Origin of the sequence: Pseudomonas sp. EpS/L25 (genome assembly GCF_001512295.1) — a bacterium.
In the GTDB taxonomy this organism is placed as follows: domain Bacteria; phylum Pseudomonadota; class Gammaproteobacteria; order Pseudomonadales; family Pseudomonadaceae; genus Chryseomonas.
Window position 1 is genome coordinate 263,317 of record NZ_LNUP01000018.1, and the last position, 56,515, is coordinate 319,831.

The window sequence follows — 56,515 nt, forward strand, 5'->3', positions numbered from 1 at the left end:
TCGGCTGCGCCTCTACGCGACGCCGGCCTACCTGGCAAGCCATCCGCCCATTGAGCAGCCTGCCGACCTGGTCGGTCACAGGTTCATCACCTACGTCGACGATCTTGCCTTCAGTCCCGAGCTGCTCTATCTGGAGCGCATCCTGCCCGAGGCCAGCAGCGGCCTGCGCAGCACCAGCGTGATCGCCCAGTACCAGGCCGCCCTGTGCGGACACGCCCTGGCCATCCTGCCGTGCTTCCTCGCCGAGCCCGACCCGCGCCTGGTGGTGCTGCTACCTGAACAGATCCAGATCACCCGGCAATTCTGGCTTTATTACCGTGAAGACTTGCGCCGCCTGCGCCGCATCACCCTGGTCACCGACTACCTGCGTGCCTGTACCGACGCCAATCGCGATTTCCTGCTCGGCGAAACCCGCGCGCCGGTACTGGGCTGGCCGGCGAACTGAGGTCCGTCGCCGATCGGTGCGGCACCCCGGGACCCGGCTGGGGTCTCAGAGCTGTCGGTCGTCGGTCGACGGCCTCCAGTGAAAAGATGGGAACGGCAATGGAACGATATCAGGCATTGAGTCAGGCGCTGAGCAAGGCGGCCGAGCGGGAAGAAGCCTACTGGCAGGAACTGGAGCGTCGCCTGCAGGAGTTGCCGGACTGCTTCACCCGCTACCTGGGGCTCACCCCGGCGGATCAGGTGGACGCCGGGCTGGGGCTGGAAAAGCGCGTCGATGGCAACATCGTCCGCGAGCTGGAAGTCTATGCACGCTACGACCTCACGGTGATCGTCGATGACCTCGCCGGCACGCCCCAGACCTTTGCCATCGGCCTGTCCTTCTTCTATACCAACGATCACTTCGTGCTGAAGGAGCGGGACGGCGAATTCTCCGTCGCCCTCGAACCCCAGGACGATCCCGACCGCTTCTGGGACGAAGGCTGCCGCGAGATCTACGACTCCCTGGCCCGCCGTATCCGCAGCAAGACCCTGCCGGCCATCGACTAGCGCCGTGGTCCGCGGCCGTCAGACCGGCGTAACCAAGTGGCCCTTGGCGAAATAGCGCTCCATGTTGGCCAGCACCAGGTCAGCCATGGCCTGACGCGTCTCCTGGGTGCCGCTGCCGAGATGCGGGGTGAGGACCACGTTGTCCAGCGCCAGTAACGCCGCCGGTACCTCCGGTTCCTCGGCGAAGACATCCAGGCCGGCACCGCCCAGGGCTCCCGCCTGCAGCGCGTCTATCAGGGCCTGCTCGTCGACCACGCTGCCTCGCGCGATGTTGATGAGATAGCCACGCGGACCCAGGGCCGCGAGGATTCGCGCATCGACCAGTCCGTCGGTGGCGGGGCCTCCTGGTAGCGACAGGACCAGGAAATCCGCCGCCTTCGCCAAGTCTTCCAGATCGGCGTGATAACGATAGGGGACGTCCGATTGCCGCTGGCGACCGTGGTAGGCCACCTCCATGCCGAAGGCCTCCACCCGGCGAGCGATGCTCTTGCCTATATTACCCAGCCCGACGATGCCGCAGGTCTTGCCGGCCAGGCGCGAGGTCAGGGGAAACTTGCCCTGGCGCCAGTCGCCACGGCGCACGAAGCGATCCGCCGCACTGATACCGCGCGCCACGTCGATCAGCAGGGCGAAAGCGGTGTCGGCGACGCAGTCGTCCAGCACGCCCGGGGTATTGCTCACCACCACGCCCAGATCCCGTGCTGCGGCGATGTCGATGCTGTCGTAGCCCACCCCGAAGCTGAATACGGCTTTCAGGCCGGGCAGGGCGCTCATCAGCTCACGGGTCGCGCCGTGCACGCCGGAGGTGACCAGGGCCACCACGTCCTGGCCGTGTGCCGCGAGCAGTTCAGGCTGATCGGGCGCTTCCCAGAGTCGCAGCACCTCATAACGGGTCTTCAGGGCGTCTTGCAGGGCAGGCAGCAGCGGGCCGACCTGGAGCAGCAGCGGACGTTGGTTCTGTTCGGTCATCTCTAGACTCCTTGAAAAAGCAGGGGCGGCGAACCCACCCCTTGAGGCGGAGGGCCTAGCCTAGCAACTGTAGACCCAGCTGGATCGCGACCCAGATCGCCAGCAGGGTGGCGAAGCCCAGGGCCAGGTTCTCGAACCAGTTGTTGCGGTATTCGTCCCCCAGCAGCGACTTCTGGTTGGACATGATCAGCAGGCCCAGAGAGATCACTGGCAGGCCGACGATATTCAAGGCGTTCACACCGATGGTCAGGGTCACGAAATCGGGCATGCCCGGCAGCGACCACACCAGCGGCGTCACCAGGATGAAGAGCAGGAACCACTTGTGCGCCGGGTCCTTGTGAAAGGTCTTGCCATAGCGCTCGCGCCGTTCCGGGCGGATGTGCTGCAGGGCATCGGTGATCAGCATGGGGAAGGCAGTGGTCTTGCCCACCACGCTGGCGAACAGGGTGGCGAAGACGCCGGTGAAGAAGATCAGCCAGCCGCCGGTGCCAAAGAACAGCTCCAGGGCCGCGCCCAGGTCGCTCAGGGTATTCACCTGCAAGCCGTTGGGTCTGAGGATCTCCACCCCGACCACCCAGATGGCCAGGTTGATGACGATGCCGACCACCACCGCGAAGAGCAGGTCGTTGCGCTGGATGCGCTTGTGTTCCGGTCCGGTCCAGCCCTTTTCCTTCATCACATAAGGATGCACGAAGTTGGCGATGGAGCCGGCCACGGCGCCGATCACCGACACCGCGACCAGCAGGGCGCCGTGCACGCCTTCGTCCGGCGGGATGCTGAAGCCGATGGTGCCCCGTAGGATGCCACCCAGGTCCGGACCCGACATCACCGCCAGGCTGATGAAGGCCAGGGTCATCACCGCCAGCAGCAGCTTCATCACGCCTTCAATCAGCGCATAGAAATTGCGGCCCACCAGCAGCCAGACCGCGATCACCACGGCCACCGAGCAGAGCAGCGGCTGGTCGAGGTGGAGCAGGGTGGCCAGGGCTTCGCCTGCGCCCTTGAGCATGTAGGCGTTGGTCAGATGGCCCATGATCAGCGCATACCCGAGCATGAACCAGGCAAATACCGGGTGCAGCTGAGCATAGCCTTCGAGGATTGACATCCCCCGGTTATTGCACAGCTGGAAGCGGGCGATGATGTTGACGATCAGAAAGCGCAGCAGTAGGGACACCGCCAGCACCCACATCATGGCGTAGCCATAGTTGGCGCCCGCCACCGAAGAGGTGATGAGGTCGCCCGCACCCAGCCAGGACAGCACCGCGATGATGCCGGGGCCCAGTAGTTTCGCCAGTCGGCGCAGCCCGGAGCTTTGCTCCTTGGCCAGAGGTACGGGTTTTTCGATGGGACCGGATCGCTCCATTGGGGCGGTTCTCCTAACGATTGTTGTTGTTGTGAATAAGGCCGGAGGAGACCTTTTCGTTAGCTTGCCCTTCAGGGTTTAGCACTACATACGACGTCGTACAACTAAGGGCGGGCAACAAAATGTTGCTCCCGGCCCGCTCGGCCAGGCCCGCTTCGGTGGCTCCAGACATACCGCTGGATCAAGCCAGGTGACTTCGCTTGAGACTGTCTCTAGAATGGTCGCCCTTGATTCTGGGGGGCCGGAAAGCCGGCCTGTTCTTGTGCCACGAGGAATATCCATGCAAGTTTCCGTTGAAAACACCTCTGCTCTCGAGCGTCGCATGACCATTGGCGTGCCGGCCGAGCGTATCGAAACCGAAGTGAACAAGCGTCTGCAGCAGACTGCCCGACGCGCCAAGGTTCCCGGTTTCCGCCCGGGCAAGGTACCCATGAGCGTCATTCGCCAGCGCTACGAAGCCTCGGCTCGTCAGGAAGCCTTGGGTGATCTCATTCAGGAAACCTTCTATGAAGCCGTCGTCGAGCAGAAGCTCAACCCGGCTGGTGCGCCCGCCGTCGAACCCAAGGTGTTCGAGAAGGGCAAGGATCTGGAATACGTCGCCACCTTCGAAGTCTTCCCCGAATTCGAAGTCAAGGGCCTGGATGGCATCGAGATCGAGCGCCAGGAATCCAGCGTCGAAGACGCCGACATCGACAAGATGCTCGACGTGCTGCGCAAGCAGGGCACCCGCTACGAAGCCGTCGACCGTGCTGCCGCCAACGACGACCAGGTCACCATCGACTTCGTCGGTACCCGTGACGGCGAGCCCTTCGCCGGCGGTTCCGCCGAAGGCACCAAGCTGGTCCTGGGCTCCGGCCGCATGATCCCCGGTTTCGAAGACGGCCTGGTCGGCGCCAAGGCCGGTGACGAGCGTGTGCTCGACCTGACCTTCCCCGAGGACTACCAGAACCTGGACCTGGCCGGCAAGGCCGTGCAGTTCAAGGTCACCGTCAAGGAAGTGGCCGCGCCCGAGCTGCCCGAGCTGAACGAAGCCTTCTTCAAGCAGTTCGGTGTGGAAGAGACCACCGTCGAGGGTTTCCGCGCCGAAGTGCGCAAGAACATGGAGCGCGAACTGCGCCAGGCGCTGAAGACCAAGGTCAAGAACCAGGTCATGGACGGTCTGCTGGCCGCCAACCAGATCGACGTGCCGGCCGCCCTGATCAGCAACGAAGTGGATCGTCTGCGCGTCCAGGCCGTCCAGCAGTTCGGTGGCAACATCCAGCCCGACCAACTGCCGGCCGAGCTGTTCACCGAGCAGGCCAAGCGTCGCGTGCTGCTGGGCCTGATCATCGCCGAGATGGTCAAGCAGTTCGAGCTCAAGCCCGATGACGCCCGCGTTCGCGAGCTGATCGAGGAAATGGCCGCGGCCTATCAGGAGCCCGAGCAGGTAGTGAAGTGGTACTACCAGAACGAGCAGCAGCTGAACGAAGTGCGTTCGGTTGTACTGGAAGAACAAGTCGTGGATACTGTCCTCAAGCAGGCAAAAGTCACCGACAAGCAGGTCTCCTACGAGGACGCGGTCAAACCGGCCGAGGCTCCGCAAGCAGCCTGATCTGCCTGAACTCGCTAGTCCGCATAAGCCAGCCTCGAGCTGGCTTATGTGTTTTTGACAGGTCATCCAGATAGGGAGCTAGTGCAGGACATGTCCCGCAATTCTTACATGCAATCCATGCCCGATATTCAAGCCGCTGGCGGTCTGGTACCCATGGTGGTGGAGCAATCCGCCCGTGGCGAGCGCGCCTACGACATCTACTCCCGGCTGCTCAAGGAGCGCGTCATCTTCCTGGTCGGCCAGGTCGAGGACTACATGGCCAACCTGGTCGTCGCCCAGCTGCTGTTCCTGGAAGCGGAGAATCCTGACAAGGACATCCACCTCTACATCAACAGCCCGGGTGGTTCGGTGACCGCTGGCATGTCGATCTACGACACCATGCAGTTCATCAAGCCCGACGTCTCCACCATCTGCATCGGCCAGGCCTGCAGCATGGGCGCGCTGCTGCTCGCCGGTGGCGCTGCCGAGAAACGCTTCTGCCTCCCGCACTCGCGGATGATGATCCATCAGCCCCTGGGCGGCTTCCAGGGTCAGGCATCGGACATCGAGATTCACGCCCGTGAAATTCTGACCATCCGCGAGCGTCTGAACAAGGTGCTGGCGCATCACACCGGTCAGCCCATGGACGTGATCGCCCGCGATACCGACCGTGACAACTTCATGAGTGGCCCCGAAGCCGTAGCCTACGGCCTGATCGACAAGGTCCTCGAGAAGCGCAACATCCCCGCCTGACCCCGCCTCGACCACCTGCCCAGGCGCCAGGCGTTTGGGCAGGTAGGCTTGAAAAACCGTGCAATTGGCTCCATCTTGTTGATGTAAGCACATTCCATTGGATCGATCGAATGACAGATACGCGCAATAGCGACGATAACGGCAAGCTGCTTTACTGCTCCTTCTGTGGCAAGAGTCAGCACGAAGTACGCAAGTTGATCGCTGGACCCTCCGTCTTCATCTGCGACGAATGCGTCGACCTGTGCAATGACATCATCCGCGAGGAAGTTCAGGAAGCGCAGGCCGAGAGCAATGCGCACAAGTTGCCTGCGCCGAAGGAAATCAGCGGCATCCTCGACCAGTACGTCATTGGTCAGCAGCGTGCCAAGCGGGTCCTCGCCGTTGCCGTCTACAACCACTACAAGCGTCTGAATCAGCGTGAGAAGAAAGACGACGTCGAGCTGGGCAAGAGCAACATCCTGCTGATCGGCCCGACCGGTTCGGGTAAGACGCTGCTGGCAGAAACGCTGGCGCGGCTGCTCAACGTCCCCTTCACCATCGCCGATGCCACCACTCTGACCGAAGCCGGTTACGTGGGTGAAGATGTCGAGAACATCATTCAGAAGCTGCTGCAAAAATGCGACTACGACGTGGAAAAGGCCCAGATGGGCATCGTCTACATCGACGAGATCGACAAGATCTCGCGCAAGTCCGACAACCCCTCCATTACCCGTGACGTCTCGGGCGAGGGTGTGCAGCAGGCCTTGCTGAAGCTGATCGAAGGCACCGTGGCGTCGGTTCCGCCCCAGGGTGGCCGCAAGCATCCCCAGCAGGAATTCCTGCAGGTGGACACGCGCAACATCCTGTTCATCTGCGGTGGCGCCTTCGCTGGCCTGGAAAAGGTCATCCAGAACCGCTCCACCAAGGGTGGCGGCATCGGCTTCAATGCCGAGGTGCGCAGCCAGGAGCTGGGCAAGAAGATTGGCGAATCCCTGCGGGATGCGGAGCCCGAGGACCTGGTGAAGTTCGGTCTGATTCCCGAATTCGTCGGTCGTCTGCCGGTCATCGCGACCCTCGACGAGCTGGACGAGCCGGCACTGATGCAGATCCTCACCGAGCCGAAGAACGCCCTCACCAAGCAGTACGCCAAGCTGTTCGAGATGGAAGACGTCGACCTGGAATTCCGCCCCGATGCGCTCAAGGCGGTCGCTCGCAAGGCGCTGGAGCGCAAGACCGGCGCCCGCGGCCTGAGATCCATCCTCGAAGGCATCCTGCTCGAGACCATGTACGAGATTCCTTCGCAGAAGGATGTCAGCAAGGTGGTCATCGACGAGAGCGTCATCGACGGCAGTTCCCAGCCGCTGCTCATCTACGAGAACAGCGAGCCGGCGAAGGCAGCGCCAGACGCGTGATGAACCAAAGGGGCTTCGGCCCCTTTTTCATTGGAGCCATGGTTGTATTTTGCGGCGGTCAACCTCATGTTAGAGGAAACCGAGGCCTTAACCGCATCTGCGGCCGATTATTTGCCGAGACCCGTATCCCATGACTACGACGATAGAACTTCCCCTGCTGCCCCTACGTGACGTAGTGGTCTATCCCCACATGGTCATCCCGCTGTTCGTCGGAAGGGAAAAGTCCGTCGAAGCCCTGGAAGCTGCCATGGCTGGCGACAAGCAGATCCTCCTGGTCGCCCAGAAGAACCCCGGCGATGACGATCCCGCCGCGGACGACATGTATCACATGGGTACCGTCGCCACCGTTCTCCAATTGCTGAAGCTGCCCGATGGCACCGTCAAGGTCCTGGTCGAAGGCGAGCAACGCGGTCGGATCGACTCGTTCGTCGAAAACCAGAATTACGCGCGGGCCCTGGTCACCCTGATCGAAGACAGCGAAGCGCCGGATCGCGAATCCGAAGTCTTCTCGCGCAGCCTGATGAGCCAGTTCGAGCAGTACGTCCAACTCGGCAAGAAGGTACCGGCCGAGGTGCTGTCTTCGCTGAACAGCATCGAAGATCCCAGCCGCCTGGTCGACACCATGGCGGCGCACATGGCGCTGAAGATCGAACAGAAGCAGGAGATCCTCGAGATCACCGAGCTGGGTGCGCGCGTCGAGCACGTCCTGGCGCTGCTGGATGCGGAAATCGACCTGCTGCAGGTCGAGAAGCGTATCCGTGGCCGCGTCAAGAAGCAGATGGAGCGCAGCCAGCGCGAGTACTACCTCAACGAGCAGATGAAGGCCATCCAGAAAGAGCTGGGGGACATCGATGAGGGCCACAACGAGGTCGATGACCTCAAGCGCCGCATCGAAGCCGCTGGGCTGCCCAAGGATGCCTTGGCCAAGGCCAATGCCGAGCTGAACAAGCTCAAGCAGATGTCGCCCATGTCCGCCGAAGCCACCGTGGTGCGCTCCTACATCGACTGGCTGGTGAATGTCCCCTGGCAGGCCGAAAGCAAGGTCCGTCTGGATCTGGGTCGTGCCGAGGAAGTCCTCGACAAGGACCACTACGGTCTCGAGGAAGTGAAAGAACGCATCCTCGAATACCTTGCCGTGCAGAAGCGCGTGAAGAAGGTTCGGGGACCGGTGCTCTGCCTGGTCGGTCCGCCCGGCGTGGGCAAGACGTCCCTGGCGGAGTCCATCGCCCGTTCCACCGGTCGCAAGTTCGTGCGCATGGCCCTGGGCGGCGTGCGTGACGAAGCCGAGATCCGGGGTCACCGTCGTACCTACATCGGCTCCATGCCAGGTCGCCTGATCCAGAAGATGACCAAGGTCGGTGTGCGCAATCCACTGTTCCTGCTCGACGAAATCGACAAGATGGGCAACGACATGCGCGGTGATCCCGCATCGGCGTTGCTGGAAGTGCTCGATCCGGAGCAGAACCACACCTTCAACGATCATTATCTCGAAGTGGACTACGACCTCTCCGACGTCATGTTCGTCTGCACCGCCAACTCCATGAGCATCCCGGCGCCGCTGCTGGATCGCATGGAAGTCATCCGGCTGCCCGGTTATACCGAGGATGAAAAGGTCAACATCGCCACTCGTTACCTGATCCCCAAGCAGATCAAGGCCAATGGTCTGAAGAAGGGTGAAGTGGAATTCGACGAAGCCGCGCTGCGCGATGTCATCCGCTACTACACCCGCGAGGCCGGCGTGCGGAGCCTGGAGCGTCAGGTGGCCAAGGTCTGCCGCAAGGTGGTCAAGGAGCACGCGCTGAGCAAGGCGCGTGCCGCCAGCGTCACCGTAGATAGCCTCGAACACTGGCTGGGCGTGCGCAAGTTCCGCTACGGCCTGGCCGAGCAGCAGGATCAGATCGGTCAGGTCACCGGGCTGGCCTGGACCCAGGTGGGCGGCGAATTGCTGACCATCGAGTCCGCGGTCGTCCCCGGCAAGGGGCAGATGATCAAGACCGGCTCCCTGGGCGATGTGATGGCCGAGTCCATTACCGCGGCCCTGACCGTCGTTCGCAGTCGCGGTCGTAGTCTGGGCATTCCCAAGGACTTCCACGAGAAGCACGACATCCACATCCACGTTCCCGAAGGCGCCACGCCCAAGGACGGTCCGAGTGCCGGCATCGGCATGTGCACCGCGCTGGTCTCGGCCGCGACGCGCATCCCGGTGCGCGCCGATGTGGCCATGACCGGCGAGATCACCCTGCGTGGTCAGGTACTGGCCATCGGCGGACTCAAGGAAAAGCTGCTCGCGGCGCACCGTGGCGGCATCCGGACCGTGATCATTCCCGAGGAAAACGTGCGCGATCTGCGGGACATCCCGGACAACATCAAGGCCGACTTGCAGATCAAGCCGGTCAAATGGATTGACGAGGTCTTGGAGGTTGCGCTGCAATACACCCCGGAACCGCTCCCGGACGATGGTCCGGAGCTCGTCAGCAAGGACGAGAAGCGGGAGCAGGAGGGCAAGGAGCGCGTCAGTACCCACTGATGGCGCTTCGGGCTCGATAGGCGGGCCGCCAGAATTCGTTCTTGGTGTGCCGCTGTCCTGCTGGATGCAAGGTCCTTGATCGACGAAAAGGCGCATCTCGAGATGCGCCTTTTCGCTATTTGGTATTCGACGATTTCGCCATGGCCGGTCCGGCCACAGCTCGTGGGGGGAACATGCTACAAAACATCAGGGACCGTTCTCAGGGATGGATTGCCAAAGTCATCATCGGATTCATCATCCTGCTGATGGCACTCACCGGCTTCGAAGCGATCATCCGCGCGACCGGCCACCAGGGCGCCGTAGCGCTGGTCAACGGCGACGAGATCAAGCAGACCGACCTCGCCCAGGCGGTGGAGATGCAGCGTCGCCAGCTGCAGCAGCAACTGGGCCAGGGCTTCGACCCGTCCACGCTGGATGACCGCCTGCTGCGCGAGTCCGCACTCAAGGCCCTGATCGACAAGCAACTGATCCTGCAGGCCGCCAAGGCCGATCGCTTCGCCTTCTCCGAACAGGCGCTGGATCAACTGATCCTGAACACCCCCGAGTTCCAGACCGAGGGCCGTTTCGATCCGCAGCGTTTCGATCAGGCCGTGCGCCAGATGAACTACACCCGCCTGCAGTTCCGTGACCTGCTGCGCGACGAGATGCTGATCGGTCAGCTGCGTGCCGGCATCGTCGGCAGCAACTTCGTGACCGATGCGGACATCGAGGCCTTCGCCGCCCTCGAGCGCCAGACGCGCGACTTCGCCATGCGTACCGTCAAGGCCTCCACCAATGGCATCGTGCCGACCCAGGAGGAAATCCAGGCCTACTACGACAGCCACAAGAACGATTTCATGACGCCCGAACAGGTGGTCATCGAATACGTGGAGCTGAAGAAGGATGCCTTCATGGCCAAGGCCAAGGTCGACGAGAGTCGTCTGCAGGCCGCCTACAAGTCCGAGATCGCCAACCTGGCGGAGCAGCGCGATGCGGCGCACATCCTCATCGAGGTCAACGACAAGCAGAGCGATGACCAGGCCAAGGCCAAGATCCAGCAGATCCAGGAGCGCCTGAACAAGGGCGAGGATTTCGCCAAGCTCGCCAAGGAGTTCTCCCAGGACCCCGGTTCGGCCGCCAATGGTGGCGACCTGGGCTTCGCCGGTCGCGGCGTCTACGATCCGGCCTTCGAGGAAGCCCTCTACGCCCTGGCGCCCCAGCAGGTGTCCGCACCGGTGCGCACCAGCTTCGGCTGGCACCTGATCAAGCTGAAAGGCGTACAGGCCCCGGAAGTTCCGACCCTGGCGAGCGTTCGTCCACGCCTGGAGCAACAGCTCAAGGCCGAGGACGCCGATCGACTCTTCGTCGAGGCGGGCCGCAAGCTGGAAAGCTCCGCCTACGAGGCCTCCGACCTGAGCCAGCCAGCCCAGGAACAGGGCCTGCAGGTCAAGACCAGCGCTCCCTTCGGGCGTGAAGGGGGCGAAGGCATCACCGCCAACCGCCAGGTGATCGAGGCGGCCTTCAGCGAAGACGTCATGCGCAACGGCGCCAACAGCGCTGCCTTGCAACTCGATCCGGAGACCCTGGTGGTGCTGCGCGACAAGGAGCATCGCACGCCGCAACTGCAGTCGCTGGATCAGGTGAAGGGCGAGATCGTCACCCGCCTGACCCAGGAGAAGGCTGCGGCCGTGGCCAAGGCCACCGGCGAAGCGCAGCTCAAGACCCTGCGTGCCGGTGGCAAGGCGGCCGCAGGTGACTGGCGTACGGTCGAAGCCGCTACCCGCAACCAGGAGGGCGTCGATCCCCAGGTGCTGCAGGCGGCCTTCCGCATGGCCAAGCCGGAAGCCGACAAGCCGTCCTATGCCGGTATCAGCCTGCAGAACGGTGACTTCGTGCTGATCCGCTTGCAGGGCGTAGGGGTGCCCAAGGAAGCCCTGAGCGCCGAGGACAAGGCGTTGTATCGCCGCTACCTCGCCTCGCGCGCCGGACAGGTCGATTTCGCGGCCTACCGTCGGGCCCTGGATGCCAAGGCAGAGATCAAGCACCTCTGATACGAAAAAAGCCCGGGAAACCGGGCTTTTTCTTGAGTGGTGGCAAGGGGCTCGCTGGCTGGCGAGCAACCCCGCAACGGGGGAGGGCAGTACCCCCAGGGTCCTACTGGACCAGCTCCTGCTCCTCGAACAGGCCATCGAACAGCATGGTGGATAGGTAGCGCTCGCCGGAATCCGGCAGGATGACCACGATGGTCTTGCCCTGCATCTCCGGGGCCTCGGCCAGCCGTACCGCAGCGGCCATGGCGGCACCGCAGGAGATACCACAGAGGATGCCTTCCTCGCGCATCAGGCGCTGGGCCATCAGCTTGGCCTGGTCATCGCTGACCTGCTCGACGCGATCCACCATGGCAAGGTCGAGGTTGCGTGGCACGAAGCCGGCACCGATGCCCTGGATCTTGTGCGGGCTGGGTTTCACCTCTTCGCCGGCCAGGGTCTGGCTGATGACCGGCGAAGTTTCCGGTTCCACGGCGACCGAGAGAATGGGCTTGCCCTTGGTGTTCTTGATGAAGCGCGAGATGCCCGTGAGGGTGCCGCCGGTGCCCACTCCGGCCACCAGGACATCGATGGCACCGTCGGTATCGTTCCAGATCTCGGGACCGGTGGTCTTCTCATGGATAGCCGGATTGGCCGGATTATCGAATTGCTGCGGCATGAAGTAACGGTCCGGTTCGCTCTCGGCGATCTCCCGGGCCTTCTCGATGGCGCCCTTCATGCCCTTGGCCGGTTCGGTGAGGACCAGCTCCGCACCCAGGGCCTTGAGCACCTTGCGGCGTTCCAGGCTCATGGAGGCGGGCATGGTCAGCACCAGACGATAGCCGCGAGCGGCGGCGACATAGGCCAGGCCGATGCCGGTATTGCCGGAGGTCGGCTCCACCAGGCTCATGCCAGGCTTGAGCAGCCCCTTGGCTTCGGCATCCCAGATCAGGTTCGCGCCGATGCGGCACTTGACCGAATAGCCCGGGTTGCGTCCCTCGATCTTGGCGAGCAGGGTGACCCCCTTGGGTCCGAGGCGATTGATGTAGACCAGCGGCGTATTGCCGATGGACTGGGCGTTGTCAGCGAAGATGCGGCTCATGGCGAATCCTGTCGGGCGCAGAAAGCTCGCAGCCTAGGCCTTGCGCCGGATGACGTCCAGCCTGGGCGCGGCATGCTATCGTCAGGCGAAAGAAGGCGATGAGGATCGACGATGGCTTTCCAGGGTACCGACCGTTACGTAGCCACCACCGAGCTCAGTCTGGCGGTCAATGCGGCCGTCCAGCTCGGGCGTCCATTGCTGGTGAAGGGCGAGCCGGGCACCGGCAAGACCCTGCTCGCCGAGCAGGTGGCGTACAGCCTGGATGCGCGGCTGATCACCTGGCACGTCAAGTCCACCACCAAGGCGCAGCAGGGACTCTACGAATACGATGCGGTGAGTCGTCTGCGCGACTCCCAGCTGGGTGACCCGCGGGTGCAGGACATCGCCCACTACATCAAGCCGGGGAAACTGTGGGACGCCTTCACTGCGGAGGACAGGGTGGTCCTGCTGATCGACGAGATCGACAAGGCCGACATCGAGTTTCCCAACGACCTGCTGCTCGAGCTTGATCGGATGGAATTCCACGTCTACGAGACCGGCGAGACCATCCGCGCCCAGCGGCGGCCGATCATCATCATCACCTCGAACAACGAGAAGGAACTGCCGGACGCCTTCCTGCGCCGCTGCTTCTTCCACTTCATCCGCTTCCCCGAGCGCGAAACCCTGGAGCGCATCGTCCAGGTGCATTACCCGGATCTGCAGGGGCGTCTGGTGAAGGAGGCGCTGGACCTGTTCTACGACCTGCGTAGCGTGCCTGGGCTGAAGAAGAAGCCATCCACCTCCGAGCTGGTGGACTGGCTGGCACTGCTGCTGGGTGACGAGACGGCACAGGCGGCCCTGCACGGTGACGGCAGCCTGCCGCCGCTGGCTGGCGCCCTGCTGAAGAACGAGCAGGATCTGCAGTTGCTCGAACGCCAGGCCTTCATGCGTCGTCGGCGCAGCTGAGGACCAGCATGTTCCTCGACTTCTTCACCCGGCTCAGGGCTGCCGGCATCCCGGTTTCCCTCGGCGAGTTGCTGGATCTGCATGCTGCGCTCGATGCCGGTATCGTGGTGGCCGATCCCGAGGCCTTCTATCTGCTGGCGCGGACCCTGTTGGTCAAGGATGAGCGGTTCTTCGACCGTTTCGACCAGGTTTTTGCCGGTGAAATGGCCAGGTCCGAGCGTTCCTCTGCTGGAAAGGCAATTCCTGCGGACTGGCTCAGGCTGGAGCTGCAGCGGCTGCTGTCCGCAGAGGATCGCCAGCGGCTGCAGGCATTGGGGGGGTTGGATGAGCTGCTCAAGACCCTGCAACAGCGTCTCGCGGAGCAGCATGAACGGCATGCCGGCGGCAACAGGTGGGTTGGCACGGGGGGTACCAGTCCCTTTGGCAGCGGGGGCTACAACCCCTTCGGCGTGCGCATCGGCGAGGCGGGTACGCGCCAGGGGCGCGCGGCCAAGGTCTGGGAGCAGCGGGACTATCGCAACCTGGACGACCACGCACCGCTGGATCGGCGCAATCTGCAACTGGCGCTGCGCCGACTGCGTCGCTTCGCCCGTCAGGGGGCGGCGGCCGAATTCGATCTGGACGCCACGGTAGCGGCCACGGCGCAGGAGGGCGGCTTACTGGACGTCCGCTATCGCCCCGAGCGGCACAACGCGACCAAGGTGTTGCTGCTGTTCGACGTGGGCGGCTCCATGGACCTGCACGTGCGTCTCTGCAGCGAGCTGTTCAGCGCCTGCCGCCTCGAATTCCGCCACCTGGAGTACTACTACTTCCACAACTGCGTCTACGAGCGGATCTGGCGCGACAATGGCCGGCGCCACGAGGAAAGCGTGGCGACCCAGGACCTGCTGCGCCGCTATGGCGCGGATTACCGGCTGGTGATCGTCGGCGATGCCAGCATGGGGCCTTACGAGATCACCCATCCCGGCGGCAGCGTCGAGCATTGGAACGAAGAGCCCGGCGCGCTCTGGATCCAGCGGCTGTGCCAGCATTTTCCCCGGGCTGCCTGGCTCAATCCCTATCCACGCGACGGCTGGGACTTCAGTACCTCCATCGGTCTGGTGCGCGAGCTGATGGGACAGCGGATGTTTCCCCTGACCGGAGAAGGGCTGGGCGATGCGATCCGAGTGCTTACCCGCCAATGAAAAACCCCGGCCTCGGCCGGGGTTTTGGTTTCACGTCACGCTCAGCGTTGGCCGTAGCGACGCAGGGCTTCGATACGATCTTCCAGCGGCGGGTGGCTCATCAGCAGACCGGCCAGGCCGTTCTTCAGCGAACCGTTGATGCCGAAGGCATTCAGGGTGTCGGGCATCTGCACCGGAATACCCTGTTCGGCGCGCAGGCGCTGCAGGGCGCCGATCATGGCGTTGGGGCCGGCCAGGCGGGCACCGGCTTCGTCGGCGCGGAATTCGCGTTTGCGCGAGAACCACATGACGATGATGCTCGCCAGGATGCCCAGCACCAGTTCGGCGACGATGGTGGTTACGAAATAGGCGATACCGTGACCCTCTTCGTTCTTGAAGATGGCCTTGTCGACGAAATTGCCGAAGATCCGCGCGAAGAACATCACGAAGGTATTCACCACGCCCTGGATCAGTGCCAGGGTCACCATGTCGCCATTGGCAACGTGACCGATTTCGTGGGCCAGTACCGCTCGTACTTCGTCGGGCGAGAAACGCTCCAGCAGACCCTGGCTGACCGCGACGAGGGCGTCGTTACGGTTCCAGCCGGTGGCGAAGGCGTTGGCCTCGTAGGCCGGGAAGATACCGACTTCCGGCGTCTTGATACCGGCTTCGCGGGACAGCTCCTCGACCGTCTGCAGCAGCCACTGCTCGTGACGGGTACGGGGTTGGCTGATGACTTCGGTGCGGGTGCTCATCTTCGCCATCCACTTGGAGATGAACAGCGAGACCAGCGAGCCGGCGAAACCGAACACGGCACAGAACACCAGCAGACTGCCATAGTTCTGACCGGTGTAGCGATCCACGCCGAGCACCTTCAAGGTGATGCTGGCAACGATCAGCACCGCCAGGTTGGTAGCCAGAAACAACAGAATGCGCATCATGGTGGGGTACAGCTCCTCACAGGTTTATCTGCCGGCTATATAAGGTTCGGCCCCGATCCATTCAACGTTGCCACTATTGCAAACTGTGTCGCCTGAGTGGGCGGCAACGCGATGGGTACGGCGGGCCGAGCGCCAGTGCCGCCTGGAGCCCAGTGGGCGGCCAGGCGGGTGAAAGACGCGGAAATGCTTTGGTTGGCTACTGGGCGTAGCTGCCGAGGAAGTTGCCGATGCGGCCGATGGCCTGTTCCAGGTCATCGACGCGGGGCAGGGTGACCACCCGGAAGTGGTCGGTCCAGGGCCAGTTGAAGGCGGTGCCCTGGACGATCAGCAGCTTTTCCGACAGCAACAGGTCGAGGGCGAACTTCTCGTCGTTGTGGATGGGGCAGACCTTGGGGTCGATCCGCGGGAAGGCGTAGAGCGCGCCCATCGGCTTCACGCAGCTGACGCCCGGGATGTCGTTGAGCAGCTTCCAGGCGCGGTTGCGCTGTTCCAGCAGGCGGCCGTTCGGCAGCACCAGGTCGTTGATGCTCTGATAGCCGCCCAGGGCGGTCTGGATCGCATGCTGGCTGGGCACGTTGGCGCACAGGCGCATGTTGGCGAGGATGTCCAGCCCCTCGATGTAGCTCTGGGCCCGATGCTTGGGCCCCGAGACGATCAGCCAGCCGGAGCGGAAGCCGGCGACGCGATAGGACTTGGACAGGCCGTTGAAGGTCAGGCACAGCACGTCCGGCGCCAGGGAGGCGGTAGAGATGTGCACGGCCTCGTCGTAGAGGATCTTGTCGTAGATCTCGTCGGAGAACAGCACCAGGTTGTGCCGCCGTGCCAGTTCGACGATGCCTTCCAGTACCTCCTTGGAATAGACGGCACCGGTTGGGTTGTTGGGGTTGATCAGCACCAGCGCCTTGGTGTTGCTGGTGATCTTGGCTTCCATGTCGGCCAGGTCCGGGAACCAGTCGGCCTGTTCGTCGCACAGGTAGTGCACCGGCTTGCCGCCGGCCAGGCTCACGGCAGCGGTCCACAGCGGGTAGTCCGGCGCCGGGATCAGCACCTCGTCGTTATTGTTGAGCAGGGCCTGCATGGCCATGACGATCAGCTCGGAAACGCCGTTGCCGAGGTAGATGTCCTCGATGCCGACGCCCTCGATGCGCTTCTGCTGGCAATACTGCATGACCGCCTTGCGCGCGCTGAACAGGCCCTTGGAGTCACTGTAGCCCTGGGCGGTGGGCAGGTTGCGGATGACGTCCTGCAGGATCTCCTCTGGCGCTTCGAAACCGAAGGGCGCCGGATTGCCAATGTTGAGCTTCAGGATGCGGTGGCCTTCTTCCTCGAGGCGCTTGGCATGCTTGAGGACCGGGCCGCGGATGTCGTAGCAGACATTGGCGAGCTTGTTCGACTTGGAGACCTGCATGGTGGACTGAATCCTGAAAAAAGGGCGAGAGACTGGGTGGAGGCGGACGCCGACCGGCGCTTGGCAGCATCCGGGGGCGGATGCCAGACTGAGCGGGAATCATACGGCTGCATCGCCCGATACAAAAGATGCGCCGGCATCCAGCGAGGTCACCATGGAAAAAGTACAGCGTAGCCCGGAAGACTGGCGCGAGCGCCTGACCGGCGATCAGTTTCGTGTCTGTCGCCTGGCCGCGACCGAAGCGCCCTACACCGGCGCCTATTGCAACACCAAGACGCCTGGCGTCTACCGCTGTGCCTGCTGCGAGCTCCCCTTGTTCGACTCCAGCAGCAAATTCGATTCCGGCTGCGGCTGGCCGAGCTACTATGCACCCATCGCCCCCGAGGCCGTGCAGGAGAAGGAAGACCTCAGCCACGGCATGCACCGTATCGAGGTGCTCTGCGCCCGTTGCGATGCCCATCTGGGGCACGTCTTTCCCGACGGCCCGCCGCCGACCGGCCTGCGCTACTGCATCAACTCGGTCGCTCTCGACCTCGAGCCCAGGGAGTCCGCGTGACCTCGGACATCCTGCAGATTCCCTTTCGCATGGCCGATGGGCAGGCCGCCCGGCTGGCGGACTGGCCGGCCCGGGCCTATCTGGTGGTCAATACCGCCAGCCGTTGTGGCTTCACCGAACAGTACGCCGGGCTCGAAGCGCTGCAGCAGCGCTACCGCGAGCAGGGCCTGCGGGTGATCGTCTTTCCCTGCAATCAGTTCGGTGCCCAGGAACCGGAAGCGGATGCCCAGATCCAGACATTCTGCGTCACCCGCTTCGGCGTCAGCTTCCCGGTGATGGCCAAGCTCGACGTCAATGGCGACGGGGCCCATCCGTTGTTCACCGCGCTGAAACGTGCGGCGCCCGGGCTGCTGGGGCGTCCCATTCGCTGGAACTTCACCAAGTTCCTGATCGACCCCGAGCGCGAGCGGATAAGGCGCTTCGCGCCCCTCACCAAGCCCGAACGGCTGGAGCGGCACCTCCAGCGGGTGCTGGCGCGCTAGGTCGAGAAGGGCGAGATGCATGCTGAAAAGTCATACAATAGTGCCCGGGGCAGGTGACTTATCGCCTGCACCGTCAACCTAGTCTTCAAGGATCATTCCCGTGAGTTCTTCCCTAGAAGCCTTTCTCATCCAGGCGCAACAGGTGCTCGACCGCCTCGAGCCACTGCTGCCGCATCGCCGCGAGGCTCTGGATTGGCAGCATTGCTATGCGGCGCGCTGGCGCCGCGAGGGGCCTGGTGGTTACCTCCAGCCGCTCGAGGTCAACCTCGGGTTGCGCCTGACCGACCTGCTCGGTATCGATCGGCAGCGCGACCAGCTCTCCCGCAATACCCGCCAGTTCGTTGCCGGCTTGCCGGCGAACCATACCTTGCTATGGGGCGCTCGCGGGACCGGCAAGTCGTCGCTGATCCGGGCGCTGCTGGCGGAATTTGCCGGCCAGGGTCTGCGCCTGATCGAGATCGAGCGCGACGATCTCGCCGATCTGCCCCGGGTCGTGGAGCAGATCGCCGGGCAATCGCAGCGGTTCGTCCTGTTCTGCGATGACCTGTCCTTCGACGCTGGCAGCGACGACTACCGGGTGCTCAAGAGCGTACTCGACGGCTCCCTGGAGCAGGCGCCGGACAACGTGGTGCTCTATGCCACGTCCAACCGTCGCCACCTGGTGGCCGAGCGGCAGAGCGACAATGCCAACTGGGAGCACGTCGACGGCGAGCTGCACCCGAGCGAAGCGGCCGAGGACAAGATCGCGTTGTCGGATCGCTTCGGCCTGTGGCTGTCCTTCTATCCCTTCACCCAGGACCACTATCTCGCCGTGGTCCGCCACTGGTGCACGACCCTGGCTGGCAAGTCCGGGCTCACCCTGGAGTGGTCGGAGGATGCCGACCGCGAAGCTATCCGCTGGGCTTCCGGACGGGGCAATCGCAACGGTCGCTGTGCCTATCAATTCGCCCGGCAGTGGGTCGGGCTCAAGCTATTGGAGCGAGCATGACGGTAGAACTCTCGGGCGTTGGCGCCGGGCTGGAAGGCTATGCGATGCTGGCAGCGCAAGTCGAAGCCCTGCTGGCCGACGAGCGCAACCTGGTGGCCAACGCGGCCCAGCTGTCGGCCTTCATCTTCCAGGAGGTTCCAAACCTCAACTGGGCCGGCTTCTATTTCGTCGATGGTCAGGACCAACTGCTGCTGGGGCCTTTCCAGGGCAAGGTCGCCTGCATGCGCATTCCCTTCAACAAGGGCGTCTGTGGCGCTGCCGCGCGGGAGCGACAGACCCAGCGCGTCGAAGACGTGCATGCCTTTCCGGGGCACATCGCCTGCGACGCCGCTTCGCGCAGCGAACTGGTGGTGCCGCTGGTCAAGGACGATCGCCTGATCGGCGTGCTGGATCTGGACAGCCCCCATCCGGCGCGTTTCAGCGCGGCGGATCAGGCGGGTATCCAGCGGCTGGTGGAGGTCTTCCTGGCCGCTACCGACTGCTGAGCACGCAAGAGCCTGTTCACGATCTAGCGAGCTAGAGCCAAACAAGGCGAAAAGGCCTGAGGAAGCGGAGTTTACGAGTGGTAAATGAGCATTTCGACCGGGCTGGCGCCCCAGGGCCTTTTCAACGCCGTTTGGCCGACGTGCAGCAGATCGTGAACAGGTTCTAAGAGGAGGGCAGGGAAGCCCTCATTCGTAGTCGTTCTTCTTGCGCCAGCTGTCGTCCTTGAGCGTATCGACGCTGTCCGCCAGCTCGTTGGCGCTGCTGCTGGCCTGTTCGGCCAGCTCGCTCTGCTGTCGTTTCACCAGGGCGATCTGCTCTTCCAGGTAGGCCAGCATCTCGGTGTAGCGTTCGGGTTGCTGTTGCTTGCGAATCTGCATGATGGCGCGCTCGTAGGCCTGGCGCGCCTGGATGAAGTGCTCGCTCTTGATCTGCTGGTCGGCCTGGTAGCGGAAGAATTCCACGTAGCTCACTGTCAGCAGATAGCGCATTTCGCCCACCCAGCGCTGGGCTTCCTGGCCGTCGAGGATGCCGATCTGGTTGGCATGGGCTACCAGGGCGTGCAGCATCTCGATATAGCCGCGCACTTCCTTGACCCGGGCTTCGGTGTGTACCGGTCGCGCGACGTTGGTCACTTCGATGCCATCGCCCTTGGCGATGGCATCGTCCAGTTCCGTCTTGCGCGAGGCCAGGCCGGCCGACGGTGGCTGCAGGGCGGCGAGCCGAGCGATCAGGCCGAGTTCGATGTGGTTGAACAACTGCTTGAGGGGCGGCGTCATCAACTGGCCGGGCAGGCTGGCGGACAGCTGGGCGCAGCGCTTGATGCGGTCGGTCAGGTCGGCGACCAGGCGCTGCTTCTCCAGGCGACCGGCTTCCAGCTTCTGGTTGACGAAGGCGATCATGATGATCAACAGCACCCCGAGCCCTACTACCGCTGCAATCATCGTTGAGGACATGCCCTTCTCCATGGTGCTTGCCCGCCTTTTGTCGCGCGAGCGAAGTCGTTGATTTGAAAAGTATTTAATCAGCTATTGACGCCCAGGGTAAGGCTCCCTAGAATGCGCGCACTCCCAACGGCGGCAAGCGTCAGCCGAGTGGTAGGCCGGAATCCTGAGGGATTCTACCTGGTCCCCTTCGTCTAGTGGCCTAGGACACCGCCCTTTCACGGCGGTAACAGGGGTTCGAGTCCCCTAGGGGACGCCAAAATTGCGGGAATAGCTCAGTTGGTAGAGCACGACCTTGCCAAGGTCGGGGTCGCGAGTTCGAGTCTCGTTTCCCGCTCCAAATATAGCCCAGCTGCCTCTTGGCAGGTGGGCGCAAGGTGAAAGGCCTTGCAGAAAGAGGTTTCGTCCCCTTCGTCTAGTGGCCTAGGACACCGCCCTTTCACGGCGGTAACAGGGGTTCGAGTCCCCTAGGGGACGCCACATTGCGGGAATAGCTCAGTTGGTAGAGCACGACCTTGCCAAGGTCGGGGTCGCGAGTTCGAGTCTCGTTTCCCGCTCCATATATCGAAACACCGCCTCCGGGCGGTGTTTTCGTTTGTGCGGCTTTCTTGCCCGCGAGCGGATGCCCAGCGCGAGGCCGGGCGGGTCCATCACTGGGCGGGCGTATAGATCTGGTCGAAGACGCCGCCATCGGCGAAGTGAGTCTTCTGGATGCCGCTCCAGGGACCGAATTCCTTCTGGGCGTCGACGAGTTCCAGCTTGGGGAAGCGATCGGCGTACTGTGCGAGGATTTTCCCATCGCGCGGGCGCAGGAAGTTGTCCGCGGCGATCTTCTGGCCTTCGTCGGACCAGAGATACTTGAGGTATTCCTCGGCCTCGGCGCGAGTGCCTTTCTTGTCGACGACGCTATCCACCACGCTCACCGGCGGCTCGGCCTGCACCGAGATGCTGGGGTAGACCACCTCGAAGCCGCCACGACCGAATTCCCGCGCGATCATCTCGGCTTCGTTCTCGAAGGTCACCAGGACGTCGCCCTGCTGGTTCTTCATGAAGGTAGTGGTGGCGGCGCGGCCGCCGGTGTCGAGGATGGGCACGTGCTTGAACAGGTCGGCGACGAAGCTGCGGGCCTTCTGTTCATCACCACCCGGCTGGCGCAGGGCGTAGGCCCAGGCGGAGAGATAGGTGTAGCGGCCGTTCCCGGAGGTCTTGGGGTTGGGCACGATCACCTGGACACCGTCCTTGAGCAGGTCGGACCAGTCGTGGGTGCCCTTGGGATTACCCTGGCGCACGATCAGCACCGTGGCCGAAGTGAAGGGCGCGCTGCGATCGGGCAGGCGGCTTTCCCAGTCCTTGGGTACCAGGCCGCGATCGGCCAGGGCCTGGATGTCGGTGGCCTGGTTCATGGTGATGACGTCGGCCTGCAGGCCGTCGATGACCGAGCGGGCCTGTTTGCTGGAGCCGCCGTGGGACATCTGGATGACCGGGGTTTCCCCGTGCTCGGCCTTCCAGTGGGCCTGGAAGGCGGGGTTGTAGTCCTTGTAGAAGTCGCGCATCACGTCGTAGGAGACGTTGAGCAGCGGTGGCTGGGCGGCCAGGGCCTGGACGCTGGCGGTCAGGGCCGCCGCGAGCAGGGTGAGGCGAAGTCTCTTCATGGGGGCATCCTGCGGAGGAGGGTGCAGGACTATAGCCTGTCATCCAGCCCTGCGTGCATAACCGCTGGAAATAAGGTAATGCACGGCGCGGGCAGGGTGGCCCGTGGATGGTAGACTGCCGCCCTTTCGCGTGCGGTTGGGCACGGCGCGGCGGACAAGGGCTCCTGATATGCGGTTGAGGTCGATCAAGCTGGCGGGATTCAAATCCTTCGTCGATCCGACGACGGTGAATTTCCCGAGCAACATGGCAGCGGTGGTCGGCCCCAACGGTTGCGGCAAGTCGAACATCATCGACGCCGTGCGCTGGGTGATGGGCGAAAGCTCGGCCAAGAACCTGCGTGGCGAATCGATGACGGATGTCATCTTCAACGGCTCCAACAGCCGCAAACCGGTGTCCCAGGCTTCCATCGAGCTGATCTTCGACAACTCCGACCATACCCTGGTGGGCGAGTACGCCAGTTACGCGGAGATCTCCATTCGCCGACGGGTCACCCGCGAAGGCCAGAACACCTATTTCCTCAATGGCACCAAGTGCCGCCGGCGCGACATCACCGACATCTTCCTCGGTACCGGCCTGGGGCCGCGCAGCTATTCGATCATCGAGCAGGGCATGATCTCCAAGCTGATCGAGGCACGTCCGGAGGATCTGCGGCACTACATCGAGGAAGCCGCCGGCATCTCCAAGTACAAGGAACGGCGGCGCGAGACCGAGAGTCGCATCAGGCGCACCCAGGAGAATCTCGCCCGCCTGACCGACCTGCGCGAAGAGCTGGAGCGCCAGCTGGAGCGGCTGCACCGCCAGGCACAGTCGGCCGAGCGCTTCCAGGCCTTCAGGCAGGAGGAGCGGCAGCTCAAGGCACAGCTGCAGGCCGTGCGCTGGCGTGAGCTGGATGGACGCGTCGAGCAACGCCAGAAGGTGATCCGCGACCAGGAGACCGCCCTCGAAGCCCTGATCGCCGAGCAGCGCCAGGCCGATGCCGGTATCGAGCGGCTGCGCGACGGTCATCACGAGCTGAGCGAGGCCTTCAATCAGGTCCAGGGGCGCTTCTATTCCTTGGGCGGGGACATCGCCCGGTTGGAGCAGACCATCCAGCACGGCCAGCAGCGCCAGCGGCAGTTGCAGGATGATCTACGCGAAGCCGAGCAGGCGCGCAGCGAGGCTGAATCCCACCTGGAGCACGACCGGGTGCTGCTCGCCACCTTCGAGGAAGAGCTGGCGATGCTCGAGCCCGAGGAGGAAGCGGCGCGGGCCCAGGGTGAAGAGGGCGCCGCGGCCCTGGAAGAGGCGGAGCTGGCCCTGGCGGACTGGCAGCAGCGCTGGGAGCAGCTCAGCGCGGCAAGCGTCGAGCCGCAGCGGGATGCGGACGTGCAGCAGTCGCGCATCCGGTCCCTGGAGCAGAGCCTGGAGCGCGGCGTCGAGCGCCAGCGTCGCTTGCGGGACGAGCGTACCCTGCTGGGCGAGGATGGGCCGTCCGACAGCCTGGTGGCGCTGGAAGAGCAGATCGCCGAGGACGAGTTGCTGCTGGAGGGATTGGCCGAGCAGGAGCTGCAGGTGGCCGATGGCCTGCAGCGGCTGCGCGAGGAGTTGCTGGCACTGGCCGGCGAGCAGAGCCAGCGGCAGGGCGAGCTGCAGCGCCTCGAAGGGCGTATCGCCTCACTGGAGGCGCTGCAGCAGGCGGCCCTGGCACCCGATACCGGCGCCGCGGCCTGGCTCGAGTCCGAGGGGCTGGCCCAGGCGGCCCAACTGGCGGATGAGTTGCAGGTGGTACCGGGTTGGGAGCAGGCGGTGGAGACGGTGCTCGGCACGGATTTGCAGGCGGTCTGCCTGGATGACCTGGCGCCGCTGCGACTCGATGTCTTCGTCAGTGGTGAATTGAACGTCGTGTTGCCGGGCGCGGCGCCCGTAGCCGCGGGCAGCCTGCTGGAAAAGGTGCAGGCGCCGCGCGATCTGTCCCCCTGGCTTGGCCAGGTGCTGGTGGCGGGCAGTTATGAAGAGGCCCTGGCACGCCGCCCCGCATTGGCCGTCGGACAAAGTCTCATCACGCCGGAAGGTTACTGGATTTCCCGGCATTTCCTGCGTGTGCGGCGTGCCCAGGCCGCGGAGGGCAGCGTCCTCGCCCGCGGGCGGGAGCTGGACGAACTCCAGGCGCGGCGCGAGGAGCTGAGTGAAGCGCTGGCGCTGCAGGAAGAGCGGCTGGAGGACAGCCGTGCCGCCCAGCAGCGCCTGGAGGGCGAGCGCGAGGAAGGGCGTCGACGCCAGCAGCAGGAGCAGCAGCGCCTGGCGGAGCGGCGCGCCCAGCTGTCTGCCCAGCAGGCGCGGGCCGAGCAGCTGAGCATCCGCCGTCGGCAGCTGGAGGCCGATCTCGGCGATCTCGACCAGCAGTTGGCGCGGGAGCAGGAAGAACTGGGCGAGTGCCGGCTGCGCCTGCAGGACGCCCTGGACGCCATGGCGGTGGATACCGAGCAGCGTGCCCAGCTGCAGGGGCAGCGCGAGCGCCATCGGCAGGCGGTGGAGGCGGCGCGGCAACGACAACGCCAGGCGCAGGATCAGCTTCACCAACTGACGGTGCGGCTGACGACCCTGCGCGCCCAGCGCCAGTCGACGCTCCAGGCGTTGGAGCGGCTGGAATTGCAGACTGCGCGGCTCGGTGAGCGTTGCGAGCAGCTCAACCTCAATCTGGAGGAGGGCGGGGAGCCCCTCGACGAGCTGCGTCTGCGCCTGGAAGAACTGTTGGAGCGGCGCCTGCAGGTGGACGAGGAGATGCGCACGGCGCGCCTGGCCCTGGAAGACGCCGATCGGGAGCTGCGCGATTTCGAGCGCCGGCGCCTGCAGGCGGAGCAGCAGGCTACCCTGCTGCGCGGCCAGCTGGAGCAGCATCGCCTGGAATGGCAGGGGTTGGCCACCCGGCGCAGCGGCTTCGCCGAGCAGCTGGCGGCCGACGGCTACGACCTGCCGACGGTGATCGCCACCCTGCCCGCAGAGGCCAGCGAGGCGGCCTGGGAGGAGCAGTTGGAAGGTGTGACCTCCCGCATCGCCCGCCTGGGACCGATCAACCTGGCGGCCATCGACGAGTACCAGCAGCAGGCCGAGCGCAAGAACTACCTGGACGCCCAGAACGCCGACCTGGTGGAGGCGCTGGAGACCCTGGAAAGCGTCATCCGCAAGATCGACCGGGAAACGCGCAACAGATTCAAGGACACCTTCGACCAGATCAACCACGGTCTGCAGGCGTTGTTCCCGAAAGTTTTCGGTGGCGGCAGTGCCTACCTGGAACTTACCGGGGAAGATCTACTCGATACCGGGGTTGCGATCATGGCGCGTCCGCCGGGCAAGAAAAACAGCACCATCCATTTGCTCTCGGGTGGGGAAAAGGCCCTGACGGCTCTGGCCCTGGTATTCGCCATCTTCCAATTGAACCCGGCGCCGTTCTGCATGCTCGACGAAGTGGACGCGCCGCTGGACGACGCCAACGTCGGTCGCTATGCCCGGCTGGTCAAGAGCATGTCGGAGAAGGTGCAGTTCATTTACATCACGCACAACAAGATCGCCATGGAGATGGCCGACCAGCTGTTGGGCGTGACGATGCACGAACCGGGTTGTTCGCGGCTGGTGGCCGTGGACGTGGAAGAGGCGGTGGCCATGGTGGACGCGTAGTGCCCCACAGGCTGGTGGCGTGGCGGTGTAAAGTTGGCGGCAGTCGTGCTAGCTTATGGCCGCTTCAGTGGTAGGTAGAAAAAGCTAGGAAGAACACTGACTTGGCGTAGGTTTCGGACGTTTTGGAAAGACCTCGCAGGCGACGACTTTCCAAAGTTTCCCGACGGCTGTCGGTCCATTATTTTCACAGGGGTATGTCTTTTTCATGGATATGGGTCTGCGCGAGTGGCTGATCATCATCGGCGTCATCGTCATCGCCGGTATTCTGTTCGATGGTTGGCGTCGCATGAGTGGCAAGGGCAAGCTCAAGTTCAAGCTTGACCAGTCCCTGAGCAATCATCCGGAACATGAGGACGAGGAGCCGGAAATCGTTGGCCCGACGCGGGTCGTCGAACAGAAGGAGCCTTCGCTGGACGATCCCGGCGAGCCGACGCCGCCCCGCGCCAGCCAGCGCAAGCGCCGTGAAGAGCCCAGTGCCGACAGCTTCGACCTGTCCGCCGATGACGTCAGCCTGGGCGGTCTGGCCGCCGATTCCGACGACGTGGCCGCGCGCGGCCGCGAGAAGCCGCGCAAGGGCAAGCCACTGAGCGCCAAGGCCACCGAGCGCGAGCCGGTCGCCGAGCCTGCCGGCGGTGGCAGCAGTGGCGGTACCCTCGCGCCGGTGGACGAGGTGCTGGTGATCAACGTCATCTCCCGTGACGAAAAGGGCTTCGCCGGTCCCGCACTGCTGCAGAATATCCTCGAGAGCGGGCTGAGATTCGGTGACATGGACATCTTCCATCGCCACGAGAGCATGTCCGGTAATGGCGAGGTGCTGTTCTCCATGGCCAACGCCGTGCGTCCGGGCACCTTCGACCTGGATGCCATCGACGACTTCCATACCCCGGCGGTGAGCTTCTTCCTGGGACTGCCCGGCCCGCGCCATCCCAAGCAGGCCTTCGACCTGATGGTCGCCGCGGCGCGCAAGCTGTCTTCCGAACTCAATGGCGAGTTGAAGGACGAGCAGCGTAGCGTCATGACCGCCCAGACCATCGAGCACTATCGCCAGCGCATCGTCGATTTCGAACGCAAGAGCCTGATGCTCAAGCGTTGATCGCCGCCGTGCGAACCAAGAGCAGCCTCGGCTGCTCTTTTTGTTTGTAATCTTTGCAGTGGCGCCCGTGGGCGCCAGGGCCACCCCAGGGGTGGCGACAGTGAGAGACCGCCATGACCGACGCCCAAGATGCCGTCACCCGGATCGCCGCCCTGCGCAGCGAAATCGATGCCCACAACTACCGCTACTACGTACTCGACGAGCCCAGCGTGCCCGATGCCGAGTACGACCGGCTGTTCGGTGAACTCAAGGCGCTGGAGGCCGAGCACCCCGAGCTGGTGACGCCCGATTCACCCACCCAGAGGGTCAGTGGCTCGGCCCTGGCTGCCTTCGGCACCATCCGTCACGAGGTGCCCATGCTCAGCCTGGGCAACGCCTTCGCCGATGAGAGTCTGCAGGATTTCGACCGTAGCGTGGGCAAGCGCCTGCGCGAAGAATTCGGCGAAACCGACTTCGCCGGGCCGGATTCGGGGGTGGAATACACCTGCGAGCCCAAGCTCGATGGCCTGGCGGTCAGCCTGCTGTACGAGGACGGGGTGCTGACCCGCGGCGCTACGCGTGGCGATGGCACCACCGGCGAGGACATCACCGCCAACGTCCGCACCATCCGCAACGTCCCGCTACGCCTGCACGGCGAGGGTTGGCCGGCGGTACTGGAGGTGCGCGGCGAGGTGTTCATGTCCCGGGCCGGTTTCGAGGCGCTGAATGCCCGGGCCATGGAGAGCGGTGGCAAGACCTTCGCCAATCCGCGCAACGCGGCAGCCGGTAGCCTGCGCCAGCTGGATTCGCGCATCACCGCCCAGCGGCCGCTGGAGTTCTGCGCCTATGGCTTCGGTCGCGTCGAGGGCGGCGGCCTGCCGGACACCCAGTACGCCATCCTGCAGCAGCTCAAGGAGTGGGGCATCCCCATCAGCCGCGAGCTGCGCAAGGTACAGGGGGCCGACGGTTGCCGCTCCTACTACCAGGACATCGGCCAGCGGCGCGATGCCCTGGCCTATGAGATCGATGGCGTGGTCTACAAGGTCAATCGCCTGGACTGGCAGGGCGAGCTGGGTTTCCGTGCACGAGAGCCGCGCTGGGCCCTGGCGCACAAGTTTCCTGCCCGCGAAGAGCTGACCGAATTGCTCGATGTGGATTTTCAAGTCGGTCGTACTGGCGCCATCACGCCGGTCGCCCGGCTCAAGCCGGTGCAGGTGGCGGGTGTCACCGTGACCAATGCTACCCTGCACAACATGGACGAGATCGCCCGGCTGGGGGTGATGATCGGCGACAGCGTGATCGTCCGCCGCGCCGGGGATGTCATTCCGCAGATCATGCAGGTAGTGCCGGAGCGACGTCCGGCGGAGGCGCGGCCGGTAGAGATCCCCACTCGCTGTCCGGTCTGTGGCTCGGCGGTGGAACGTACCCAGCTGGTCAAGCGCGCCAAGGGCAAGGAGTCGGTGAGCGAGGGCGCGGTCTATCGCTGCGTCGGGCGCCTGGCCTGCCAGGCCCAGCTCAAGCAGGCGATCATCCATTTCGCTTCGCGCCGGGCCATGGACATCGACGGCCTGGGCGATCGCATCGTCGAGCAGCTAGTGGATCGCGGCCTGGTCAAGTCGCCGGCCGATCTCTACACCCTGAGCTACGAACAGGTCTTCGAACTCGAGGGCTTCGCCGAGGTGTCGAGCCGCAATCTGCTCGCCGCCATCGAGGCCAGCCGTAAGCCGGCGCTGGCACGCTTCATCTTCGCCCTGGGCATTCCCGAGGTAGGGGAGGAGACCGCCAAGCGTCTGGCGCGTGCTCTGGGTAGTCTGCAGCGCATTCGTGAGGCGTTGCCCGAGGTCCTGGTCTATCTGCCGGACATCGGGCCGGAGGTGGCCTTCGAAATCCATAACTTCTTCCAGTCTGCGCACAACCGCGACGTCCTGGAGGCGCTGCTGGCCAACGGTATCGAGCTGGCCGATGAAGGCGAGGTGCATGCCGAATTCTCCGGCTATGCCAGCTTCGCCGACTTCCTTGACCAGTTGCACATTCCCTACCTGGGCAAGACCGGCGCCAAGACCCTGGCCAAGGCCTTTCCGAGTTTGGCCGCCCTGATCGAAGGCTCCCAGGACTGGCTGACCTTCAAGACGCTTGCCGGCCTCAATGAGAGGGCCAAGCAAGGCCTGCGCGAATACTTCGTCGATCCGGCGAACGTGGCCAAGGCGCTGACCATCGAGGCCCAACTCAAGGCCTTCGGCATGCACTGGGAAAGTACCCGGCAGGCGGTGCAGGGTCTGCCCTTCGCCGGCCAGACCTGGGTGCTCACCGGTACCCTGGAGGCGATGAGTCGCGATGCCGCCAAGGAGCGTCTGGAGGCCCTGGGCGCCAAGGTGTCGGGTTCGGTATCGGCCAAGACCGCCGTGGTGGTGGCGGGACCGGGAGCGGGCTCCAAGCTGACCAAGGCGACGGAGCTGGGCGTGAAGGTGCTGGATGAAGCTGCCTTCCTGCAGATCCTGGAGGCTCAAGGGCGTTAACCTCGGCGAGGGATGGGATGGAGGCATCCAGGCTTAGGTTGGTGGGTCTTCCGTTGTCGCTAAGTCCTTGTATGGCTTGCAACTTCATCCCAACCGCGTAGAATGGCGCACCTCACCTCAGGGTGGGGCGTTATGGTGGCTCCGTCGGTCCCCCCGCAACGATCAGCCGTGAACCCGGTCAGGCCCGGAAGGGAGCAGCCGCAGCGGTGATGTCGTGTGCCGGGGTGTGGCTGGCGGGGCCACCTCCATTTCTGCCCTCCGCTTTTTTCCCGCGTCTTTCTTTCCCTCCAGTCTTTTTCCGCTGTTAACCCTTTCACGAGATAATCGTGATGCGGTGCACTGTTTTGGTTCGTGGCTTCATGCCATCATTCGAGTAGCATTCTCAGTTATGGACTGACGTCCAAGGACTCATCGTGAAGAACGGACTCGAAAGCGCCGGGCGCGCCCTCAGCCTCGGTTTGCATCCCTATCGCGTCACCTGTCGGCCCGCGCCCGACGCCATGCTGATCGCCCAGATCTACCATCCCATCGAGCCCCTGTTGCTGCTCAAGCTCGACCTGAGCAACGACGACGCCTGCAATCCCTTCAAGATGAACGCTACCGTGGCGAGCCTGCGGGTCCAACTGGACGCTTTGGCGGCCTATGTCGCCAGCGTGGTGCTGGCCGATGGCGAAGACCGCTGCCAGCGCGCTTGAGAATGCCCCATGGGCCGTGGTTTCCGGCGCCGATCGCTTGAAAGGTCGGATCGCCGCCGCCATCTGGCAAGGAGCTGCCAGTTCGTCGCCCGGCCTGGCCGGTTGAGCATGCGGGGTGCATTAAACGCACCTCTTCGTTAGCATGTGCTCCCTTCCCGTCTTCTCCCGATCAGGTCTCGATGAGTTACCAGGTTCTTGCGCGCAAATGGCGCCCGCGGTCGTTCCGCGAAATGGTCGGCCAGACCCATGTGCTCAAGGCGCTGATCAATGCGCTGGACAACGAGCGGCTGCATCACGCCTATCTTTTCACTGGCACCCGCGGAGTGGGCAAGACCACCATCGCGCGGATCCTGGCCAAGTGCCTGAACTGCGAGACCGGCATCAGCTCCACCCCCTGTGGCACCTGCTCGGTGTGCCGCGAGATCGACGAGGGGCGCTTCGTCGACCTCATCGAGGTGGACGCCGCTAGCCGCACCAAGGTGGAAGACACCCGCGAGCTGTTGGAGAACGTGCAGTACGCGCCGTCTCGCGGTCGCTACAAGGTGTACCTCATCGACGAGGTCCACATGCTCTCCACCCACAGCTTCAACGCGCTGCTCAAGACGCTGGAAGAGCCGCCGCCCCACGTCAAGTTCCTGCTCGCCACCACCGATCCGCAGAAGCTGCCGGTCACCATCCTCTCGCGTTGCCTGCAGTTCGCCCTGAAGAACATGCCGCCGGAGCGGGTGGTCGCGCACCTTCAGCAGGTGCTCGCCGCGGAAAGCATTCCTTTCGAGGATGATGCGCTCTGGCTGCTGGGCCGCGCGGCCGACGGCTCCATGCGCGATGCCATGAGCCTGACCGACCAGGCGATCGCCTTCGGCGAGGGCAAGGTGCTGGCCGCCGACGTACGCGCCATGCTCGGCACCCTCGACCATGGCCAGGTCTATGACGTCCTGCAGGCCCTGCTGGAAGGCGATGGCCGTGCGGTGCTGGAAGCGGTCCGTCATCTGGCCGAGCAGGGGCCGGACTGGAGCGGCGTGTTGGCCGAATTGCTCAACGTGCTGCACCGGGTGGCCATCGCCCAGGTGCTGCCCGATGCGGTGGACAACGGCCAGGGTGACCGCGAACGCGTCCTGACCCTGGCGCAGTCGCTGCCGGCCGAGGACGTCCAGTACTACTACCAGTTGGGGCTGGTCGGACGGCGTGATTTGCCGCTGGCGCCGGACCCGCGGCACGGCTTCGAGATGGTCTTGCTGCGGATGTTGGCCTTCCGGCCAGCGGGTGCGGCGATTCCCGAGCGCCCAGCCTTAAAGACGACGGGAGCCAGCCCGGCCACGGCTGACTCCGACCAGCGTCCGGTGGCCGCGGCGGTTCCCCGGCCGGCGGCGCCTGCGCCCGTTCCCGGGCCAGTGGCGGAACCGACTCCTGCGCCGGTAGCACCAGTGACCAGTAATACCACCCCTTTAGAGCCGCCGGTGGATCTCCCATGGGAGGAGCCTGCCCCCGTCGCGGTCAGGGCTGCGCCTGTGCCAGTGGCGACTCCGGCTGAGCCTGCTGCCGCGCCGCTCGCACCCAGGGCGCTGCCGACCCCCCAGGTCGAGGCGACCCCTGAAGCCACGGTGATCGCCGAGTTGCCAGCGGACACCTCCGGTGACGACTTGGACGGTGACGAAGAGCCGCCGCCGGCCGAGGATTACTACGAGGTGGGGCTGGACGACTACCTCGACAGCCTCGGTGAACCGGCGGCCGACGAGATCGCGGCTGCCCCGGCGCCTGCCGTGCAGCCGGCCACCGGTCTTGCCGCCGATTGGCTGGCATTGTTCCCGGAATTGAAGTTGGGCGGCCTGACGGCCAGCATCGCCGCCAACTGCACCCTGGTGGCGATGGACGGCGATCACTGGCATCTGCACCTGGACCCGGCGCAGAGCGCCCTGTTCAACGCCAACCAGCAGCGCCGCCTCAACGACGCCCTGAGCCAGCAGCAGGGCCGGGCCATCACGCTCCAGGTGACCATCCAGACGCCGGAGCAGGAAACGCCCGCCCAGGCCGCCGCACGGCGCCGTGCGGAGCGTCAGCGGCAGGCGGAGCAGTCCATCCAGGACGATCCGCTGATCCGCCAGATGATGCAACAGTTCGCCGCCACGGTGCGTGCGGGTACCATCGAGCCGGTCGACACCCAAGCCTGACCGGTTTTCCATTCATAGTTCGAGGTAGCAGACATGATGAAAGGTGGCATGGCCGGCCTGATGAAGCAGGCCCAGCAGATGCAGGAAAAGATGCAGAAGATGCAGGAAGAGCTGGCGAACGCCGAGGTGACCGGTCAATCCGGCGCCGGCCTGGTCAGCGTCGTCATGACCGGCCGACACGACGTCAAGCGCGTCAGCCTGGACGACAGCCTGATGCAGGAGGACAAGGAAATCCTCGAAGACCTGATCGCCGCTGCGGTGAACGACGCCGTACGCAAGATCGAGCAGAACAGCCAGGACAAGATGTCCGGCATGACCTCCGGGATGCAGCTGCCGCCCGGCTTCAAGATGCCTTTCTAAGACGCTCCAGCTACGGGTGTCCAGCGGGCACCCGTTTCTCTCGCCTTCCAGTACGGTAGTCCATGAGCTTCAGTCCCCTGATTCGCCAATTGATCGATGCGCTCCGGGTCCTGCCCGGTGTCGGCCAGAAGTCCGCCCAGCGCATGGCCCTGCAACTGCTGGAACGCGAACGTCAAGGCGGCCTGCGCCTGGCCAGTGCTCTCAGCGCCGCCATGGAAGGAGTGGGCTATTGCCGCCGTTGCCGCACCTTGAGCGAAGACGAGATCTGTGGTTTCTGCGCCGATACCCGGCGTGACGACAGCATTCTCTGCGTGGTGGAGGGGCCCATGGACGTTTTCGCCGTGGAGCAGACCGGCTATCGCGGGCGCTATTTCGTACTCAAGGGGCATCTCTCGCCCATCGACGGCCTGGGGCCGGACGCCATCGGCGTACCCGAACTCGAGCGGCGCGTCAGCGAGGGTGGCTTCACGGAAATGATCATCGCCACCAACCCCACGGTGGAAGGTGAGGCGACCGCCTACTACATCGCCCAGCTGCTGGCGCCCAAGGGTCTGACCATCTCGCGTATCGCCCATGGCGTACCCCTCGGTGGCGAACTGGACCTGGTCGACGGCGGCACCCTGACCCACGCCTTCGCCGGGCGCAAACCGATCAGCCTCTAGTGTGGTGTTTCAGAAGTTAACTACCCAGTTTTGGTGGCGCTTTTTGGGCTTAGGCGTCGTTGCTACTCCTCGCCATAGCCTGCTATGACTCGTCGCGGCGCCTAGCCCTAGTCAAAAAATCACCTGCCAATTCTTGCGCAAACGTCTGAAACACCACACTAGGCCACTGGGCTCCTAGGTGCGCCAGCAGTTGGCGATTGCGCAAGGACGGCCAGGTATCGTCACCCGGAACGGGTGATCCTGACGTGGTCGAACAACACCAGGCCAACCCCATGGATCTGCCCGTCACGCTTTCGCGCACTTCCACCTATCCGCAGCGTTTCGACAGGGTTCTTGCCTACATCGAGGCCAATCTGGATGGTGACCTGTCGGTAGCAGCCCTGAGTGAGGTGGCCGCTTTCTCGGCCTTTCACTTCCATCGGCAGTTCACCGCCTACCTGGGGATGCCGGTTGCCCGCTACGTGCAGCTGCTGCGCCTGCGGCGTGCCGGGTTGAGCCTGCTTGCGGCCAGGCGCCGCTCCGTGCTGGAGGTGGCGCTGGAGGCCGGCTTCGAAAGCCCTGAAGCCTTCAGCCGGGCGTTCCGCCGGCTCTTCGGTCAGGCGCCGCGACGGTTCCGCCAGGCGCCCGATTGGCGACCCTGGCACCTGGTGTTCGACATCCCTCGACTATCCAGGAGTCTCGTCATGCAACTACGTCTAGTGGAATTCACTGCCGTCAGGATCGCTGCCTTCGAGCTCCGGGGACCGCGTCAGAACGTCGGGGAGAGCGTGCGCCTCTTCATCGACTGGCGCAAGCGCAGTGGCCAGTCGCCGGTGGCGACCAGCCGTTCCTTCGGGATTCCCTTCGGCAATCCCGATACGACGCCCGCTGAGGATTTTCGCTTCGCCATTGGCGGAGAGATCAACGAAGACGTCCGGCCCAATCCCCAGGGGGTACGGGAACTGCTCATCGCCGGTGGCCGCTATGCCGTGGTCCGCCACACAGGTTCGACCGATCGTATCGACGAGAGCATCTACCCGCTCTATCGCGACTGGCTGCCCGGCAGTGGTGAGGAGTTGCGCGACGCGCCACTGTTCTTCCATTACCTGAGCGTCTATCCGGAAACGCCCCAGGAACGCTGGCAGACGGATATTTACTTACCTCTGGCCTGAACAGGCACCTGGACGCTTCGCTGCGTTCGCGCGCCGGCCGGCCATCGGGATGGAACACGACTTTACCTTCCGAGGGGAGCTACCGGAGCTGTATTTTGGTATCGAGAAGCATTATCATTTCCGAAAGTCAGTAGCTTCCGGGGATGGTGATGCAGACGCTCGAGTCCGACCGATACGGACATATTCGGACCCTTTACCTGGACCACCACGGCTGGCTGCGCGAGCGCTTGCAGCGCCGGCTAGGGTGCCTGGGGCAGGCGGCCGATCTGGCTCAGGACACCTTCGTCCGGTTGCTGGCCCGGGAAGGGGAGCTGGGGCGACTGCGTGAACCTCGCGCCTTCCTGGCTACCGTCGCCCAGGGCCTGCTGGCCAATCACTGGCGGCGCCAGGCACTGGAGCGTGCCTATCTGGAAGCCCTGGCTGCACGCCCGGAGGAGGTCCAGCCCTCACCGGAAGACCAGGCGCTGATCCTGGAAACCCTCACCGAACTCGATGCGCTGCTCGACCGGCTACCCACGCGGGTACGCCAGGCCTTCCTGCTGGCGCAACTCGAAGGCCTTACCTACGCCGTGATCGCCCAGCGACTGGGGGTGTCGGAGCGGATGGTGAAGAAGTACATGGCCCAGGCCATGCTGCATTGCCTGGAACTGGTGTCTTGAGCGCCTTGAATCGCGACTTGGGCAGCCCCCTGGAAGAGGCCGCCCAGTGGTTCGCCGAGCTGGCCGCCGACGAGGTGGACCCGGCCACCGAGCGTGCCTGGCAGCGCTGGTTGCAGGCCGATACCCGTCATGCCGTGGCCTGGGCGCGGGTCGAGGAGATCAGCGCGCGCTTCAATGCGCTGCCGGCATCAGGGCGCGCTGTGCTGGTGCGGCGTGACGCCTTGGGCCGTCGCCGTGCGCTCAAGGTACTGGGCCTGGCGTTGAGCGGGCTTGCCCTGGGCTGGAATCGGCCGGACGACTGGCGGCTGGGGCAGGGCGCCGAGCTGAGTACCGCGGTCGGGGAAATTCGCGCCTTCGAGCTGGCGAAGGGCCTAAGCGCATGGCTCGACACCGATAGCCAATTGGCTCGGGAGGGGCCGTCCGCGCAGTGGCGTCTGCTGCGTGGCGGAGCTGCCTTCGAGAACCGCGGCGGCGCGGCGACCTTGCAGCTGGAGACGGGAGTCGGCGAGCTGCGGCTGGGCCTGGGCTGCTGCGAGGTGCGCAGCCGTGATGAGGGGGTGGAGATCGCCTCCTACACCGGGTCGGTCGGGCTCTTCCCACTGCAGATGCGGTCCCAGACCTTGACCCAAGGTCAGCGAGCCTTGATGACGGCGACCGCGGTGCGTCCCTTGGGCCGGGTCGATCCGGGGCGTCAGCTTTGGCGCCAGGGACGGCTGGTGGTCGATGACTGGTCGTTGGGTGCCTTGGTGGATGAGCTCGCACGCTATCGCCCGGGATTACTGACCTGCACCGCCACGGTCGCCCAGCTGCGGGTGGTGGGCAGCTATCCACTTGACGATACCGACCGTGCCCTGGCGGCCCTGGCCGACAGCCTCCCGGTGCGGGTGGAACGACGCCTGCCTTGGTGGGTGCAGATCGTGCCTGCCTGAAAAAAATGGCGCGGGCGGTTCCCCTTTGGCCCACTCGCGGGGCCTAGGGGAAACGTTCCTTCATTCGAGGCTTCCATGCAGCGCCATTCTCGTTTCGCCCTTCATCCCCTGCGCCGTGCGGCGCGTGCCTTCGCCCTGGCGGTGCCGCTGGGCATCACCGGCGTGGCTGCGCCGCTGGTGCAGGCCGCGCCCAGTGTCCAGGAGTACCGCATCGAGGCGGGCAGCCTGGCCAGGGTCCTGAGCACCTTCGCGGCCCAGAGCGGCGTGTTGCTATCGTCACCGGCCCAGGGGCTGGAGGAGCGCCGCAGTTCGGGGCTGCAGGGACGGTATACGCCGGACGAGGGCTTCGCGCGAATCCTGCAGGGCAGTGGCCTACAGGCGGTGCGCCAGGCGGATGACAGCTATCGCCTGGAGGCCGTACCTGCGAGCGGGGTGACTTCCCTGAGCGACACCACGGTGACCGGTTTCGCCTTGGGCAACGCCTTGGGCGAGACCGACGGCTATCTCGCCACCCACAGCGACGTGGCCACCAAGACCAGCAAGTCGCTACTGGAGACCTCGCAGTCGGTGTCGGTGGTGACCCGTGAACAGATCGACGACCAGGGCGCCAAGACCGTCCAGCAGGCCATGAAATACACCCCGGGGATCTTCACCGGGCAAGTCGGGGCGTCCAATCGCTACGACTACGTGGTGATGCGCGGTTTCGCCGACAACAGCGTCGACAACGTCTTTCTCGATGGCCTCAAGACCATGGGCGACAGCGGCACCTTCAGCTCGCTGCAGGTCGATCCCTATTTCCTCGAACGCATCGACGTGGTGAAGGGGCCGGCGTCGGTGCTCTATGGCCGCAGCCTGCCGGGTGGACTGGTGGCCCTGACCAGCAAGAAGCCGCTGTACCAGCCCTATCACCAGGTGCAGGCCACCCTGGGCAATCTCGGCCAGCGCGGCGCCGGCTTCGATTTCGGCGGCTCGCTGGACGAGGAGGGGCGTATCGCCTATCGCCTGGTGGGTCTGGCCCAGCACAGCGATACCCAGTTCGACCACGTGGAGGAAGAGCGCTACGCCCTGGCGCCGAGCCTGGCCATCGACCTTAGCGACGCCACCACCCTGACCCTGCAGGCCTATCTGCAAAAGGACCCCGATGGCGGCTACCACAGCGGGGTGCCGGCCGAGGGCAGTCTCTATCGCCGCAATGGTCGCTACCTCAGCAACCATTTCTTCGACGGCGAACCCGACCACGACAAGTTCGAGCGAACCCAGCAGATGGTCGGCTATCAGTTCGAGCACCGTTTCAACGACGTCTGGAGCGCACGGCAGAACTTCCGCTACGCCAAGTCGCGGGTGGAATTGGAGCAGGTCTATGGCTACGGCTATGTCGGCAACAGCGACCTGCTCAATCGCTACTACTCCGGCGGCCGCGAGAACCTGCACGCCTATACCCTGGACAACATGGTCCAGGCGGACTTCGATTGGGCGGGTACCCGACACACGCTGCTGGCCGGGGTCGACTATCAGCGCCGCTGGACCCACGTGGACTGGCCGAGTGGCACTGCCGATCCGCTGGACGCCTTCGACCCGAGCTATGGCGGCCAGGTGACGATCTACCCCGGCAGCGAATACCGCCGTGAACTGGAGCAGACCGGCGTCTACCTGCAGGATCTGATCGAGCTGGATCGCTGGCGCCTGTCTCTGGGCCTGCGCCAGGATTGGGTGGAGATCGGTATCGAAGACCGCAGCACCGGCTCACGCAGCAGCGAGCGCCGCGGTCAGGCCAGCGGGCGGGCCGGGGTGCTCTATCTGTTCGATAACGGCCTGGCGCCCTACCTGAGCTATTCCACGTCCTTCAATCCCAACGCCTACAACGACGCGGCGGGCAACCCGCTGGAGCCCACCGAGGGCAAGCAGTGGGAGCTTGGCCTGAAGTACCAGCCGCCGGGCAGCAGCAGTCTCTACACCGCCTCGCTGTTCCACATCACCCAGGAGAACGTGGCGACCAAGCTGCCGCAGGAGGACTTCTATTCCTCGGTGGGTGAGATCCGCTCGCGCGGCCTGGAGCTGGAGGGCCATCTGCAGCTAGCCGAGCGCCTGAAGCTCCTGGGCAGCTACACCTTCACCGACATCGAATACACCCAGGCGCTGGACGGCACCCAGGGCAACACGCCGAACCAGGCACCGCGCCACCAGGCGTCGCTGTGGGGGCAATACGAGCTGGCGGGGCCTCTGGCGGGCTTCAGCGTTGGCGCCGGGGCGCGCTACGTGGGCACCAGTTGGGCGGACAAGGCCAATACCCGGAAGGTACCGGCCTATACCCTGGTGGACGCCATGCTCGCCTATGACTTCACCCGGTTGGGGTTGCCGGGGCTCACCGCGCGGATCAATGCCAACAACCTGATGGGTAAAGACTATGTGGCGTCCTGCTACAGCCTGGACTTCTGCTATTTCGGGGAAGAGCGCAACGTGACCGCGACGGTCAGCTACAGCTTCTAGTGTGGTGTTTCAGAAGTTCGCGCAAGAATTGGCGAGTGATTTTTTGGCGGTTCGGCGTTCCGACTGGGCCAGGCGCCGCGACGAGTCATAGCAAAGCTATGGTGATGAGTGGCAACGCCGCCTAGGCCGAAAAAGCGCCGCCAAAATTGTGCAGATAACTTCTGAAACACCACACTAGAAGGGCAGGGCGCCTGCCGCTGACTGAGCGGCAGGCTCAAGCCGTCAGCCTTCCAGCTGGCCACCGGCCAGGGCGCAGAGGCGCGCGGAGTCGAGGATGCGCACTTCCTTGCCTTCCGCTGCCAGCACGCCGCTCTGCTGGAAGCGGGTGAAGACTCGTGACACGGTTTCCACGGCCAGGCCGAGGAAGTTGCCGATCTCGTTGCGCGACATGCTCAGGCGGAATTGCTGGGCGGAGAAGCCGCGGGCATGGAAGCGCGCCGAGAGATTGACCAGGAAGGTGGCGATGCGCTCGTCGGCGCTCTTCTTCGACAAGAGCACCATCATCTGCTGGTCGTCGCGGATCTCCCGGCTCATCACGCGCAGCAGTTGCCGACGCAGTTGCGGCAGCTGCTCGGAGAGTTCGTCCAGGCGCTCGAAGGGGATCTCGCAGACGGTGGTGGTCTCCAGCGCCCGTGCCGAGACCGGATAGCGCTCGCTGTCCATGCCCGACAGGCCGACCAGTTCGCTGGGCAGGTGGAAGCCGGTGATCTGTTCTTCGCCGGCGTCGCTCAGGCTGCTGGTGCGCAGGGCGCCGGAGCGTACGGCGTAGACCGAACCGAAGGTATCGCCCTGGCGGAACAGGTAGTCACCCTTGGCCAGCGGCCGGCCACGCTTGACGATCTGGTCGAGGGCGTCCAGGTCTTCCAGGTCGAGCGAGAGCGGCAGGCACAGCGAGGCGAGGCTGCAGTCCTTGCAATGGGCCTGGGCGGTGCGCAGCTTGAGGGGCTCGGTCATGGGGGCGGGTCGCTTCTCGTCTGGTTCCAAAAGTCTAACTTTAGCAGTCGTGGCAGGCATGGGTCATATCACCCGGGAAAAGCGCTGACTGTCATGGCCCGCCAGATAGCGGTCGAACAGCATGCACAGGGCACGGATCAGCAACCGTCCTGGCGCCAATACCTGCAGGCCGCGCGCATCGAGACGGATCAGGCCATCGGCGGCCATGGCTTCGAGCTGGGGCCAGGCCTCGGCGAAGTACTGGCGGAAATCCAGTTCGCAACTGCGCTCGATGGCCGCGAAATCCAGCTGGAAGTGGCAGATCAACTGGGCGATCACCGCGCCGCGGATGCGGTCGTCCCGCGAGCGGCGCAGGCCACGGGTCACCGCCAGTTCGCCCTGGCCCAGGCGCTCCTGATAGCCGCCGAGGTCGGGACTGTTCTGGCAGAGGACGTCGCCGACCTGGCTGATGGCGGAGACGCCCAGGCCGAGCAGGTCGCAATGACCATGGGTGGTGTAGCCCTGGAAGTTGCGCTGCAGGGTGCCGTCTTCCTGGGCGATGGCCAGGTCGTCGTCGGGCAGGGCGAAGTGGTCCATGCCGATATAGCGATAGCCGGCGGCCAGCAGCTGTTCCACGGTGCGCTGCAGCATCTCCAGCTTGGCCGCGGGGTCCGGTAGCTCACTGGCCTCGATGCGCCGCTGGGGCGGAAAGCGGTGCGGCAGGTGGGCGTAGTTGAACACCGACAGCCGATGGGGTTGCAGTTCCAGCACCCGCGCCACGGTCTGGGCGAAGCCGGCCGTGGTCTGTCGCGGCAGGCCGTAGATGAGGTCCAGGTTGATGGAGCGGTACCCGAGGGCGCGGGCAGCTTCCACCAGGGTGCGGGTGTCGTCGAAGGGTTGCAGGCGATTGATCGCCAGCTGCACCTGCAGGTCGAGATCCTGGACGCCGAAGCTGACGCGGTTGAAGCCCAGCTCGCGCAAGAGGCCCATGGTGCTCCAGTCGGCTTCGCGCGGATCGATCTCGATGGAGTAGTCGCCACGGTCGTCGTCGGCCAGGGTGAAGTGGCGCCGCAGGTCGGCCATGAGCTCGCGCAACTGCACGGGATTGAGAAAGGTCGGGGTACCGCCGCCGAGGTGCAGTTGGTCCACCCGCTGCCCGCCGTCCAGGTGGCGGCTGGTGAGGGCCATTTCCTGGCGCAGGGCCGCGAGGTAGGCGACGCTGCGGCTACGGTCCTTGGTGATGACCTTGTTGCACGCGCAGTAGTAGCAGATGTTGGCGCAGAAGGGCACGTGGACGTAGAGCGACAGCGGGCGACCGGCCTGGCGGCTCAGGCGTAGCGCACCGAGCAGGTCGAAGGCGCCGATGCCGTCATGGAATTGCACGGCGGTGGGATAGGAGGTGTAGCGGGGGCCGGCGCGATCATAGCGGGCGATAAGGTCGGCGTCCCAGGCGAGGGCGGCTGTCATGCCGGGCTCCAATGGCTTCGAGGTGTCCAGTGTGAGGGGCGGCGCCCGCGCTTTATTGATCCAGATCAATGGATAGCCGGTTAAGCTTTGGCGTTTGGACGAGGAGTAGCCCATGGCAGACGAGTTGTACCTCGCCACCTTCCGCGAGGTCAGACCTGCGGGGACACCCCTGGCGACCCTGTTGCTGGCCCATGGCGCCGGCGCGGGGATGGACAGCCCCTTCCTGGAACAACTGGCGGTGGAACTGGCGCGGCGCGAGATCCGGACCCTGAGATTCGACTTTCCCTACATGGCGTGCGCCCGGGCCGAGGGTAGGCGACGCCCGCCGAATCCTGCGGCGGTGCTGCTGGAGCACTGGCGCCAGATGGTTGCGCTCTGGCGCGCGGCAGAAAGCGGCCCGCTGTGGCTGGCGGGCAAGTCCATGGGCGGACGGATGGCCAGTCTGCTGGCCGACGAACTGGGCGCGGCGGGACTGATCTGCCTCGGCTATCCCTTCCATCCAGCGGGGAAGCCCGAACGGCTGCGCACCGAACACCTGGCGACCCTGGCCACGCCGACACTGATCGTCCAGGGCGAGCGCGACGCCCTGGGCAACCGCGAGGAGGTGGCCGGTTATACCCTGGCGCCGTCCGTCGAGGTGCAGTGGATCGCCACCGCGGACCATGACCTCAAGCCGCTCAAGAGTAGTGGCCTGAGCCGAGCCCAGGTGCTGGCGGACACGGCGGCACGGGTAGCGGCCTTCGTGAGAACCGGCGGCTAGATCACCCGGAAGCCGCTGGTGCCATCGCGCCGCAACTGCTCGACCAAACCGAATTCCCAGTCGAGGTAGGCCTGCATCGCCTCGCGCGGGGCGTCGGTACCCTCGTAGGGACGGCGATAGCGGTCGCGACGGGTCGACAGAAGCTGTGTCTCCCCGCTTTCCACGGGCAGCCCGGCGGCCAGCCAGGCCGAGGTACCGCCCTCCAGCAGCAGGACGGGACGGTCGGTGGTGGACTGGACGTCGACGGCGGCGAAGGCGGCCAGTTGACCGCTGCCACAGGTGAAGACATAGCGCTCGGCTGGCGGCAGGGCCGTCGGCAGATCGGCGCGCAGCACCCAGGCGGCGCCGGGAATGTGGCGCTGCACGTAGTTCGCGCTGGCGGTGACGTCCAGCACCTGGGTGCCCGGCTCGGCCAGCAGCTCCTGCAGACGCGTCACGGAGATACGCTCCACCGGCCCAGGGGTGGGAGCGGGCGCCTGCCAGGGACCGGTGGCGCTCAGGGCGGTGGCTGGGAGGTCGTCCACCACCGCGACCTCCCAGCCCATCTGCGCCAGCCAGGAGGCGCTCATGTTGGCGCGCACGCCATCGTCGTCCACCAGCGCCAGGCGCGCGCCGCGCACCGGGGCGCTGTGATCGGTCTCCTGTACCAGCTGGCCGCCCGGGGTGGAGCGGGCGTCGGGCAGATGGCCGGCGGCGAATTCCTCGGGGGTACGCACATCGATCAGGTAGTTCGTCCGCCGGGGGTTGCTGCGCCAGGCCTCCAGTTCGCTGAAGGGGAGGCGGGCGACACCGGCGCGGTCGGCCACCTGGCGGGCGCGGGTGGCGGCGGTCGCCCGGGTCGCCGGGCTGACGTCGCCGCAGCGGCGGGCCTGGCCCTGTTCCAGTTGCTGGCCCGCGAGCGTCCAGCCGATGGTGCCATTGCGCAGGGCCGCCACTGGATTGGGGATGCCGGCGTTGATCAGCGACTGGGCACCGATCAGGCTGCGGGTACGGCCGGCGCAATTGACGATGACCCGCGTGCGGGGATCGGGAGCCAGCTCGGCCACCCGCAGCACCAGTTCGGCGCCCGGTACGCTGACGCCGCCAGGAATGCTCATGGTCTGGTATTCCTCGAAACGGCGGGCATCCAGGATCACGACATCGGCGTTCTGGTCCAGCAGCGCCTTGACCTCCTCGGCCGGCAGCGAGGGGGTATGGCGTCGGCTCTCCACCAGCTCGCCAAAGGCCTTGCTCGGCACGTTGACGTCGATGAACAGCTCGCCGCCGCTGGCACGCCAACCTGCCAGGGCACCCTCGAGCAAGGCTACGTCGGTATAGCCCAGGGCCTGCAGGCGCTCGGCGGCGCGTTCGGCCAGGCCTTCGCCATCGTCATAGAGGGTGATGGCCACGTCGCGGCGCGGCAGGCGCGCCCAGGCTTCCAGCTCCAGGCGCGACAATGGCAGGTTGGCGGCCCACAGCGGATGGCCTTCGGCAAACGGCGCTTCCTCGCGGACATCGAGCAGGGCGACTTCCGCCCCGGCGAGCAGGGCCTGGCGAATCTCGGCAGGGGTACGGACGGCGGTCATGGCGTGGCGGTCTCCTGGGACAGGTCCCACAGGTTGGGCAACTGGCGGTTGGTGTAGCCGGAAATGAAGGGTTTCTCCCGGCCATCGAGGTCATAGACGGCACGGCGCACGGCGCCGATGTTGCCGCCATAGACGTGGATGCTGATGGAGGTGCGGTCGGCATAGGCGTTGCTCACCTGGTGGATGTCACCCACCCGCGGCGACACCGCCTCTACCTGGCCGGGCTGCAGACGCATGGGCGCACCTTCCGGCAACAGGCGGCCATCGGGCCCTCGGGCGAAGCCCTGGGCGGTCTCGGCGCCGCGCAGCATGCCGATCAGGCCCCAGGTTCGATGGTCGTGCACCGGCGTGGCCTGGCCCGGCCCCCAGACGAAGCTCACCACCGAAAAGCGTTGGCGGGCATCGGCATGCAGCAGGTACTGGCTGTAACGCTCGGGCCGGGGCAGGGCGCAGTCCTCGGGCAGCCAGTCGTCGTGACGCACCAGGTCGCCGAGCAGGACCGCGCCGCGGGCCAGCAGCTGGGGTTCAGCGGGCTGTTCGTCCACCAGGGCGGCGAGGTCGTGCAGGAACAGGCGCAGGCGGTCGAGCCTAAGAGTCATGGCGGGCTCCACGGATAGGCGGGTGGTAGTGGGGCCATTAAAGCAGGACCGAGACCCTCGACCTTAGATCGATTGGTTCTGTACTGACAACCGATAGCTGCATGTTTAGGTAGCCACGTTATCCGTAATGAGTATATTAGGTTATGCGGAATCGGTATTTAGATTGGACGAGTAATTAGAGTTAGGTTCTAAGCAGACCAGGGCAACGCCCGTCGCCCTGGCTTTCTGCTGCCCTCGGAGCCCTTGCATGACCGCCCTCGTCCCCTCCCTCGCCAGCGTCCGTGCCCAGGTGTCTGTCGCCGAATGGGAGGCGCGGGTCAAACTCGCGGCGGCCTATCGGTTGGCGGCGCGCGAACGCTGGACCGATCACATCTACACCCATTTTTCACTGCGGGTACCGGGGCCGGATGAGCACTTCCTGATCAATCCCTTCGGCCAGACCTTCGACGAGATCACCGCCTCCTCGTTGGTGAAGGTGGACATCGACGGGGAGATCGTCCTCGATCCCACGGGCTTCGGCATCAATCCCGCCGGCTATGTGATCCATAGCGCCATCCATCGCGCCCAACCCGAGACCCACGCGGTGTTGCACACCCATACCGCGGCGGGTATCGGCGTCTCGGCTCAGCGCGGGGGCCTGCTGATGATCTCCCAACACGCCATGAGGTTCTTCCGGCGCCTGGCCTATCACGGCTACGAGGGCGTGGCCCTGGATCTGGACGAGCAGAGCCGGCTGGTGGCCGATCTCGGACCGCACCAGGCCATGATCCTCCGCAATCACGGCTTGCTCACCACTGGCCAGAGCCTGGAGGAAGCCTTCTGGCACCTCTACTACCTGGAGCGCTCCTGTGCCGCGCAGTTGGCGGCCCAGAGTGGCGGCGCCGAGCTGGTGATCGCCCCGGACGCCGTCGCGCAGAAGGTCAGCGACCTGATCCCTGGCAATCTGGCCCGCGGTGCCCATGTCCGCCACTGGGAGGCGGCGGTGCGCCAGCTGGAGCGCCAGCAAGGCCGGGAGTACGGGCTATGAAGCGCCTGCTCGCCACCCTCGGTTTGGCGCTGCTGCTGGGGCAGGCCCAGGCGGCGCCGGATCTCTCCGGGGTGACCCTGGTACTGGGCGACCAGGCCCGCGGCCTGCGCGCCATGATGGAAGCCGCCGGCACTCTCGAAGGGGCGCCTTATCAGTATCGCTGGGCCAATTTCCAGGGAGCCGCGCCGCTGTTCGAGGCCCAGCGCGTCGGTGCGGTGGATACTTCCTACGCGGGTGACCTGCCGGTGCTGATGGCTGCGTCGAGCGGCGTGCCGCTCAAGCTGATCGCCACCAACGTAGGCTATCCCCAGGCCAATGGCCTGCTGGTGCAGCGGGATTCGCCGATCCGCTCGGTGCAGGATCTCAAGGGGCGCACCGTGGTGGTGTCCTCGGCCAAGGGCAGCATCTCCCAGCATCTGCTCTATGCCGCCCTGGCGGAGGCCGGGCTCAAGCGCGAGGACGTGACGGTCAAGTTCGTGTTGCCCACCGACGCCAGCGCGGCGTTCACTGCCGGGCAGATCGACGCCTGGGCCACCTTCGATCCCTATCTCGGCATCGCCGAGCAGCACGGTGCGCGCCTGCTGCGCGATGGCCAGGGGCTGACCACCGCCCTGGGCTTTCTCACCGCCACGCCGACATCCCTGGAGGACCCGGCCAAGCGCGCCGCCATCGCCGACTTCGCCGGACGCCTGGCCCAGGCGCGGGCCTGGGCGGTAGCCCATCCGCAGGACTATGCCCGGGTCTATGCCGAGCTGACGCGCCTGCCGGAAGGCGCCGCGGCGGCCATTTCCGCCCGCACCTCCCGCGGCCTGCGCCCGGTGCAGCCAACGGACGTCGCCGCGGTGCAGAAGGTGGCCGATCTGTTCAGCGAACTCCAGGTACTGCCCAAGCCGGTCGAGGTGGCAGCCCTGGCCGACCCCTCCGTCTTCACCCAGGAACCCACGCCATGACCTCCTTCCGCCGCATCCTGCTGGCACTGCCGGTGCTGCTCGCCGCCAGTGCGGCCCTGGCCGCCGAGACCCTCACCCTGCGCATCGCCGACCAGAAGGGCAACATGCGCGCCCAGCTGGAGGCGGCCGACGGCCTGCGCGACCTGCCGGGCTATCGTATCCAGTGGGCGGAGTTTCCCGCCGCCGCGCCCCTGGCCGAGGCGCTCAACGCCGGGGCGGTGGACGCCGGCATCATCGGCGATGGGCCGTTGCTGTTCGCCCTGGCCGCCGGGGCCCCGGTCAAGGCCATCGCCGTGGACAAGTCCAATCCTTATGGCACCGCAGTGATCGTGCCCCGCGACTCGCCGCTGCGCACGGCAGCCGACCTCAAGGGCAAGCGCATCGCTACCGGGCGCGGCTCCATCGGTCATTACATCGCCCTCAAGGCGCTGGATTCGGTCGGACTGACGGCCAAGGACGTAAGCTTCCGCTTCCTTGGCCCGGTGGATGCCAAGATGGCCCTGGCCAACGGCTCGGTGGACGCCTGGGCCACCTGGGAGCCCTATACCGCCCTGGCCGAGCAGGTGGACGGCGCCCAGGTGTTGGTCAACGGCCGCGGGCTTTGGGCCGGCAACAGTTTCCTCGCGGCCACCGACGCGGCCCTGGCCGATCCGGCCAAGCGCGCGGCGCTGCAGGACTACCTGGATCGCCTGGCCGCGGCTCAGCGCTGGGGCTATGCCAACCTCGACAGCTATGCCAGGACCCTGGCGCAGATCATCGGCTTTCCCGAAGCGGTGGCGCGGTTGCAGTTCGCGCGGCGCCAGCTGCATTGGGAGCCCATCGATGCCCAGGTGGTCGCCGACCAGCAGGCGGCAGCGGACTTCTACCACCGCAGCGGCCTGATTCCGCAGCGACTGCATGTCCAGGGAACCTTCGCCCAAGGCTTCCAGGTCACCAAGCCGGATGAGGCGCGGCAGGCGGCGCGGGAGTAGGGCGGAGGCGTGGGGAAGAACCCTCTCCACAGCCCTCTCCCTGAGGAGGAGGGGGGCGTCCGGTGCGTATGGATGCCGCTGAGCGGAGCGAAACCCTGGGACGTACAGCAGCCTGGATATGACCTATCCATATAACTCAAGCTTATTTCAAAAGTCCTTCATGCCCTGAGTACGCTATAAGCCTTAATCCATGGATGAGAGCCTTGCCATGCCGTTACCCCTTTCCTTCACCCGCCGTCCGCTCGCCCTCGCTTTCGCTGCCAGTCTGCTCGCGGGCCTGCTCGCCGCGCCCCAGGCTGCCCAGGCCGAGGGCACCCTGCGCATCTCCGAGCAATTCGGGGTGTCCTACGTGATCCTGCATGTGGTGCGCGATCAGAAGCTGATCGAGAAGCACGGCAAGGAAGAAGGCCTGGACATCAAGGTGGACTGGGTGAAGCTGTCCGGTGGCGCGGCCGTCAACGAGGCGGTGCTGTCGGGAGCGGTGGACGTGGGCTCCGCCGGACTCGGGCCCCTGTTCACGCTTTGGGACCGGACCCATGGTCGCCAGAACGTCAAGGCCGTAGCCAGCCTGGGCGCCTTTCCCAACTATCTGGTCACCAACAATCCCCAGGTGAAGACCCTGGCCGACTTCAGCGCCAAGGACCGCATCGCGGTGCCGGCGGTCAATGTGTCGGTCCAGTCGCGCATCCTGCAGTACGCCGCCGCCCAGGCCTTCGGCGAACAGAAATGGAATCGCCTGGAGCCGCTGACGGTCGCGGTGCCCCATCCTGATGCCGCCGCGGCGGTGATCTCCGGTGGTACCGAGATCAACAGCCACTTCGCCAATCCGCCGTTCCAGGAGCAGGAACTGGCCAGTGGCAAGGTGCACAAGGTGCTCAGTTCCTACGATGTCCTGGGCGGGGCCGTCACACCCAACCTGGTGTTCGTCACCGAGAAATTCCGTCGAGACAATCCCAAGACCTACAAGGCCTTCCGCGAAGCCCTGGTCGAAGCCGGCCAGATCATCGAGCAGGACAAGGCCGCCGCCGCCCGTACCTACATCAAGGTGGAGAATTCCAAGCTCGACCCGGCGCTGGTTCAGCAGATCATCGAGAGCCCCGAGGTCAACTTCGATACGGCGCCGCAGAACACCCTGGGGCTCGCCCAGTTCATGTACCGCATCGGCGCCATCCGCAACCAGCCTGCGTCCTGGCAGGACTATTTCTTCGTCGACTCGCCCGACCAGAAAGGCAGCTGATCCTTTTCCCAGGGCTTTCACCGGACCACCGGACGAGCCTTGGAGACTGTGCAAAGACATCTCGAGGTCTCCCCATGGCTATTCCTTCGATTCTCCAGCGCCTCGCGCTGCTCCTGGCGAGCGGTGCCCTGGCGCTGTCCGCCCAGGCCGCAGAGCCCCAGAAGATTCGCCTCGGCATCAATGACAGTCCGCAGAACGGCGCCTTGGAGCGCGCCGCCGAGGTGGCGCGGGAAAGAGGCGTGGAGGTGGAGATCGTCGCCTTCAGCGACTGGAACACGCCGAACCTGGCGCTCGCCCACGGCGATATCGACGTCAATTACTTCCAGCACCAGCCATTCCTGGACAACGCCAACGCCCAGAACGGCTATGGCCTGGTACCCATCGCCTATGGCGTGGAGAACAAGGTCGGGCTCTATTCCAAGCGGGTGAAGAGTTTCGCCGAGGTGCCCGCAGGCGCCACCGTGGCGGTGGCCGACGATCCGGTCAACCAGGGGCGCGGGTTGCAGCTCTATGCCCGCGCCGGCTTGATCCAGCTCAAGCCCGATGCCGGGCCCAAGGCCAGCCTGCAGGACATCGTCGCCAATCCCAGGCAGTTGAAGTTCATCGAGCTGCCGGGTCCACAACTGGCGCGGGTGCTGGACGACGTGACCCTGGCGCAGAGCTATCCCTCGCACATCCTCGCGGCCGGCACCACCGACCCGAACAGCGCCCTGCTGTTCAGCGACGACGAGGCCAACGGTCATCTCTATGCCCTGCGCTTCGTGACCAAGCCGGAAAAGGCCGCTGACCCGGCCATCCGTACCTTCATCCAGGTGTTCCAGAGCGATCCGCGGGTGCGCGAGGCCATCGCCCAGGCCTACGGTAATCCGCAGCTCTACAGCCTGGCCTGGCTGGACCGGCAGGAGGCCTCCCGATGAGCAATGCCTTGCGTAGAACCCTGGAACAACAAACGCCGGTCGAGCCAGAAGCGGAGCCCGCGCGGGAGCATTTGCGCCTGAGCGGGGTGCGGAAGGTCTATACCGGTGGCGCTGTGCCGGTCACCGCCCTGGCGGACATCGATCTGTCCATCGCCCGCGGCGAGATCTTCGGCATCATCGGCCGCAGCGGCGCCGGCAAGTCCAGCCTGATCCGTACCCTCAATCGCCTGGAAGATGTCAGCGCCGGCCAGGTGCTGATCGATGGTGTCGACATCGGCACCCTGCGCGGCGGCCAACTGGTGGCGTTGCGCCGGCGGATCGGCATGATCTTCCAGCACTTCAATCTGCTGGCGTCGCAAACGGTCCTGGAGAACCTGGCGCTGCCGCTCAAGGCGGCGGGTTTTCGTCGTGACGAGATCGAACGGCGCGCCCGCGAGTTGCTGGAACTGGTGGGTCTGCAGGGCAAGGAACAGGTCTATCCGTCGCGCCTTTCTGGTGGCCAGAAGCAGCGGGTCGGCATCGCCCGGGCGCTGATGCTCAAACCCGAATTGCTGCTCTGCGACGAGGCCACCTCGGCGCTGGACCCGGAGACCACCCAGTCGATCCTGGCGCTGCTAAAGGACATCAATCGCCGGTTGGGCCTGACCATCGTCCTCATCACCCATGAGATGGCGGTGATCCGCCAGATCTGCGACCGGGTGGTGGTGCTGGAACATGGTCGTATCGTCGAGCAAGGACCTGTGTGGCAACTGTTCGGCGCGCCCCAGGCCGAGGCCACCCAGGCGCTGCTGGCACCCCTGGCGGCGCAGCTGCCGGCGGATCTCACCAATCGCCTGAGTGCCACCCGTCAGCCGGGGGCGCGGGCGGTGCTGGAACTGAGCTACGACGGCCAGGGCGTGGAGCCCGACTTCCAGGCCCTGGGCCAGGCGCTCGGCGCGCCAGTGGAACTGCTGCACGGAGGTATCGACCGCATCCAGGGGCGCGCCCTGGGCCGCCTGCTGGTGGCCACGCCGGCCCCCGAGCGGCGGCTAGCCAGCTTCCTGACCCAGGCCGGGCTGTTCGCCCGGGCGGAGGTGCTGGGCTATGTCTGAGTTCATGCTCAAGGCGCTGTGGAAGGCCTTTCTCGATACCCTGACCATGGTCAGCGTCTCGGCGGTCATCGTCTGGTTCGCCGGCATCGCCCTGGCGGTGGTACTGGTCACCACCGGACGCGGTGCCATCTTCGCCGCGCCTACTCTCAACCGGGTACTGGGCACGGTGATCAACGCCTTCCGCGCCACGCCCTTCATCATCCTGCTGGTGGCGCTGATCCCGCTGACGCGGCTGATCACCGGCACCACCATCGGCGTCTGGGCGGCAGTGGTGCCCATCACCCTCAGCGCCACACCCTTCTTCGCGCGCATCGCCGAGGTCAGCCTGCGCGAGGTCGGGGGCGGGGTGATCGAAGCGGCCCAGGCGCTGGGCTGCGAACGGCGCCACATCATTTTCAACGTACTCCTGCCCGAGGCCCTGCCGGGCATCATCGGTGGCTTTACCGTGACTCTGGTGGCCATGATCGGCGCCTCGGCCATGGCCGGTGCCATAGGGGCGGGGGGACTAGGCGACCTGGCCATCCGCTATGGCTACCAGCGCTACGACACCCAAGTGATGGCGGTGGTGATCGCCATCCTCGTGGTGCTGGTGTGCGGCATCCAGTTCATTGGCGACCGGTACGTACGGCATCTGCGCGCGCGTTAGTCCTCCCATCCAGTCCCCGCGATGCCCGGAGCGGCCCCTGGCCCTCCGGGCATCGTCGTTTTCGTCCGTTGGCCGCCACTCGCGCGAAAGACGCGTGCCAGAGCCTGGGAAGCACTGTTGGTAGGCGGACAGCAGGACAACAGCTGCCTGGGCTTGGACAGCCTTAAGGTTCTAGATTTTTCTTTTAAGTTTTTGAAATTTATAGGGTTTTTGAGTTGGCCTGGTTCTTGATGATGCTCCGTTGACATCATTTCGACCGCCCTCGCCGGCGGCTTCACCTGGAGGAAGCAACCTTGTCCAATGTACCCGTCAAATTCGCCTATTGGGTCCCCAACGTCAGCGGCGGCCTGGTGGTCAGCAACATCGAGCAGCGCACCCACTGGGGCATCGACTACAACCGCAAGCTGGCCCAGCTCGCCGAGCAGGCCGGCTTCGACTATGCCCTGACGCAGATCCGCTTCACCGCCGGCTACGGCGCCGAATACCAGCACGAGTCGGTGGCCTTCAGTCATGCACTGCTGGCGGCTACCGAGCGGCTCAAGGTGATCGCCGCCATCCTGCCGGGCCCCTGGAATCCGGCGCTGGCGGCTAAGCAGCTGGCGACCATCGACCAGCTCACCAATGGCCGCATCGCCATCAACCTGGTGTCCGGCTGGTTCAAGGGCGAGTTCCACGGCATCGGCGAGCCCTGGCTGGAGCACGACGAGCGCTACCGCCGTTCCGAGGAGTTCATCCGCGCGCTCAAGGGCATCTGGACCCAAGACAACTTCACCTTCGCCGGCGACTTCTATCGCTTCCGTGACTACACCCTCAAGCCCAAGCCGCTGCAGCAGCCGCACCCGGAGATCTTCCAGGGCGGCAGCTCGCGGGCGGCGCGGGACATGTCGGCGCGGGTATCGGACTGGTACTTCACCAACGGCGGTACGACCGAGGAAATCCGCGCCCAGGTGCAGGATCTGCGCACCAAGGCAGCGGCGGAGGGGCGTGAGGTCAAGGTCGGAGTGAATGCCTTCATCATCGCCCGCGACACCGAGGCCGAGGCGCGCGAGGTACTGCGGGAGATCGTCGCCCAGGCCAACCCCGAGGCGGTTAAGGCCTTCGGCGATGCCGCGCGCCAGGCCGGTGCCGCCAGCCCGGAAGGCCAGGGCAACTGGGCCAACTCCAGCTTCGAGGACCTGGTGCAATACAACGACGGCTTCAAGCCCAATCTGATCGGCACCCCCGAGCAGGTCGCCGAGCGCATCGTGGCGCTCAAGGCCGAAGGTGTGGACCTGGTACTGGCCGGCTTCCTGCACTTCCAGGAGGAGGTGGAGTATTTCGGCAAGCGGGTGCTGCCGCTGGTACGTGAACTGGAAGCCCGGGCCGCGGCCCAGGCAGCGGCCTAGGCGATGGGCGCGAGCCTGGCCAAGCGTCCGGTGCTACTGGAGGTGAGTGACCTGGGGCTGGCCTTCGGCGGAGTCACGGCCTTCGCCGAGGTGGGCTTCCAGGTCCGTGAGGGGGAGATCTGCGCCCTCATCGGCCCGAATGGTGCCGGCAAGAGCTCGCTGCTCAACGTGATCAGTGGCCTGTACCGGCCACAGCGGGGAGCGGTGCGCCTGGCTGGATCGAGCCGCGCCCTGCGTTGGCCCCAGGCTGCGGCCCACGCCGGCGTCGCTCGCACTTTCCAGAATCTGGCGCTGTTCAAGGGCATGAGCGTGCTGGACAACGTGCTGACCGGGCGCGGTCGGCACCGCCGCGCCTCCTGGCTGGAGCAGGCCCTGGGGCTGGGCAGGGCGCCGACGGAGGAAAGGGCGCAGCGGGAGATCGCCGAGTGGGCGCTGGACTTCCTGCACCTGCGGCCCTGGCGTGACGCCCTGGTGGGTACCTTGCCCTATGGCCTGCAGAAGCGCGTGGAGCTGGCCCGGGCGCTCGCGGCCGAGCCGCGGCTGCTGCTGCTGGACGAGCCCCTGGCCGGGATGAACGCCGGCGAGAAGCAGGAGCTGAGCGGCTACATCAGGGACATCAACCGCGAGCGCGGGATTACCGTGGTGCTGATCGAGCACGACATCCAGGTGGTGATGCAGTTGGCGGACCACGTGGTGGTGCTGGACTACGGCCGCCTCATCGCCGATGGCGCACCCGCCGCGGTGCGTAACGATCCGGCGGTGATCGCCGCCTACCTCGGTACCCGGCACTAGGGAATACCTGCGCCAAAGGGAGGAAACCATGGCGTTTTTCGTGGAAGTCTTGCTCGGTGGTCTGCTCGCCGGGGTGATGTACGCCCTGGTGGCACTGGGCTTCGTGCTCATCTACCGGGCCTCGGGGGTGTTCAACTTCGCCCAGGGTGCCATGCTGCTGTTCGCCGCCCTGACCTACGTCAGCCTGGTGGAGCGCGGCCTGCCCGGCTGGCTGGCACTGCTCGTCACCCTGGGCGTCATGGTGCTGCTGGCCATGGCGGTGGAGCGCACGGTGCTGCGGCCGCTGGTGAATCGCTCGCCGCTGGTGCTGTTCATGGCCACCCTGGGTCTGGCCTATTTCATCGAGGGCGCCGCCCAGGCGATTTGGGGTGCCCAGGTGCACGGCCTGGACCTGGGCATCGAGGATACGCCGCTGGAGGTAGGAGCTCTGCTGCTGTCGACCTTCGACCTGTTCGCCGCGGCGGTGGCGGCAGTGCTGGTGATCGGGCTGTCGCTGCTGTTCGACCGGACACGGCTGGGCATCTCGCTACGTGCCGTGGCCGACGATCCCCTGGCTGCCCAGGCGGTAGGCATCCGCCTGCCGCGCATCTGGGCGCTGGTCTGGGCGGTGGCGGGCTGCGTCGGCCTGGTGGCGGGTCTGCTCTGGGGGGCGCGGCTGGGGGTGCAGTTCTCGCTGTCGCTGATCGTGCTCAAGGCCCTGCCGGTGCTGATCATCGGCGGCTTCTCCTCGGTCACCGGAGCCATCGTCGGTGGCCTGCTGATCGGCGCCAGTGAAAAGCTCGCCGAGGTCTATCTCGGCCCCCTCATCGGCGGCGGCCTGGAGAACTGGTTTCCCTATGCCTTCGCCCTGGTATTCCTGCTGATTCGACCAGTCGGCCTGTTCGGCGAACCCGTGGTCGAGCGCGTCTAGAGGACTTCCCATGAACCCTTCCGTCGACGCACTGCCGGCGCGTCCGCTGGCCCCTCGTGCGCCCGCGATTCGTCCCGCGCGCCTCGGATTGGCCGCTGTCCTGGCCCTGGCCTTGGGCATGCTGCCCTGGCTCGGCAACGATTATCTGTTCAATGCCTTGCTGATTCCCTTCCTGGTGCTGGCCCTGGCCGGGCTGGGGCTCAATCTGCTCACTGGCTATGCCGGGCAGTTGTCGCTCGGGTCGGCCGCCTTCATGGCGGTGGGTGCCTTCGCCACCTACAACCTGCAGGTACGCCTGGGCTGGCCCCTGCCGCTGTGCCTGTTCGCCGGTGGCCTGCTGGCGGCCCTGGTGTCGCTGCTGTTCGGCCTGCCCAGCCTGAGGATTCGCGGCTTCTACCTGATCGTTTCCAGTCTGGCGGCGCAATTCTCCATCCTCTGGGCGCTGACCCGCTTCGACTGGTTCTCCCATGGCAGCGCCTCGGGGGTGATCAGCGCACCGCCGCTGGTGCTGCTGGGCCAGAGCTTCGGTGGGCCGCTGGGCCGCTATCTGGCCACCCTGGCGGTGGTGCTGGTGTTGTTCGCCCTCGCTGCGCGGCTGGTGCACGGTGAGCTGGGGCGGACCTGGATGGCGGTGCGCGACCGCGAGACGGCGGCGGCGGTGATGGGCCTGTCGGTGGTACGCGCCAAACTGCTGGCCTTCGCCTTGAGCGGCTTCTACCTGGGCGTCGCCGGTGCGCTCTGGGCCTTCACCTACCTGGGTACGGTGGAGCCCCACGGCTTCGACCTGAGTCGCTCCTTCCAGATCCTCTTCATCGTCATCCTCGGCGGGCTCGGCAGCCTGGCCGGCAGCCTCTACGGCGCCGCCTTCATCGTGCTGTTCCCACTGCTGCTCTCCAACCTGGCCGGCTGGCTGCCGGGCGATCTCATCGCCGCAGGCCAGCTGGAGAACCTGCAGAAGATGGTCTTCGGCGCCCTGATCATCCTGGTGCTGATCAAGGAACCCGAGGGCCTGGCCCGGCTCGCCACGCGCGGCTGGCAACGACTGCAGCGCCGCTGACTTCACTCCCTGCCGACGGGAAGGCCCGCCGGCGCTCCATCCCTACAAGGAAAGTCCCCATGTTCAAACGTCATTTGCTCGGCAGCCTCGTCCTGGCCCTGGGCCTCAACACGTTCGGCCCAGCCCAGGCCGCGGGCGAGCAATACTTCCCGCTGCAGAGCTATCGCGTCGGCCCCTATGCCGCTGGCGGCACCGGCTTCTTCGGTGGCTTCATCGACTACCTGAAGTACGTCAACGCCAACGGCGGGGTGAATGGCGTCAAGCTGGTGTGGAGCGAGTGCGAGACCGAGTACATCGTCGAGAAAGGCGTGGAGTGCTACGAGCGACTGAAGAACGGCCGTGACGGTGCGCCCGCGGCCGCTACCAATCCGCTGTCGGTGGGTATCGCCTATGCCACCCTGGAAAGGTCCACCGCTGACCGCCTGCCGCTGATCACCATCAACCACGGCCGCACCGATTCCACCGACGGCAGCGTCTTCCCCTATGTCTTCCCGCTGCAGCTGAATCCCTATTCGGAGGTCTCGGCCATCCTCAACTGGATCGCCCAACAGGGTGGTGGCGAGGCCAGCCTCAGGGGCAAGAAGATCGTCACTCTCTACCACGGCTCGCCCTACGGCAAGGAGACCAACGAGGTCCTGCAGAAGCTGGCGGATCGCTACGGCTTCGCGCTGACCCTGCTCGAAGTGCCCCATCCGGGCAACGAGCAGCAGTCCCAGTGGCTCAACATTCGCCGGGTCAAGCCGGACTGGGTGATCCTGCGTGGCTGGGGCGTGATGAATCCGGTGGCGATCAAGACCGCGCAGAAGGTGGGTTTCCCGGTCGACCACATCATCGGCAACATCTGGAGCAACTCCGAGGAAGACGTGCGCCCGGCGGGTGCCGCGGCCAAGGGCTTCCTGGCCATCACCACCCACCCCTCGGGCACCGACTTCCCGGTGCTGCAGGGCATCGAGCGCGACGTCGTGGCCAAGGGGCAGAGCGACCTGGCCGATCCCAAGCGTTTCGGCACCGTCTACTACAACCTCGGGGTGGTCAACGGCATCCTCAACGTGGAGGCCCTGCGCCTGGCCCAGGCCAAGTACGGCGACAAGTCCCTCAGCGGTGAGCAGGTACGCTGGGGCTTCGAGCACCTGAAGCTGGACGATGCCCGCCTGCAGGCGCTGGGCGCCAAGGGCTTGGTGCAACCGCTCAAGCTCTCCTGCGCCGACCACGAAGGGGGGGGCGCCATCCGCCTCCAGCAGTGGGACGGCGAGAAGTGGCAGCTGGTGAGCGACTGGGTGCAGGCCGATCGTGCCTTCCTGCGGCCGATCATCGAAGCTTCGGCGCAGCAGTACGCCAAGGAAAAGGGCATCACCCCGCGTGACTGCAGCAAGGAGAGCTGAAGCATGACGACCACCCCCTTGCTGGCGGTCGACGCCATCGAAGTCCGCTACGACCAGGCGATCCTGGCCGTCAGCGGGGTGAGTCTTGCGGTCCAGCCGGGGCAGGTGGTGGCCTTGCTCGGCGCCAATGGCGCCGGCAAGAGCACCACGCTCAAGGCCATCTCCGGGCTACTGGGCGCCCAGCGCGGCCAGCTCGTGCGCGGCACCATCCGCTACCAGGGCCAGGATCTGGCGGGTCA

49 protein-coding genes, 4 tRNA genes and 1 other RNA gene (2 of these 54 running past the window's edge) are annotated in these 56,515 nt (G+C 65.3%); 43 read left to right on the forward strand and 11 right to left on the reverse strand.

The window, feature by feature from the left end; genetic code table 11:
* Positions 1-445 carry the end of a LysR family transcriptional regulator gene (locus tag AR540_RS23580; RefSeq protein WP_059232392.1) on the forward strand. 512 nt of this gene lie to the left of the window's left edge, so the window shows 445 of its 957 coding nt (coding positions 513-957); the start codon falls outside the window, past its left edge; it ends in the stop codon at positions 443-445.
* 98 nt (positions 446-543) lie between these two features.
* Positions 544-990: a hypothetical protein gene (locus AR540_RS23585; protein WP_177339279.1), complete on the forward strand. Its 447-nt coding sequence runs from the start codon at positions 544-546 to the stop codon at positions 988-990.
* An 18-nt stretch (positions 991-1,008) separates the two neighbouring features.
* On the opposite strand, the gene AR540_RS23590 is transcribed toward AR540_RS23585, so the two are convergent.
* Together AR540_RS23590 and AR540_RS23595 are read right to left on the reverse strand one after the other, a co-directional pair.
* Positions 1,009-1,959 carry a 2-hydroxyacid dehydrogenase gene (locus AR540_RS23590; RefSeq protein ID WP_059232393.1) on the reverse strand — a complete coding sequence of 317 codons (951 nt, stop codon included), beginning with the start codon at positions 1,957-1,959 and terminating at the stop codon, positions 1,009-1,011.
* A gap of 55 nt (positions 1,960-2,014) precedes the next feature.
* On the reverse strand, positions 2,015-3,322 hold the full coding sequence (locus tag AR540_RS23595) for an Nramp family divalent metal transporter (protein ID WP_059232394.1): 1,308 nt from the start codon (positions 3,320-3,322) through the stop codon (positions 2,015-2,017).
* A 280-nt stretch (positions 3,323-3,602) separates the two neighbouring features.
* Here AR540_RS23595 and tig point away from each other — a divergent pair, with 280 nt between their 5' ends.
* The 5 genes from tig to AR540_RS23620 all read left to right on the forward strand — a co-directional run bounded on the left by tig (position 3,603) and on the right by AR540_RS23620 (position 11,593).
* Positions 3,603-4,913, forward strand: coding sequence for a trigger factor (tig, locus tag AR540_RS23600; RefSeq protein ID WP_059232395.1), 1,311 nt, complete (start codon positions 3,603-3,605; stop codon positions 4,911-4,913).
* Positions 4,914-5,003: 90 nt separating this feature from the next.
* Positions 5,004-5,645 carry an ATP-dependent Clp endopeptidase proteolytic subunit ClpP gene (gene clpP, locus AR540_RS23605; RefSeq protein ID WP_007162222.1) on the forward strand — a complete coding sequence of 214 codons (642 nt, stop codon included), beginning with the start codon at positions 5,004-5,006 and terminating at the stop codon, positions 5,643-5,645.
* Between the two features lie 110 nt (positions 5,646-5,755).
* Positions 5,756-7,036 carry an ATP-dependent Clp protease ATP-binding subunit ClpX gene (clpX, locus tag AR540_RS23610; protein WP_059232396.1) on the forward strand — a complete coding sequence of 427 codons (1,281 nt, stop codon included), beginning with the start codon at positions 5,756-5,758 and terminating at the stop codon, positions 7,034-7,036.
* Between the two features lie 130 nt (positions 7,037-7,166).
* Positions 7,167-9,563: an endopeptidase La gene (gene lon, locus AR540_RS23615; protein ID WP_059232397.1), complete on the forward strand. Its 2,397-nt coding sequence runs from the start codon at positions 7,167-7,169 to the stop codon at positions 9,561-9,563.
* Between the two features lie 173 nt (positions 9,564-9,736).
* Entirely contained in the window at positions 9,737-11,593 is a 1,857-nt protein-coding gene (locus AR540_RS23620; RefSeq protein ID WP_059232398.1) for a SurA N-terminal domain-containing protein, read from the forward strand.
* Between the two features lie 103 nt (positions 11,594-11,696).
* On the opposite strand, the gene cysK is transcribed toward AR540_RS23620, so the two are convergent.
* Positions 11,697-12,671 carry a cysteine synthase A gene (gene cysK, locus AR540_RS23625; protein ID WP_059232399.1) on the reverse strand — a complete coding sequence of 325 codons (975 nt, stop codon included), beginning with the start codon at positions 12,669-12,671 and terminating at the stop codon, positions 11,697-11,699.
* 111 nt (positions 12,672-12,782) lie between these two features.
* Between cysK and AR540_RS23630 the strand changes: the two genes are divergently transcribed.
* Both AR540_RS23630 and AR540_RS23635 read left to right on the forward strand, forming a co-directional pair.
* Positions 12,783-13,616: an AAA family ATPase gene (locus tag AR540_RS23630; RefSeq protein WP_059232400.1), complete on the forward strand. Its 834-nt coding sequence runs from the start codon at positions 12,783-12,785 to the stop codon at positions 13,614-13,616.
* Between the two features lie 8 nt (positions 13,617-13,624).
* Positions 13,625-14,800, forward strand: a complete 1,176-nt coding sequence (locus AR540_RS23635) for a vWA domain-containing protein (RefSeq protein WP_059232401.1) — start codon at positions 13,625-13,627, stop codon at positions 14,798-14,800.
* 41 nt (positions 14,801-14,841) lie between these two features.
* Here AR540_RS23635 and htpX read toward each other — a convergent pair whose 3' ends face one another.
* Positions 14,842-15,720: a protease HtpX gene (htpX, locus tag AR540_RS23640; protein WP_059232402.1), complete on the reverse strand. Its 879-nt coding sequence runs from the start codon at positions 15,718-15,720 to the stop codon at positions 14,842-14,844.
* Positions 15,721-15,916: 196 nt separating this feature from the next.
* Positions 15,917-17,128 carry a pyridoxal phosphate-dependent aminotransferase gene (locus AR540_RS23645; RefSeq protein ID WP_059232403.1) on the reverse strand — a complete coding sequence of 404 codons (1,212 nt, stop codon included), beginning with the start codon at positions 17,126-17,128 and terminating at the stop codon, positions 15,917-15,919.
* 154 nt (positions 17,129-17,282) lie between these two features.
* Between AR540_RS23645 and msrB the strand changes: the two genes are divergently transcribed.
* The 4 genes from msrB (at position 17,283) to AR540_RS23665 (ending at position 19,639) form a co-directional block, all read left to right on the forward strand.
* Complete coding sequence (msrB, locus tag AR540_RS23650; RefSeq protein WP_059232404.1) at positions 17,283-17,684, forward strand: peptide-methionine (R)-S-oxide reductase MsrB; 402 nt, start codon at positions 17,283-17,285, stop codon at positions 17,682-17,684.
* Positions 17,681-18,166 carry a glutathione peroxidase gene (locus AR540_RS23655; RefSeq protein WP_153014305.1) on the forward strand — a complete coding sequence of 162 codons (486 nt, stop codon included), beginning with the start codon at positions 17,681-17,683 and terminating at the stop codon, positions 18,164-18,166. Before msrB ends, AR540_RS23655 begins: the two co-directional genes overlap by 4 nt.
* Before the next feature lie 100 nt (positions 18,167-18,266).
* Positions 18,267-19,154 (forward strand): ATP-binding protein, encoded by an 888-nt coding sequence (locus AR540_RS23660; protein ID WP_059232405.1) that lies wholly within the window; start codon positions 18,267-18,269, stop codon positions 19,152-19,154.
* Positions 19,151-19,639 (forward strand): GAF domain-containing protein, encoded by a 489-nt coding sequence (locus AR540_RS23665; protein WP_059232406.1) that lies wholly within the window; start codon positions 19,151-19,153, stop codon positions 19,637-19,639. The genes AR540_RS23660 and AR540_RS23665 overlap by 4 nt, the downstream gene beginning before the upstream one ends.
* Positions 19,640-19,825: 186 nt before the next feature.
* On the opposite strand, the gene AR540_RS23670 is transcribed toward AR540_RS23665, so the two are convergent.
* Positions 19,826-20,593: a hypothetical protein gene (locus AR540_RS23670; RefSeq protein WP_236712116.1), complete on the reverse strand. Its 768-nt coding sequence runs from the start codon at positions 20,591-20,593 to the stop codon at positions 19,826-19,828.
* 171 nt (positions 20,594-20,764) lie between these two features.
* Between AR540_RS23670 and AR540_RS23675 the strand changes: the two genes are divergently transcribed.
* The 4 genes from AR540_RS23675 (at position 20,765) to AR540_RS23690 (ending at position 21,141) form a co-directional block, all read left to right on the forward strand.
* Positions 20,765-20,840, forward strand: a tRNA-Glu gene (locus tag AR540_RS23675).
* Positions 20,841-20,845: 5 nt separating this feature from the next.
* Positions 20,846-20,921 (forward strand) — tRNA-Gly (locus tag AR540_RS23680).
* Between the two features lie 64 nt (positions 20,922-20,985).
* Positions 20,986-21,061 (forward strand) — tRNA-Glu (locus AR540_RS23685).
* Between the two features lie 4 nt (positions 21,062-21,065).
* Positions 21,066-21,141, forward strand: a tRNA-Gly gene (locus AR540_RS23690).
* Positions 21,142-21,231: 90 nt separating this feature from the next.
* Here the strand turns inward: AR540_RS23690 and AR540_RS23695 are convergent.
* Positions 21,232-22,233 carry a sulfate ABC transporter substrate-binding protein gene (locus tag AR540_RS23695; RefSeq protein WP_059232408.1) on the reverse strand — a complete coding sequence of 334 codons (1,002 nt, stop codon included), beginning with the start codon at positions 22,231-22,233 and terminating at the stop codon, positions 21,232-21,234.
* Positions 22,234-22,402: 169 nt separating this feature from the next.
* Between AR540_RS23695 and smc the strand changes: the two genes are divergently transcribed.
* The 12 genes from smc to AR540_RS23755 all read left to right on the forward strand — a co-directional run bounded on the left by smc (position 22,403) and on the right by AR540_RS23755 (position 38,587).
* Complete coding sequence (gene smc / locus AR540_RS23700; protein ID WP_059232409.1) at positions 22,403-25,888, forward strand: chromosome segregation protein SMC; 3,486 nt, start codon at positions 22,403-22,405, stop codon at positions 25,886-25,888.
* Positions 25,889-26,093: 205 nt separating this feature from the next.
* Positions 26,094-26,981 (forward strand): cell division protein ZipA, encoded by an 888-nt coding sequence (gene zipA, locus AR540_RS23705; RefSeq protein WP_059232410.1) that lies wholly within the window; start codon positions 26,094-26,096, stop codon positions 26,979-26,981.
* 113 nt (positions 26,982-27,094) lie between these two features.
* Positions 27,095-29,476 (forward strand): NAD-dependent DNA ligase LigA, encoded by a 2,382-nt coding sequence (ligA, locus tag AR540_RS23710; protein WP_059232411.1) that lies wholly within the window; start codon positions 27,095-27,097, stop codon positions 29,474-29,476.
* Between the two features lie 142 nt (positions 29,477-29,618).
* An RNA gene (gene ffs / locus AR540_RS23715) (signal recognition particle sRNA small type) lies at positions 29,619-29,715 on the forward strand.
* A gap of 174 nt (positions 29,716-29,889) precedes the next feature.
* On the forward strand, positions 29,890-30,171 hold the full coding sequence (locus AR540_RS23720; protein WP_059232412.1) for a hypothetical protein: 282 nt from the start codon (positions 29,890-29,892) through the stop codon (positions 30,169-30,171).
* Positions 30,172-30,350: 179 nt separating this feature from the next.
* Positions 30,351-32,339: a DNA polymerase III subunit gamma/tau gene (dnaX, locus tag AR540_RS23725; RefSeq protein WP_082707092.1), complete on the forward strand. Its 1,989-nt coding sequence runs from the start codon at positions 30,351-30,353 to the stop codon at positions 32,337-32,339.
* Between the two features lie 33 nt (positions 32,340-32,372).
* Positions 32,373-32,699 (forward strand): YbaB/EbfC family nucleoid-associated protein, encoded by a 327-nt coding sequence (locus tag AR540_RS23730; RefSeq protein ID WP_007162246.1) that lies wholly within the window; start codon positions 32,373-32,375, stop codon positions 32,697-32,699.
* A gap of 62 nt (positions 32,700-32,761) precedes the next feature.
* The gene (gene recR, locus AR540_RS23735; RefSeq protein WP_059232414.1) at positions 32,762-33,361 is read left to right on the forward strand and encodes a recombination mediator RecR; all 600 of its coding nucleotides are present in this window, start codon (positions 32,762-32,764) and stop codon (positions 33,359-33,361) included.
* Positions 33,362-33,633: 272 nt separating this feature from the next.
* The gene (locus AR540_RS23740) at positions 33,634-34,512 is read left to right on the forward strand and encodes an AraC family transcriptional regulator (RefSeq protein WP_059232415.1); all 879 of its coding nucleotides are present in this window, start codon (positions 33,634-33,636) and stop codon (positions 34,510-34,512) included.
* A 149-nt stretch (positions 34,513-34,661) separates the two neighbouring features.
* A complete protein-coding gene (locus AR540_RS23745; RefSeq protein WP_059232536.1) occupies positions 34,662-35,171 on the forward strand; it encodes a sigma-70 family RNA polymerase sigma factor in 510 nt (169 codons plus the stop codon).
* Positions 35,168-36,100: a DUF4880 domain-containing protein gene (locus AR540_RS23750; protein WP_059232416.1), complete on the forward strand. Its 933-nt coding sequence runs from the start codon at positions 35,168-35,170 to the stop codon at positions 36,098-36,100. Before AR540_RS23745 ends, AR540_RS23750 begins: the two co-directional genes overlap by 4 nt.
* A 75-nt stretch (positions 36,101-36,175) precedes the next feature.
* Positions 36,176-38,587: a TonB-dependent siderophore receptor gene (locus tag AR540_RS23755; RefSeq protein WP_059232417.1), complete on the forward strand. Its 2,412-nt coding sequence runs from the start codon at positions 36,176-36,178 to the stop codon at positions 38,585-38,587.
* A 222-nt stretch (positions 38,588-38,809) separates the two neighbouring features.
* Here AR540_RS23755 and fnr read toward each other — a convergent pair whose 3' ends face one another.
* Together fnr and hemN are read right to left on the reverse strand one after the other, a co-directional pair.
* Complete coding sequence (fnr, locus tag AR540_RS23760; protein ID WP_059232418.1) at positions 38,810-39,541, reverse strand: fumarate/nitrate reduction transcriptional regulator Fnr; 732 nt, start codon at positions 39,539-39,541, stop codon at positions 38,810-38,812.
* Between the two features lie 63 nt (positions 39,542-39,604).
* Entirely contained in the window at positions 39,605-40,987 is a 1,383-nt protein-coding gene (hemN, locus tag AR540_RS23765) for an oxygen-independent coproporphyrinogen III oxidase (protein WP_059232419.1), read from the reverse strand.
* A 112-nt stretch (positions 40,988-41,099) separates the two neighbouring features.
* Between hemN and AR540_RS23770 the strand changes: the two genes are divergently transcribed.
* Entirely contained in the window at positions 41,100-41,747 is a 648-nt protein-coding gene (locus AR540_RS23770; RefSeq protein ID WP_059232420.1) for an alpha/beta family hydrolase, read from the forward strand.
* Here AR540_RS23770 and AR540_RS23775 read toward each other — a convergent pair.
* On the reverse strand, positions 41,744-43,312 hold the full coding sequence (locus AR540_RS23775) for a rhodanese-related sulfurtransferase (protein WP_059232421.1): 1,569 nt from the start codon (positions 43,310-43,312) through the stop codon (positions 41,744-41,746). The genes AR540_RS23770 and AR540_RS23775 overlap by 4 nt on opposite strands.
* Positions 43,309-43,911, reverse strand: coding sequence for a cysteine dioxygenase (locus AR540_RS23780; protein WP_059232422.1), 603 nt, complete (start codon positions 43,909-43,911; stop codon positions 43,309-43,311). The genes AR540_RS23775 and AR540_RS23780 overlap by 4 nt, the downstream gene beginning before the upstream one ends.
* A 247-nt stretch (positions 43,912-44,158) precedes the next feature.
* Here AR540_RS23780 and AR540_RS23785 point away from each other — a divergent pair, with 247 nt between their 5' ends.
* The 13 genes from AR540_RS23785 to AR540_RS23845 all read left to right on the forward strand — a co-directional run.
* A complete protein-coding gene (locus tag AR540_RS23785; RefSeq protein ID WP_059232423.1) occupies positions 44,159-44,938 on the forward strand; it encodes a class II aldolase/adducin family protein in 780 nt (259 codons plus the stop codon).
* Positions 44,935-45,888, forward strand: a complete 954-nt coding sequence (locus tag AR540_RS23790) for an ABC transporter substrate-binding protein (RefSeq protein ID WP_059232424.1) — start codon at positions 44,935-44,937, stop codon at positions 45,886-45,888. The genes AR540_RS23785 and AR540_RS23790 overlap by 4 nt, the downstream gene beginning before the upstream one ends.
* Complete coding sequence (locus AR540_RS23795; protein ID WP_059232425.1) at positions 45,885-46,859, forward strand: ABC transporter substrate-binding protein; 975 nt, start codon at positions 45,885-45,887, stop codon at positions 46,857-46,859. The genes AR540_RS23790 and AR540_RS23795 overlap by 4 nt, the downstream gene beginning before the upstream one ends.
* 208 nt (positions 46,860-47,067) lie before the next feature.
* Positions 47,068-48,096, forward strand: a complete 1,029-nt coding sequence (locus tag AR540_RS23800; protein ID WP_059232426.1) for an ABC transporter substrate-binding protein — start codon at positions 47,068-47,070, stop codon at positions 48,094-48,096.
* 74 nt (positions 48,097-48,170) lie between these two features.
* Positions 48,171-49,013: a MetQ/NlpA family ABC transporter substrate-binding protein gene (locus AR540_RS23805; protein WP_059232427.1), complete on the forward strand. Its 843-nt coding sequence runs from the start codon at positions 48,171-48,173 to the stop codon at positions 49,011-49,013.
* Positions 49,010-50,104, forward strand: a complete 1,095-nt coding sequence (locus AR540_RS23810; RefSeq protein WP_059232428.1) for a methionine ABC transporter ATP-binding protein — start codon at positions 49,010-49,012, stop codon at positions 50,102-50,104. The genes AR540_RS23805 and AR540_RS23810 overlap by 4 nt, the downstream gene beginning before the upstream one ends.
* Positions 50,097-50,750, forward strand: coding sequence for a methionine ABC transporter permease (locus tag AR540_RS23815; RefSeq protein WP_059232429.1), 654 nt, complete (start codon positions 50,097-50,099; stop codon positions 50,748-50,750). The genes AR540_RS23810 and AR540_RS23815 overlap by 8 nt, the downstream gene beginning before the upstream one ends.
* A 293-nt stretch (positions 50,751-51,043) precedes the next feature.
* A complete protein-coding gene (sfnG, locus tag AR540_RS23820) occupies positions 51,044-52,135 on the forward strand; it encodes a dimethylsulfone monooxygenase SfnG (RefSeq protein ID WP_059232430.1) in 1,092 nt (363 codons plus the stop codon).
* A gap of 3 nt (positions 52,136-52,138) precedes the next feature.
* Entirely contained in the window at positions 52,139-52,927 is a 789-nt protein-coding gene (locus tag AR540_RS23825; RefSeq protein WP_059232431.1) for an ABC transporter ATP-binding protein, read from the forward strand.
* A 28-nt stretch (positions 52,928-52,955) separates the two neighbouring features.
* A complete protein-coding gene (locus AR540_RS23830) occupies positions 52,956-53,837 on the forward strand; it encodes a branched-chain amino acid ABC transporter permease (protein ID WP_059232432.1) in 882 nt (293 codons plus the stop codon).
* Between the two features lie 10 nt (positions 53,838-53,847).
* Entirely contained in the window at positions 53,848-54,894 is a 1,047-nt protein-coding gene (locus AR540_RS23835; RefSeq protein ID WP_059232433.1) for a branched-chain amino acid ABC transporter permease, read from the forward strand.
* A gap of 59 nt (positions 54,895-54,953) precedes the next feature.
* Positions 54,954-56,276: an ABC transporter substrate-binding protein gene (locus tag AR540_RS23840; protein ID WP_059232434.1), complete on the forward strand. Its 1,323-nt coding sequence runs from the start codon at positions 54,954-54,956 to the stop codon at positions 56,274-56,276.
* 3 nt (positions 56,277-56,279) lie between these two features.
* Positions 56,280-56,515: the 5' end (the start) of an ABC transporter ATP-binding protein gene (locus tag AR540_RS23845; protein WP_059232435.1), read on the forward strand. The gene runs 511 nt beyond the window's last position; the window shows 236 of its 747 coding nt (coding positions 1-236); the start codon lies at positions 56,280-56,282; its stop codon lies off the right edge, out of view.

Coding starts and splice junctions, on each gene's coding strand:
- AR540_RS23585 (WP_177339279.1), top strand. CDS start 544: ATGGAACGATATCAGGCATTGAGTCAGGCGCTGAGCAAGGCGGCCGAG.
- AR540_RS23590 (WP_059232393.1), bottom strand. CDS start 1,959: ATGACCGAACAGAACCAACGTCCGCTGCTGCTCCAGGTCGGCCCGCTG.
- AR540_RS23595 (WP_059232394.1), bottom strand. CDS start 3,322: ATGGAGCGATCCGGTCCCATCGAAAAACCCGTACCTCTGGCCAAGGAG.
- tig (WP_059232395.1), top strand. CDS start 3,603: ATGCAAGTTTCCGTTGAAAACACCTCTGCTCTCGAGCGTCGCATGACC.
- clpP (WP_007162222.1), top strand. CDS start 5,004: ATGTCCCGCAATTCTTACATGCAATCCATGCCCGATATTCAAGCCGCT.
- clpX (WP_059232396.1), top strand. CDS start 5,756: ATGACAGATACGCGCAATAGCGACGATAACGGCAAGCTGCTTTACTGC.
- lon (WP_059232397.1), top strand. CDS start 7,167: ATGACTACGACGATAGAACTTCCCCTGCTGCCCCTACGTGACGTAGTG.
- AR540_RS23620 (WP_059232398.1), top strand. CDS start 9,737: ATGCTACAAAACATCAGGGACCGTTCTCAGGGATGGATTGCCAAAGTC.
- cysK (WP_059232399.1), bottom strand. CDS start 12,671: ATGAGCCGCATCTTCGCTGACAACGCCCAGTCCATCGGCAATACGCCG.
- AR540_RS23630 (WP_059232400.1), top strand. CDS start 12,783: ATGGCTTTCCAGGGTACCGACCGTTACGTAGCCACCACCGAGCTCAGT.
- AR540_RS23635 (WP_059232401.1), top strand. CDS start 13,625: ATGTTCCTCGACTTCTTCACCCGGCTCAGGGCTGCCGGCATCCCGGTT.
- htpX (WP_059232402.1), bottom strand. CDS start 15,720: ATGATGCGCATTCTGTTGTTTCTGGCTACCAACCTGGCGGTGCTGATC.
- AR540_RS23645 (WP_059232403.1), bottom strand. CDS start 17,128: ATGCAGGTCTCCAAGTCGAACAAGCTCGCCAATGTCTGCTACGACATC.
- msrB (WP_059232404.1), top strand. CDS start 17,283: ATGGAAAAAGTACAGCGTAGCCCGGAAGACTGGCGCGAGCGCCTGACC.
- AR540_RS23665 (WP_059232406.1), top strand. CDS start 19,151: ATGACGGTAGAACTCTCGGGCGTTGGCGCCGGGCTGGAAGGCTATGCG.
- AR540_RS23670 (WP_236712116.1), bottom strand. CDS start 20,593: ATGTCCTCAACGATGATTGCAGCGGTAGTAGGGCTCGGGGTGCTGTTG.
- AR540_RS23695 (WP_059232408.1), bottom strand. CDS start 22,233: ATGAAGAGACTTCGCCTCACCCTGCTCGCGGCGGCCCTGACCGCCAGC.
- smc (WP_059232409.1), top strand. CDS start 22,403: ATGCGGTTGAGGTCGATCAAGCTGGCGGGATTCAAATCCTTCGTCGAT.
- zipA (WP_059232410.1), top strand. CDS start 26,094: ATGGATATGGGTCTGCGCGAGTGGCTGATCATCATCGGCGTCATCGTC.
- ligA (WP_059232411.1), top strand. CDS start 27,095: ATGACCGACGCCCAAGATGCCGTCACCCGGATCGCCGCCCTGCGCAGC.
- dnaX (WP_082707092.1), top strand. CDS start 30,351: ATGAGTTACCAGGTTCTTGCGCGCAAATGGCGCCCGCGGTCGTTCCGC.
- AR540_RS23730 (WP_007162246.1), top strand. CDS start 32,373: ATGATGAAAGGTGGCATGGCCGGCCTGATGAAGCAGGCCCAGCAGATG.
- recR (WP_059232414.1), top strand. CDS start 32,762: ATGAGCTTCAGTCCCCTGATTCGCCAATTGATCGATGCGCTCCGGGTC.
- AR540_RS23740 (WP_059232415.1), top strand. CDS start 33,634: ATGGATCTGCCCGTCACGCTTTCGCGCACTTCCACCTATCCGCAGCGT.
- AR540_RS23745 (WP_059232536.1), top strand. CDS start 34,662: ATGCAGACGCTCGAGTCCGACCGATACGGACATATTCGGACCCTTTAC.
- AR540_RS23755 (WP_059232417.1), top strand. CDS start 36,176: ATGCAGCGCCATTCTCGTTTCGCCCTTCATCCCCTGCGCCGTGCGGCG.
- fnr (WP_059232418.1), bottom strand. CDS start 39,541: ATGACCGAGCCCCTCAAGCTGCGCACCGCCCAGGCCCATTGCAAGGAC.
- hemN (WP_059232419.1), bottom strand. CDS start 40,987: ATGACAGCCGCCCTCGCCTGGGACGCCGACCTTATCGCCCGCTATGAT.
- AR540_RS23770 (WP_059232420.1), top strand. CDS start 41,100: ATGGCAGACGAGTTGTACCTCGCCACCTTCCGCGAGGTCAGACCTGCG.
- AR540_RS23775 (WP_059232421.1), bottom strand. CDS start 43,312: ATGACCGCCGTCCGTACCCCTGCCGAGATTCGCCAGGCCCTGCTCGCC.
- AR540_RS23780 (WP_059232422.1), bottom strand. CDS start 43,911: ATGACTCTTAGGCTCGACCGCCTGCGCCTGTTCCTGCACGACCTCGCC.
- AR540_RS23785 (WP_059232423.1), top strand. CDS start 44,159: ATGACCGCCCTCGTCCCCTCCCTCGCCAGCGTCCGTGCCCAGGTGTCT.
- AR540_RS23790 (WP_059232424.1), top strand. CDS start 44,935: ATGAAGCGCCTGCTCGCCACCCTCGGTTTGGCGCTGCTGCTGGGGCAG.
- AR540_RS23795 (WP_059232425.1), top strand. CDS start 45,885: ATGACCTCCTTCCGCCGCATCCTGCTGGCACTGCCGGTGCTGCTCGCC.
- AR540_RS23800 (WP_059232426.1), top strand. CDS start 47,068: ATGCCGTTACCCCTTTCCTTCACCCGCCGTCCGCTCGCCCTCGCTTTC.
- AR540_RS23805 (WP_059232427.1), top strand. CDS start 48,171: ATGGCTATTCCTTCGATTCTCCAGCGCCTCGCGCTGCTCCTGGCGAGC.
- AR540_RS23810 (WP_059232428.1), top strand. CDS start 49,010: ATGAGCAATGCCTTGCGTAGAACCCTGGAACAACAAACGCCGGTCGAG.
- AR540_RS23815 (WP_059232429.1), top strand. CDS start 50,097: ATGTCTGAGTTCATGCTCAAGGCGCTGTGGAAGGCCTTTCTCGATACC.
- AR540_RS23825 (WP_059232431.1), top strand. CDS start 52,139: ATGGGCGCGAGCCTGGCCAAGCGTCCGGTGCTACTGGAGGTGAGTGAC.
- AR540_RS23830 (WP_059232432.1), top strand. CDS start 52,956: ATGGCGTTTTTCGTGGAAGTCTTGCTCGGTGGTCTGCTCGCCGGGGTG.
- AR540_RS23835 (WP_059232433.1), top strand. CDS start 53,848: ATGAACCCTTCCGTCGACGCACTGCCGGCGCGTCCGCTGGCCCCTCGT.
- AR540_RS23840 (WP_059232434.1), top strand. CDS start 54,954: ATGTTCAAACGTCATTTGCTCGGCAGCCTCGTCCTGGCCCTGGGCCTC.